General features: G+C 43.6%; 60 protein-coding genes (1 of these 60 running past the window's edge). 20 read left to right on the top strand and 40 right to left on the bottom strand.

Features of this window, described 5'->3' with window-relative positions; all coding sequences use genetic code 11:
• Nucleotides 1-321: 321 nt before the first annotated feature.
• Entirely contained in the window at nucleotides 322-861 is a 540-nt protein-coding gene (locus BTO21_RS19550) for a gamma carbonic anhydrase family protein (RefSeq protein WP_045029692.1), read from the top strand.
• 23 nt (nucleotides 862-884) lie between these two features.
• Here BTO21_RS19550 and BTO21_RS19555 read toward each other — a convergent pair whose 3' ends face one another.
• The 4 genes from BTO21_RS19555 to tsaC all read right to left on the bottom strand — a co-directional run bounded on the left by BTO21_RS19555 (nucleotide 885) and on the right by tsaC (nucleotide 3,541).
• Nucleotides 885-1,151 carry a DUF1488 family protein gene (locus tag BTO21_RS19555; protein ID WP_045029694.1) on the bottom strand — a complete coding sequence of 89 codons (267 nt, stop codon included), beginning with the start codon at nucleotides 1,149-1,151 and terminating at the stop codon, nucleotides 885-887.
• A 7-nt stretch (nucleotides 1,152-1,158) separates the two neighbouring features.
• Nucleotides 1,159-1,980, bottom strand: coding sequence for a shikimate dehydrogenase (gene aroE / locus BTO21_RS19560; RefSeq protein WP_045029696.1), 822 nt, complete (start codon nucleotides 1,978-1,980; stop codon nucleotides 1,159-1,161).
• Nucleotides 1,981-2,059: 79 nt separating this feature from the next.
• On the bottom strand, nucleotides 2,060-2,980 hold the full coding sequence (gene hemF, locus BTO21_RS19565) for an oxygen-dependent coproporphyrinogen oxidase (RefSeq protein WP_045029697.1): 921 nt from the start codon (nucleotides 2,978-2,980) through the stop codon (nucleotides 2,060-2,062).
• A 3-nt stretch (nucleotides 2,981-2,983) separates the two neighbouring features.
• Complete coding sequence (gene tsaC / locus BTO21_RS19570; RefSeq protein ID WP_045029699.1) at nucleotides 2,984-3,541, bottom strand: L-threonylcarbamoyladenylate synthase type 1 TsaC; 558 nt, start codon at nucleotides 3,539-3,541, stop codon at nucleotides 2,984-2,986.
• A 195-nt stretch (nucleotides 3,542-3,736) separates the two neighbouring features.
• Here tsaC and purE point away from each other — a divergent pair, with 195 nt between their 5' ends.
• Both purE and BTO21_RS19580 read left to right on the top strand, forming a co-directional pair.
• Complete coding sequence (gene purE / locus BTO21_RS19575) at nucleotides 3,737-4,225, top strand: 5-(carboxyamino)imidazole ribonucleotide mutase (RefSeq protein ID WP_045029700.1); 489 nt, start codon at nucleotides 3,737-3,739, stop codon at nucleotides 4,223-4,225.
• Entirely contained in the window at nucleotides 4,225-5,343 is a 1,119-nt protein-coding gene (locus BTO21_RS19580) for a 5-(carboxyamino)imidazole ribonucleotide synthase (RefSeq protein ID WP_045029702.1), read from the top strand. The genes purE and BTO21_RS19580 overlap by 1 nt, the downstream gene beginning before the upstream one ends.
• Before the next feature lie 59 nt (nucleotides 5,344-5,402).
• On the opposite strand, the gene BTO21_RS19585 is transcribed toward BTO21_RS19580, so the two are convergent.
• From BTO21_RS19585 to BTO21_RS19600, 4 genes are read right to left on the bottom strand one after another with little or no spacing between them, the layout of a single operon-like run.
• Nucleotides 5,403-5,963, bottom strand: coding sequence for a DNA topoisomerase family protein (locus tag BTO21_RS19585; RefSeq protein WP_045029704.1), 561 nt, complete (start codon nucleotides 5,961-5,963; stop codon nucleotides 5,403-5,405).
• Between the two features lie 2 nt (nucleotides 5,964-5,965).
• Nucleotides 5,966-6,439, bottom strand: a complete 474-nt coding sequence (locus tag BTO21_RS19590; protein ID WP_045029705.1) for a DUF494 family protein — start codon at nucleotides 6,437-6,439, stop codon at nucleotides 5,966-5,968.
• A gap of 2 nt (nucleotides 6,440-6,441) precedes the next feature.
• Nucleotides 6,442-7,542, bottom strand: coding sequence for a DNA-processing protein DprA (gene dprA, locus BTO21_RS19595; protein WP_045029707.1), 1,101 nt, complete (start codon nucleotides 7,540-7,542; stop codon nucleotides 6,442-6,444).
• A 5-nt stretch (nucleotides 7,543-7,547) separates the two neighbouring features.
• Entirely contained in the window at nucleotides 7,548-8,618 is a 1,071-nt protein-coding gene (locus tag BTO21_RS19600; RefSeq protein WP_045029709.1) for a LysM peptidoglycan-binding domain-containing protein, read from the bottom strand.
• Nucleotides 8,619-8,966: 348 nt separating this feature from the next.
• Between BTO21_RS19600 and def the strand changes: the two genes are divergently transcribed.
• The 5 genes from def (at nucleotide 8,967) to BTO21_RS19625 (ending at nucleotide 14,757) form a co-directional block, all read left to right on the top strand.
• Nucleotides 8,967-9,467, top strand: a complete 501-nt coding sequence (def, locus tag BTO21_RS19605; RefSeq protein ID WP_045029710.1) for a peptide deformylase — start codon at nucleotides 8,967-8,969, stop codon at nucleotides 9,465-9,467.
• 24 nt (nucleotides 9,468-9,491) lie between these two features.
• Nucleotides 9,492-10,436, top strand: coding sequence for a methionyl-tRNA formyltransferase (fmt, locus tag BTO21_RS19610; RefSeq protein WP_045029712.1), 945 nt, complete (start codon nucleotides 9,492-9,494; stop codon nucleotides 10,434-10,436).
• Nucleotides 10,437-10,521: 85 nt separating this feature from the next.
• On the top strand, nucleotides 10,522-11,802 hold the full coding sequence (rsmB, locus tag BTO21_RS19615) for a 16S rRNA (cytosine(967)-C(5))-methyltransferase RsmB (RefSeq protein WP_045029713.1): 1,281 nt from the start codon (nucleotides 10,522-10,524) through the stop codon (nucleotides 11,800-11,802).
• Between the two features lie 126 nt (nucleotides 11,803-11,928).
• On the top strand, nucleotides 11,929-13,305 hold the full coding sequence (gene trkA, locus BTO21_RS19620; protein ID WP_045029715.1) for a Trk system potassium transporter TrkA: 1,377 nt from the start codon (nucleotides 11,929-11,931) through the stop codon (nucleotides 13,303-13,305).
• 6 nt (nucleotides 13,306-13,311) lie between these two features.
• On the top strand, nucleotides 13,312-14,757 hold the full coding sequence (locus BTO21_RS19625) for a TrkH family potassium uptake protein (protein WP_045029716.1): 1,446 nt from the start codon (nucleotides 13,312-13,314) through the stop codon (nucleotides 14,755-14,757).
• A 77-nt stretch (nucleotides 14,758-14,834) separates the two neighbouring features.
• Here BTO21_RS19625 and trhA read toward each other — a convergent pair whose 3' ends face one another.
• Both trhA and BTO21_RS19635 read right to left on the bottom strand, forming a co-directional pair.
• Nucleotides 14,835-15,494, bottom strand: a complete 660-nt coding sequence (gene trhA, locus BTO21_RS19630) for a PAQR family membrane homeostasis protein TrhA (protein ID WP_045029718.1) — start codon at nucleotides 15,492-15,494, stop codon at nucleotides 14,835-14,837.
• Between the two features lie 151 nt (nucleotides 15,495-15,645).
• Nucleotides 15,646-16,323 carry a FadR/GntR family transcriptional regulator gene (locus BTO21_RS19635; protein WP_045029720.1) on the bottom strand — a complete coding sequence of 226 codons (678 nt, stop codon included), beginning with the start codon at nucleotides 16,321-16,323 and terminating at the stop codon, nucleotides 15,646-15,648.
• A 343-nt stretch (nucleotides 16,324-16,666) separates the two neighbouring features.
• On the opposite strand from BTO21_RS19635, the gene BTO21_RS19640 reads away from it, so the two are divergent.
• The 4 genes from BTO21_RS19640 (at nucleotide 16,667) to BTO21_RS19655 (ending at nucleotide 19,119) form a co-directional block, all read left to right on the top strand.
• Nucleotides 16,667-16,867 (top strand): hypothetical protein, encoded by a 201-nt coding sequence (locus BTO21_RS19640; protein ID WP_045029721.1) that lies wholly within the window; start codon nucleotides 16,667-16,669, stop codon nucleotides 16,865-16,867.
• Between the two features lie 157 nt (nucleotides 16,868-17,024).
• Nucleotides 17,025-17,291: a YihD family protein gene (locus tag BTO21_RS19645; RefSeq protein WP_045029723.1), complete on the top strand. Its 267-nt coding sequence runs from the start codon at nucleotides 17,025-17,027 to the stop codon at nucleotides 17,289-17,291.
• Nucleotides 17,292-17,450: 159 nt separating this feature from the next.
• On the top strand, nucleotides 17,451-18,437 hold the full coding sequence (locus BTO21_RS19650; RefSeq protein WP_045029724.1) for a serine/threonine protein kinase: 987 nt from the start codon (nucleotides 17,451-17,453) through the stop codon (nucleotides 18,435-18,437).
• A gap of 82 nt (nucleotides 18,438-18,519) precedes the next feature.
• A complete protein-coding gene (locus BTO21_RS19655) occupies nucleotides 18,520-19,119 on the top strand; it encodes a thiol:disulfide interchange protein DsbA/DsbL (protein WP_181314149.1) in 600 nt (199 codons plus the stop codon).
• A gap of 64 nt (nucleotides 19,120-19,183) precedes the next feature.
• Here BTO21_RS19655 and BTO21_RS19660 read toward each other — a convergent pair whose 3' ends face one another.
• Nucleotides 19,184-20,716, bottom strand: a complete 1,533-nt coding sequence (locus BTO21_RS19660; protein ID WP_045029727.1) for a YifB family Mg chelatase-like AAA ATPase — start codon at nucleotides 20,714-20,716, stop codon at nucleotides 19,184-19,186.
• Between the two features lie 392 nt (nucleotides 20,717-21,108).
• Between BTO21_RS19660 and ilvG the strand changes: the two genes are divergently transcribed.
• The 5 genes from ilvG to ilvA all read left to right on the top strand — a co-directional run bounded on the left by ilvG (nucleotide 21,109) and on the right by ilvA (nucleotide 27,431).
• Nucleotides 21,109-22,755, top strand: coding sequence for an acetolactate synthase 2 catalytic subunit (gene ilvG / locus BTO21_RS19665; protein ID WP_045029729.1), 1,647 nt, complete (start codon nucleotides 21,109-21,111; stop codon nucleotides 22,753-22,755).
• 2 nt (nucleotides 22,756-22,757) lie between these two features.
• Entirely contained in the window at nucleotides 22,758-23,012 is a 255-nt protein-coding gene (gene ilvM, locus BTO21_RS19670; RefSeq protein WP_045029730.1) for an acetolactate synthase 2 small subunit, read from the top strand.
• An 11-nt stretch (nucleotides 23,013-23,023) separates the two neighbouring features.
• Entirely contained in the window at nucleotides 23,024-23,959 is a 936-nt protein-coding gene (locus tag BTO21_RS19675; RefSeq protein WP_181314150.1) for a branched-chain amino acid transaminase, read from the top strand.
• Nucleotides 23,960-24,031: 72 nt separating this feature from the next.
• Nucleotides 24,032-25,873, top strand: a complete 1,842-nt coding sequence (ilvD, locus tag BTO21_RS19680; protein ID WP_045029734.1) for a dihydroxy-acid dehydratase — start codon at nucleotides 24,032-24,034, stop codon at nucleotides 25,871-25,873.
• 4 nt (nucleotides 25,874-25,877) lie between these two features.
• Nucleotides 25,878-27,431 carry a threonine ammonia-lyase, biosynthetic gene (gene ilvA, locus BTO21_RS19685; protein WP_045029735.1) on the top strand — a complete coding sequence of 518 codons (1,554 nt, stop codon included), beginning with the start codon at nucleotides 25,878-25,880 and terminating at the stop codon, nucleotides 27,429-27,431.
• A gap of 56 nt (nucleotides 27,432-27,487) precedes the next feature.
• Here ilvA and BTO21_RS19690 read toward each other — a convergent pair whose 3' ends face one another.
• From BTO21_RS19690 to BTO21_RS19790, 21 genes are all read right to left on the bottom strand, one after another.
• The gene (locus BTO21_RS19690; protein ID WP_045029737.1) at nucleotides 27,488-27,862 is read right to left on the bottom strand and encodes a helix-turn-helix transcriptional regulator; all 375 of its coding nucleotides are present in this window, start codon (nucleotides 27,860-27,862) and stop codon (nucleotides 27,488-27,490) included.
• Nucleotides 27,863-28,164: 302 nt separating this feature from the next.
• Entirely contained in the window at nucleotides 28,165-30,000 is a 1,836-nt protein-coding gene (gene glmS / locus BTO21_RS19695; protein WP_105026981.1) for a glutamine--fructose-6-phosphate transaminase (isomerizing), read from the bottom strand.
• Nucleotides 30,001-30,036: 36 nt separating this feature from the next.
• Nucleotides 30,037-30,810 carry a DeoR family transcriptional regulator gene (locus BTO21_RS19700; RefSeq protein ID WP_045029738.1) on the bottom strand — a complete coding sequence of 258 codons (774 nt, stop codon included), beginning with the start codon at nucleotides 30,808-30,810 and terminating at the stop codon, nucleotides 30,037-30,039.
• 233 nt (nucleotides 30,811-31,043) lie between these two features.
• A complete protein-coding gene (gene glmU / locus BTO21_RS19705; RefSeq protein WP_045029740.1) occupies nucleotides 31,044-32,402 on the bottom strand; it encodes a bifunctional UDP-N-acetylglucosamine diphosphorylase/glucosamine-1-phosphate N-acetyltransferase GlmU in 1,359 nt (452 codons plus the stop codon).
• 269 nt (nucleotides 32,403-32,671) lie between these two features.
• Nucleotides 32,672-33,094 carry a F0F1 ATP synthase subunit epsilon gene (locus BTO21_RS19710; protein WP_045029742.1) on the bottom strand — a complete coding sequence of 141 codons (423 nt, stop codon included), beginning with the start codon at nucleotides 33,092-33,094 and terminating at the stop codon, nucleotides 32,672-32,674.
• Between the two features lie 17 nt (nucleotides 33,095-33,111).
• The gene (gene atpD, locus BTO21_RS19715; RefSeq protein WP_045029743.1) at nucleotides 33,112-34,518 is read right to left on the bottom strand and encodes a F0F1 ATP synthase subunit beta; all 1,407 of its coding nucleotides are present in this window, start codon (nucleotides 34,516-34,518) and stop codon (nucleotides 33,112-33,114) included.
• Nucleotides 34,519-34,550: 32 nt separating this feature from the next.
• Nucleotides 34,551-35,417, bottom strand: coding sequence for a F0F1 ATP synthase subunit gamma (gene atpG / locus BTO21_RS19720; protein ID WP_045029745.1), 867 nt, complete (start codon nucleotides 35,415-35,417; stop codon nucleotides 34,551-34,553).
• A gap of 45 nt (nucleotides 35,418-35,462) precedes the next feature.
• Entirely contained in the window at nucleotides 35,463-37,004 is a 1,542-nt protein-coding gene (atpA, locus tag BTO21_RS19725) for a F0F1 ATP synthase subunit alpha (protein WP_045029746.1), read from the bottom strand.
• 16 nt (nucleotides 37,005-37,020) lie between these two features.
• A complete protein-coding gene (atpH, locus tag BTO21_RS19730; protein WP_045029748.1) occupies nucleotides 37,021-37,554 on the bottom strand; it encodes a F0F1 ATP synthase subunit delta in 534 nt (177 codons plus the stop codon).
• Nucleotides 37,555-37,570: 16 nt separating this feature from the next.
• The gene (atpF, locus tag BTO21_RS19735; protein WP_045029750.1) at nucleotides 37,571-38,041 is read right to left on the bottom strand and encodes a F0F1 ATP synthase subunit B; all 471 of its coding nucleotides are present in this window, start codon (nucleotides 38,039-38,041) and stop codon (nucleotides 37,571-37,573) included.
• An 82-nt stretch (nucleotides 38,042-38,123) separates the two neighbouring features.
• Nucleotides 38,124-38,381 (bottom strand): F0F1 ATP synthase subunit C, encoded by a 258-nt coding sequence (gene atpE / locus BTO21_RS19740; protein WP_012551447.1) that lies wholly within the window; start codon nucleotides 38,379-38,381, stop codon nucleotides 38,124-38,126.
• A 66-nt stretch (nucleotides 38,382-38,447) separates the two neighbouring features.
• On the bottom strand, nucleotides 38,448-39,251 hold the full coding sequence (gene atpB, locus BTO21_RS19745; protein ID WP_045029753.1) for a F0F1 ATP synthase subunit A: 804 nt from the start codon (nucleotides 39,249-39,251) through the stop codon (nucleotides 38,448-38,450).
• 8 nt (nucleotides 39,252-39,259) lie between these two features.
• The gene (locus BTO21_RS19750; RefSeq protein WP_045029754.1) at nucleotides 39,260-39,649 is read right to left on the bottom strand and encodes a F0F1 ATP synthase subunit I; all 390 of its coding nucleotides are present in this window, start codon (nucleotides 39,647-39,649) and stop codon (nucleotides 39,260-39,262) included.
• A 175-nt stretch (nucleotides 39,650-39,824) separates the two neighbouring features.
• Nucleotides 39,825-40,724: a ParB/RepB/Spo0J family partition protein gene (locus tag BTO21_RS19755; RefSeq protein WP_045029756.1), complete on the bottom strand. Its 900-nt coding sequence runs from the start codon at nucleotides 40,722-40,724 to the stop codon at nucleotides 39,825-39,827.
• Between the two features lie 8 nt (nucleotides 40,725-40,732).
• Entirely contained in the window at nucleotides 40,733-41,527 is a 795-nt protein-coding gene (locus BTO21_RS19760) for a ParA family protein (RefSeq protein WP_045029758.1), read from the bottom strand.
• A 16-nt stretch (nucleotides 41,528-41,543) separates the two neighbouring features.
• Entirely contained in the window at nucleotides 41,544-42,164 is a 621-nt protein-coding gene (gene rsmG, locus BTO21_RS19765) for a 16S rRNA (guanine(527)-N(7))-methyltransferase RsmG (protein WP_045029759.1), read from the bottom strand.
• A gap of 10 nt (nucleotides 42,165-42,174) precedes the next feature.
• Complete coding sequence (gene mnmG / locus BTO21_RS19770; protein WP_045029761.1) at nucleotides 42,175-44,064, bottom strand: tRNA uridine-5-carboxymethylaminomethyl(34) synthesis enzyme MnmG; 1,890 nt, start codon at nucleotides 44,062-44,064, stop codon at nucleotides 42,175-42,177.
• 426 nt (nucleotides 44,065-44,490) lie between these two features.
• Nucleotides 44,491-44,937: an FMN-binding protein MioC gene (gene mioC, locus BTO21_RS19775; protein ID WP_045029763.1), complete on the bottom strand. Its 447-nt coding sequence runs from the start codon at nucleotides 44,935-44,937 to the stop codon at nucleotides 44,491-44,493.
• Between the two features lie 354 nt (nucleotides 44,938-45,291).
• Nucleotides 45,292-46,059, bottom strand: a complete 768-nt coding sequence (locus BTO21_RS19780; RefSeq protein WP_045029764.1) for an ABC transporter ATP-binding protein — start codon at nucleotides 46,057-46,059, stop codon at nucleotides 45,292-45,294.
• Complete coding sequence (locus BTO21_RS19785) at nucleotides 46,056-47,096, bottom strand: FecCD family ABC transporter permease (RefSeq protein ID WP_045029766.1); 1,041 nt, start codon at nucleotides 47,094-47,096, stop codon at nucleotides 46,056-46,058. The genes BTO21_RS19780 and BTO21_RS19785 overlap by 4 nt, the downstream gene beginning before the upstream one ends.
• Nucleotides 47,074-47,991, bottom strand: coding sequence for an ABC transporter substrate-binding protein (locus tag BTO21_RS19790; protein ID WP_045029768.1), 918 nt, complete (start codon nucleotides 47,989-47,991; stop codon nucleotides 47,074-47,076). Before BTO21_RS19790 ends, BTO21_RS19785 begins: the two co-directional genes overlap by 23 nt.
• Nucleotides 47,992-48,131: 140 nt before the next feature.
• Between BTO21_RS19790 and BTO21_RS19795 the strand changes: the two genes are divergently transcribed.
• On the top strand, nucleotides 48,132-48,671 hold the full coding sequence (locus BTO21_RS19795; protein ID WP_045029770.1) for an ATP:cob(I)alamin adenosyltransferase: 540 nt from the start codon (nucleotides 48,132-48,134) through the stop codon (nucleotides 48,669-48,671).
• A gap of 66 nt (nucleotides 48,672-48,737) precedes the next feature.
• Here the strand turns inward: BTO21_RS19795 and mnmE are convergent, their stop codons facing one another.
• The 8 genes from mnmE to BTO21_RS19835 form a co-directional block, all read right to left on the bottom strand.
• On the bottom strand, nucleotides 48,738-50,105 hold the full coding sequence (gene mnmE, locus BTO21_RS19800; RefSeq protein ID WP_045029808.1) for a tRNA uridine-5-carboxymethylaminomethyl(34) synthesis GTPase MnmE: 1,368 nt from the start codon (nucleotides 50,103-50,105) through the stop codon (nucleotides 48,738-48,740).
• Nucleotides 50,106-50,220: 115 nt separating this feature from the next.
• Nucleotides 50,221-51,861, bottom strand: a complete 1,641-nt coding sequence (gene yidC, locus BTO21_RS19805) for a membrane protein insertase YidC (protein WP_045029772.1) — start codon at nucleotides 51,859-51,861, stop codon at nucleotides 50,221-50,223.
• A gap of 2 nt (nucleotides 51,862-51,863) precedes the next feature.
• Nucleotides 51,864-52,121: a membrane protein insertion efficiency factor YidD gene (gene yidD / locus BTO21_RS19810; protein WP_082056862.1), complete on the bottom strand. Its 258-nt coding sequence runs from the start codon at nucleotides 52,119-52,121 to the stop codon at nucleotides 51,864-51,866.
• Nucleotides 52,088-52,444 (bottom strand): ribonuclease P protein component, encoded by a 357-nt coding sequence (gene rnpA, locus BTO21_RS19815; RefSeq protein WP_080159045.1) that lies wholly within the window; start codon nucleotides 52,442-52,444, stop codon nucleotides 52,088-52,090. The genes yidD and rnpA overlap by 34 nt, the downstream gene beginning before the upstream one ends.
• A 15-nt stretch (nucleotides 52,445-52,459) precedes the next feature.
• Complete coding sequence (rpmH, locus tag BTO21_RS19820; RefSeq protein ID WP_006233350.1) at nucleotides 52,460-52,594, bottom strand: 50S ribosomal protein L34; 135 nt, start codon at nucleotides 52,592-52,594, stop codon at nucleotides 52,460-52,462.
• A gap of 183 nt (nucleotides 52,595-52,777) precedes the next feature.
• A complete protein-coding gene (locus BTO21_RS19825) occupies nucleotides 52,778-53,515 on the bottom strand; it encodes an amino acid ABC transporter ATP-binding protein (RefSeq protein ID WP_045029777.1) in 738 nt (245 codons plus the stop codon).
• Complete coding sequence (locus tag BTO21_RS19830; protein WP_045029779.1) at nucleotides 53,512-54,183, bottom strand: amino acid ABC transporter permease; 672 nt, start codon at nucleotides 54,181-54,183, stop codon at nucleotides 53,512-53,514. Before BTO21_RS19830 ends, BTO21_RS19825 begins: the two co-directional genes overlap by 4 nt.
• An 80-nt stretch (nucleotides 54,184-54,263) precedes the next feature.
• Entirely contained in the window at nucleotides 54,264-55,019 is a 756-nt protein-coding gene (locus BTO21_RS19835; RefSeq protein ID WP_045029780.1) for an amino acid ABC transporter substrate-binding protein, read from the bottom strand.
• 476 nt (nucleotides 55,020-55,495) lie between these two features.
• Here BTO21_RS19835 and dnaA point away from each other — a divergent pair, with 476 nt between their 5' ends.
• Together dnaA and dnaN are read left to right on the top strand one after the other, a co-directional pair.
• Nucleotides 55,496-56,893: a chromosomal replication initiator protein DnaA gene (dnaA, locus tag BTO21_RS19840; RefSeq protein ID WP_045029782.1), complete on the top strand. Its 1,398-nt coding sequence runs from the start codon at nucleotides 55,496-55,498 to the stop codon at nucleotides 56,891-56,893.
• Between the two features lies 1 nt (nucleotide 56,894).
• A protein-coding gene (dnaN, locus tag BTO21_RS19845) for a DNA polymerase III subunit beta (protein WP_045029784.1) crosses the window boundary here: on the top strand, nucleotides 56,895-57,671 show its 5' portion. It continues 324 nt past the right edge of the window; 777 of the gene's 1,101 nt are visible here — the first part of the coding sequence; it begins with the start codon at nucleotides 56,895-56,897; its stop codon lies off the right edge, out of view.

Below are 57,671 nucleotides of genomic sequence, written 5' to 3' on the forward strand. Positions count from 1 at the left end.
TCAAAATAACTTGCGCTATTTTGTATTGGTCACTCAGTTTATTGATAAATCTTTCGACTTAACTATTCAGTGAGTGCCCACACAGATTGCATGGTCAAATTGTTAAAGAACATCCTGATTTCGTTGCTAGCCAATGGCTTGCTCCGTGTCAGTGAGGTCGTAGTATAGAGAGTTCGATCACATTAGCAAGGGCTAAATTGCAATAAATTTGTCATATTTGCCCGAACGTCCAAATAACGATCAACCACCAATGTTTTGGTTGTTAATCACACGAATGTTTCGTTATGGTGGAAGAATAACTTCGTTCAGATAAGCCGTCTTATGTCATTCCTTCTCCGCCATTATCAAAACCACCAGCCGCAACTGGCGAACAATGTCTATATAGATACCACTGCGGTGGTTATCGGTAAGGTTCACATCGGAGCAGACAGTAGTTTATGGCCTTTGGTTGTTGCGCGTGGGGATGTTAATCATATTCATATTGGTCAACGCACTAATATTCAAGATGGCTCAATACTTCACGTTAGCCGAATCAGCGCAGCGAATCCTGACGGTTATCCCCTCATTATTGGTGATGACGTTACTATTGGTCATAAAGCGATGTTACATGGTTGCAAAATTGAAGACCGAGTACTGGTTGGAATGGGCACCATTATTCTCGATGGTGCCATTATTGAACATGATGTCATTATCGGTGCGGGCAGTTTAGTACCACCAAAGAAGCAGCTTTGTTCTGGCTTCCTTTATATAGGAAGCCCAGTCAAACAAATGCGTCCATTAACGGCGCCAGAGTTAATGTCATTATCACAATCAGCAGCCAATTATGTGCGTCTAAAAGATGAATACCTTACGCAGGGTTAACCATGATCACGGTAATAGCGATATTATTCATTAATGACAATATCGCCATTATCATTAAAATCTTCATTTTCAATCATGGCTTCGGCGATATCTTCAATATCAAACCGATATTCAATAAAGGTCGCGATGACGTCTTCTGGCATAGATAGCACTTGACCACTTTGTTGTTGTAACCATGATAATGGCAACCAACAATTAATCAGCGCACCACCTTGCTGAGCTGAAAAGTGAATCGCTTGTTGATCTGAGTGCCAAGTTTGAATATCAGTAAATAATATATTTTGGTTCATGTGATTTTTACTCTTGTAGAAGTCGTCTTAATTCATGTTGCACTTGTTTGGCTTCTGGATGCACCCCTCGCCACAACATAAAACTCTCTGCGGCTTGTCCGACTAACATTCCTAAGCCATCAATTGTTTTAAGCGCATTTTGTTGTTGGGCCCATAGATTAAATGCCGTCATCGTTGAGCCGTAGACCATGTCATAACAACAAGTATGCTGATCAACAATCGATGCTGGTACAGCAGGGACATTGCCACTCAAACTCGCTGATGTTGAATTAATGACCACATCAAAAGTCTGTTCACCTAATTCATCAAAAGATAACGCTTCAACATCACCATATTCAGCAAATAAAGAAGCTAATTGTTGGGCTTTGGTCAAAGTGCGATTACTTATAATGAGTGTCTGTGGCTGCTGAGCTAATAAAGGCAGAATCACCCCTCGTGCAGCACCGCCAGCACCGATTAATAAAATACGTTTATCTTTCAGTGCGACCTGTTGTTGCAATAAATCTTGCACCAAGCCTTCGCCATCGGTGTTATCACCTAAGATACCGCCATCATCTAAGCGTTTTAGCGTATTTACTGCGCCCGCTAATTGAGCCCGTTGCGTAAGTTGGGTCGCGTATTCAAAGGCTTGCTCTTTAAACGGCACCGTAATATTGCAGCCTTTACCACCATCAGTAAAAAAAGCATCCATGGCTGTGACAAAACCATCGAGTGCCACTAGCTGACTACGGTATTCCATCTTCTGACAAGTTTGACGGGCAAAGAGGGTGTGAATAAAAGGAGATTTACTGTGATTGATGGGATTACCCACCACGATATATTTGTCCATAGTCCATTACTCAAATAAAAGGGCCGCATATCGACCCTACCACTGGATGGAATAACTGCCAAACATTGCTGATACCGATTTACCATTCACGAGGATGAAGGTAATCACGACTCAAACGCGCTTCTGCAGAATCAGGGCCGGGTTGATAGCAATATTCCCAGCGCGCCAATGGCGGCATTGACATTAATATTGATTCGGTACGACCGCCACTCTGTAAACCAAATAAAGTACCGCGATCATAAACTAAGTTAAATTCAACATAACGACCACGACGATAAAGCTGAAATTCACGCTCGCGTTCGCTATAAGGCAATGGATGTCGACGCGCGACAATCGGCACATAAGCATCAATAAAACCATTACCGACAGCTTGGGTATAAGCAAAGCATTTTTCAAAACCCCATTGGTTGAGATCATCAAAAAACAGCCCACCAATACCACGGGTTTCATCACGATGGGGTAAAAAGAAATATTTATCACACCATGCTTTATGCTGTGGATAGACATCGTCACCAAACGGCGCACAAATCGCTTTCGCAGTATCATGCCAATGCTGACAATCGTCATCAAACGGGTAAAACGGAGTTAAATCAAACCCACCACCAAACCACCATACCGGCGCTTCACCGTCTTTTTCTGCAATGAAAAAACGTACATTTGCATGGGATGTCGGCACATATGGGTTATTAGGGTGGATCACTAATGACACCCCCATCGCCTCAAAACGTCGACCCGCAAGTTCCGGTCGATGCGCGGTTGCAGAAGCCGGCATCTCATCACCATAAACATGAGAAAAGTTAACGCCTGCTTGTTCAAACACCGAACCATTACGTAATACTCGACTACGACCGCCACCACCTTGCTCACGTTGCCATTGATCTTGTTCAAACTCAGCACCACTCTCTTGTTGTGCTAATGCTTGGCAAATGCTGTCTTGAAGTTGAAGTAAGAAGGTTTTTACAGCGTGCTTATTAATCTCAATTTGTTCACGATCAGTCATTAGTTACCCCTGACGGAAAATATTACCCGTTTGGGCATCTCGAATTTGTGAAGGATTAGTACGTCCTCCGGTTTCACCCTCAAGTATCGCGGCTAATTTATCCCCAAGCTGCAGTTCAACATCCGCCACCGTTCGCCCAGGTTCAAGCCCGGTTAAATTCGCACTGGTTGAGGTTAATGGTTTACCAAACTGACGACATAATTGTTGTACTAACGGATGATCAGTGACACGTACGGCGATCGTGGTAAATTGCCCGGTTAAAAAAGCAGGGACATTCGATTTGGTTGGCATTACCCACGTGACAGGCCCTGGCCATGAAGCTAAAACTGTTTGTTTCTGCTGTGGCGTTAACTGACTGTCATCAATATAAGGCAGCAACTGTTCATAATCAGCGGCAATTAAAATTAAGCCTTTTTCTACTGGGCGTTGTTTTAATGCTAATAATTTATTCACTGCCTGTTGATTATCAGGATCACAACCGACACCAAATACTGCTTCTGTTGGATAACCAACCACTTGACCTTGCTCTAATGCTGTAACCACTTGCGTAATATTTGCCACGAATTCCTCTACTCTTTAATTCAGCTGATATTTTATTTTTAGTTATGATAATCATTCTACCGACACATGCTTAACAACACCATTTAAGGTTAATCATAGCGTAACTTTCCCTACGCAAACGTTTTCCTTTGGGGTAAATCACCGTATAATGGCGTAAATTACACTTTAGTCGTTCATTACCTATAGGAGATCGGAATGAAAGTTGGAATTATCATGGGATCAAAATCTGATTGGCCAACCATGCAACATGCAGCGGAAATGCTAGAACGCTTCAATGTTGCCTACGAAACTAAAGTGGTTTCAGCCCACCGTACTCCTCACCTATTAGCTGAGTACGCTGAAACAGCCCGCAGTCGTGGCATTAGTGTGATTATTGCTGGCGCTGGCGGCGCGGCACATTTACCAGGAATGACAGCAGCGTTTACCAGTTTGCCTGTACTTGGTGTTCCGATTCAATCACGTGCATTAAAAGGCATGGACTCACTATTATCAATTGTACAAATGCCAAAAGGGATTGCTGTTGGTACGCTTGCCATTGGTGAAGCAGGTGCTGCTAACGCGGGTTTATTAGCCGCTCAAATTATTGCGATCCATAATCCTGATGTTTTAGCTGCCGTTGAAGCTTTCCGTCAACAGCAAACCGATACCGTACTTGATAATCCTAATCCAGCAGAGGATGCATGATGAAACAGGTACTGGTACTTGGTGCTGGGCAACTGGCACGAATGATGGCATTAGCAGGTGCACCGCTTAATATAAACATTATCGCCTACGATGTTATTACCACTAATGTTGTACATCCATTAACCCAACAGTGCCAATCATTATCACTGATTGAAGCAATTGCCGCGGTCGATGTTATCAGCGCCGAATTTGAACATATTCCCGCTGAGATTTTAACGCTCTGTGCCGCCAGTGGTAAATTTAGACCTCATCCTGACGCGATAAAAGCCGGTGGCGATCGCCGCATCGAAAAAACCTTATTGGATCTCGCGCAAGTTGCTAATGCACCACACCATATTATTCATACTCGCGCTGATTTAGATGCAGCAATCACCACGCTGGGTTTACCGATGGTATTAAAAACTGCCCTTGGTGGTTATGACGGTAAAGGTCAATGGCGCTTAAAAACCAGTGATCAGATTGAATCAGTATGGGCTGAAATGGCACACTGTATTGCAACCAATGATCACCAAGCAATTGTGGCCGAGAAATTTATCGGTTTTGATCGTGAAGTGTCTTTGATTGGTGCTCGAAATGCCAATGGCGACATTAAAACCTATACCCTCAGTGAAAATGTACATACTGATGGTGTACTTAGTCTATCGACTGCCATTGTTGGTGACACCGCACTTCAGCAGCAAGCACAGCAAATGTTCACGGCTGTCGCGGAACAACTCAATTACATTGGTGTGCTGGCACTGGAGTTTTTTGACGTTAATGGTGAGTTGTTGGTCAATGAAATTGCACCTCGCGTTCATAACTCAGGTCATTGGACTCAGCAAGGGGCAGAAACCTGTCAATTTGAAAACCATCTTCGAGCAGTTTGCGACTTACCATTAGGTGGCACCGAGCTTATTCGCCCTAGCGCAATGATCAATATTTTAGGTCAAGATAGCGTGCCACTGGCAGTATTGGCATTAGAAAGTTGCCACGTACATTGGTATGGCAAAGAAAAACGAGCTGGACGCAAAATGGGGCATATCAATGTTTGCGCTGCCACTCCAGAACAACTGCAATATCAATTAATGTTGTTAGGCCAACTATTACCGCAACAATATTTTCCAGCCCTGCCTCGCTAAATAACGCAAAAAAAAGCCTGCACAACAATGCAGGCTTTTAGATATTCTTTATCTATTTATTATTTTTCGGCGTCTTGATAAGCATTACATTTGCGATCAGCACATTGTAATTTAATACCACTGACTAATTTCTTTTCTAGCAACAATCCAAAACCACACTGCTGGCACACACCGACTACCGGTTTATTATTAACGGCAAAACGGCACTGTGGAAATTTATCGCACGCATAAAACAGTTTGCCATAGCGTGATTGGCGCTCGACTAAATGACCTTGATGGCACTCAGGACAATCAATATGGGTTGATTGCGATTTTTTTTCTGGTGATGCAAGGTAATTACATTGTGGGTATGTCGAACACCCAATAAACATCCCATAACGACCTTGGCGTAATACCAACGGTTGCGCACATTCAGGACACGGCATATCCAGTTGTTTAACTATATGACCATCATTTTGTTTGAGCGGCTGAATATAATCACACTCAGGATAATGGCCACAACCTAAAAATGGACCATGCTTACCAAAACGCATCACTAACTCAGCATCACATTGCGGGCATGATTGATGCTGTAACGCCTGTTCATGGGCTGAAAATAAGGGAGTATTGTCAGTGGTCATTATTAATGGAGACCCCCATCTTCTGCGCCATATAATAATTCTTCCACTTGATCATAAGCCGCTTCATTACCAGGGGCGTTAAACAACACCATCAAAATAATCCACTTTAGATCATCAAGTATAAATTCTTGAGTATCGAGCTCCATGACGCGATCAATTACCATTTCTCGAGTATCAGTATTTAGTACGTCAATTTGCTCAAGATAAAGTAAAAAGCCACGACAAGCAGTATCCATCCGTAACATTTCGTTAGCGGTATAAATACGCATTGATGTTATCGCGCTATGGTTAACATACGGTGTGTGTTCTGTTTCTTGTAAAGCAGCTAATTTTTCAAGCCACTCTAAGGACTTGTAAATATCATCCTGATGAAACCCAGCACGTAAAAGCTCCTCAGAGAGTTCGTCTTGATCCACTAACAACTCTGCTTCGCTTTGAATGTAGGTTTCAAATAGATACATAAGAATATCCATCATAACTAGCCCCTCCTCGTTCTGATATAACCACCGGGCACTGCAGTCACCCAACCAGACAGTTCTAATTCTAATAATTGCGGTAAAATTTGGTGGATGGGTTGTTTACAGCGTTCAGCAACGACATCTACGGGTGTTGCTTCGGTGCCTACGTTAGCCAACAGAGCGGGAAATGGCAATTCTTCATTTTCCTTCGTTGCTAAAGGCACGCCTATTTGATTGTTTATTGCACATTCTGTCAGACTTCCTACCTCTTCATAAATATCAGCAGGACTTTCTACCAGTTTAGCACCTGATTTAATCAGCGCATTACAGCCACGACTGGCCGGATTATGTATTGATCCTGGCAACGCAAAAACCTCTCGTCCTTGCTCTAGAGCATAACGCGCCGTGATCAGTGAACCACTTTTTTGCGCGGCCTCAATCACTAATACACCAGCAGATAAGCCACTGATAACCCGATTGCGACGCGGAAAATTTTGCGGACGAGGCTGCTCTTGCGGCCAAAACTCTGACACTAACGCGCCTTGCTCTGCAATACTAGCGGCCAATGAACGATGCCGTGCGGGATAAACCTGATCAAGCCCAGAACCTAATACCGCAATCGTTAATCCACCGGCTTGCAACGCCCCTTGATGTGCCTGACCATCAATTCCTAATGCTAAGCCACTGGTGACCACATAATGATTAGCCGCCAAAGCTTTTGAAAAATGAAACGCGGATTCACGCCCATCAATAGATGCCGAACGACTGCCAATAACCGCGATTTGGGGCGCACCTAAACAGGCAACATCACCACGTACAAATAATATCGGTGGCGGTGAAGCGATCTGTTTCAATAGATGAGGGTAATGGGGTGACGTGAGGGTCAAAATATGTTGTTGCGGAGCGTGTTGCCATTTTAATGCCTGTTGGATCCGTGATTGATTAGGCTGTAAAAAAGCCTGTATTTGTTTTGCCGTTAAACCACGTTGCTGTAATTGTTCAACCGTCATTGCCGCTAATTGTTGTGGGGTCGAATCAGCTAACAAGCGTTGAATACGGCTGCCACCGAGAGAGGGAACAGCCGCAAGTTGTAACCATGCAATAAGCTCTGTTTCTGTCATAACCACTATAAGCGTGGTGCTTGAGCAACCACTCCAGGTTTAAACGGTTGGTGATTATTAAGCACGACCGCTAAGCTAAAATATTCATAAGGACGTAATACCATCGCTTGCGCCACCGCAACCGTTCCTAATTGAGTACTGTCGGTTAATAGCGTACTGGCTTGATAATGGTATTGACCTTTTTTACCCTGCACTTCAGCGCCTGGTTTAAATAACTCAAACACTTGCCCTGCAACCATGCCATCAAGATGACCACGATCTAACACCACCACATCGTAATTAGAGATATAACTGTAACCACTTATCTGGCCTAACACGGTTGCGGATAACGATGCCGGTGGCGTCGTCGGAGAGAACGATAAATCAGTGCCAGTATCACTGCCTAATAAAGGTAATAAAATATCATTAGGAATAATCTCTTGTTGAAAACTATCAACCTTCAATTGGCTCGTCGCACCATCACTGGTAATAACCGTGACATCTGCAATTTCTTTCAGGGTTGATATTTTAGCGTTCACAACCGCTTTTTCGGTTTGCTGTTGGCTATCTGCGCGAATAAAATCTTGTTCTAAGCGGTACACGCGCCATTGACTGGTAGGAACCAATGATTGATCTGCCCACAACACGTCACCAATTGACAGATAACCGCGTTCTTCACTGGTACCAAGGATCTGGGGTTGGGTTGTCATTGCTTCAGCACTGATCAATTTATCTTGGGCGACATATGCCAACATTAAATAGCCGGGTAACGAGGTAATAGGCTGACGCACAACCCGTATTTGTGGCGATAATTTAAGGTGTTTTTTAAGACTTAACTGCGGTTTACCGTTCACCCAAATAAGATGTAATCGATCACCGGGATAAATTAAATGTGGATTTTTTATATAGCTGTTTTTTTGCCATAACTGTGGCCACGACCAAGGATTATTTAAAAATACTGCCGAAATATCCCATAAGGTGTCACCTTTTTTGACCACATAAACCTCAGGATGACTTTTTTTCAGTAGGGGTTGTGGTGCAGCAACCAACGACGGCATAAAAAGAATAAAACTAACAATAATAATCCATTGCCTCATGTGATCCGTTCCTTCGATTGCACAAATAGCGACTTAGCGATAATAAAATAATCACTCATATTGACTGAGGTTGGCATTAGCCCTTTGATATGTCGACTATTTAACTATCACCAGCCAATGCTTTTCGGCTTATGTCACTATTTAATCCCCGCTGTTACATCGAAGAAGCTTTAACTTTGCTAAGAGCTAACATTAAATTTTTTTGCCATCATCGAGTGCATTTCGCTCACCAAGTTTTGCTTAGCGCCTCTCGCCCACATTCGGTACTGTTATTTGAACGCTAAAATGACTAGAATTAGACCAACAACGCTGTATCTTTCTAGTAACCGTTAACGAGTTCGAGCCCTTATGTCTCTATTGTCAGTTTTAGTCTTTCCAGATGACCGTCTACGTACTGTAGCCAAGCCAGTTGAAGCGATTACGCCACAAACCCAGCAGATCATTGATGACATGCTTGAAACCATGTACGAAGAAGAAGGGATCGGTCTGGCGGCAACCCAAGTTGATATCCACCAACAGATTGTGGTTATTGATGTTTCTGAACAACGTGACCAACCGATGGTACTGATCAACCCTCAAATTACTGCGGCCCATGGCGATGATGGTATTGAAGAAGGTTGCCTTTCTGTCCCTACTGCACGTGGTTTTGTACCTCGCGCAGCAACGATCACTGTTGCAGCATTAGATCGTAACGGCAACAAGATCACCTTTGAAGCCGATGAGCTACTTGCTATTTGTATTCAACACGAGCTGGATCACCTAGCGGGTAAGCTATTTGTTGATTACTTGTCGCCACTTAAGCGTCAACGTATTAAAAGCAAATTAGAAAAACTGAAACGTTCACACTAACAACATTCACCATTCGAGGTTATCTTGAGCAAACCATTACGCATTATTTTTGCAGGTACGCCTGACTTCGCCGCCCGTCATTTGGCGGCGTTATTGTCTTCACAGCATCAGGTTGTTGCTGTTTACACTCAACCCGATCGCCCAGCAGGTCGCGGTAAAAAACTCACCGCAAGTCCGGTCAAAAATATCGCCTCAGAACACGATATTCCAGTGTTCCAACCAGCGTCATTACGCAATGCTGAAGCACAACAACAGCTAGCAGCCATTGATGCCGACATCATGGTTGTGGTCGCTTATGGTTTATTATTACCTCAAGAGGTACTTGATACTCCAGCGCTAGGTTGTATCAATGTTCACGGCTCAATTTTGCCTCGTTGGCGCGGTGCGGCACCGATTCAACGTTCAATTTGGGCGGGTGATAAAGAAACTGGCGTTACTATCATGCAAATGGATATCGGGCTTGATACGGGTGATATGCTACAAGTCACGACGTTACCGATTACCGCCACTGATACCAGTGCCACTATGTATGACAAACTGGCTGATCTTGGCCCTGATGCACTGATTAATTGCTTAACCAATATTGCGAATGGCACTGCGGTTGCGGTCAAACAAGATGACGCCCAAGCAAACTACGCCAAAAAATTAACCAAAGAAGAAGCCCAAATTGATTGGACCATGGACGCAACAGCCATTGAGCGCTGTGTACGTGCATTTAACCCATGGCCAATGAGCCACTTTACCGTCGCTGAGCAAACGATCAAAGTATGGCAAACCTGTGTAGAAGATGATAACCAAGGTCAACAACCAGGTACGATTTTAGCTGCCGATAAACACGGTATTGTGGTCGCAACAGCCAATGGCGCATTACGCCTATTATCACTGCAACCACCGGGTAAAAAAGCCATGTCAGCCGCGGATTTATTAAACTCGCGTCGAGAATGGTTCCAAGTCGGTAACCAACTTTAAACATCAAGGCCAGGGTTAAGTCACTGGCTTTTCTTTTTCAGATTAACCACGTAACGCCAGCATCAACGGCGTTCAGGAAACAGCTATGAATGTAAGAGCCGCAGCGGCCAAAGTAATTTATCAGGTCGTCGATCAAGGGCAGTCATTGTCTGCCGCGCTACCGTTAGCGCAGCAAGATATCAGAGAACGTGATCACGCTTTATTGCAGGAAATCTGCTACGGCGTATTACGCTGGCTACCTCGATTAGAGTCAATTACGAACGCATTAATGGATAAGCCTCTAAAAGGTAAACAACGGGTTTTCCATCATCTAATTTTAGTTGGCTTATATCAACTAGGTTATATGCGCATTCCTGCTCATGCTGCGGTTGCTGAAACAGTTGATGCCACTAAAACCCTTAAGAAAACCCAGTTACGTGGTTTAATTAATGCCGTTTTACGTAGCTACCAACGCCAAAAAGACGCGCTTGATGAGCAAGCGGTAAGTCATGACGCGGGTAAATATGGTCATCCAAGCTGGTTATTGAAATTACTTAAAGCGAGTTACCCTGATGACTACGCCGCCATCTGTGAAGCTAATAACACCAAAGCACCGATGTGGTTACGAGTAAACAGTCACCATCATGATCGTGACACTTACCGCGCCTTATTAGACGCTGAAGGTATTGCGACTGAATTACACCCACAAGCGGCAGATGCATTACGCTTAATTTCACCGTGCGATGTCACTAAACTACCGGGCTTTAGCGATGGTTGGGTATCGGTACAAGATGCCGCAGCACAATTGGCGGTTGATTATTTACAACCGCAAGCGGGTGAGTTAATTCTTGATTGTTGTGCCGCCCCAGGTGGTAAAACAGTGCATATCATGGAGCGTGTACCCTCAGCACAAGTGGTTGCGATTGACTGTGACGAGAATCGTCTTAAACGTGTGCATGAAAACCTTGAGCGTTTAAACCTTACTGCCCAAGTTTTATGTGCTGATGCGCGTTACCCTGAACAATGGTGGGATGGCGAAAAGTTTGATCGCATTTTACTTGATGCACCTTGTTCAGCAACGGGTGTTATTCGTCGTCACCCTGACATTAAGTGGTTACGCCGTGGCGAAGATATCGCTGCGCTGGCATTGCTACAGGCTGAGATTTTTGATGCGATGTGGTTACAACTAAAACCAGGGGGAACTTTGGTTTATGCGACTTGCTCAATCACACCGCAAGAAAACTGTGATCAAGTCACCGCATTTTTAAACCGTACTGCTGACGCCACCTTAATCGATAGCGATCCAGCCTCGCCGGGACGCCAGATTTTACCCGGCGAAGATGCTATGGACGGTTTCTACTATGCGGTCTTAACCAAAGCAAACTAAGATAAATCACTAACAAGAGCGGAACTTGGCTTCAAGATTCCGCTTTTTAGTCTCTTTTATATGCCACTCACTGTCGATTTTATGGCACAGTGACTGTTGGTTGGCATTACTCATCAGGCATAGGCTATGAAAATCATCATTCTCGGTGCTGGACAAGTTGGCGGCACTCTTGCTGAAAACCTTGTTGGCGAGAATAACGATATAACTATCGTTGATAAGAACCCAGACCGTCTTCGTGAACTGCAAGATAAATACGACCTTCGGGTTGTGCAAGGTTTCGCGAGTCACCCGCAAACATTACGTGATGCTGGGGCGCAAGATGCCGATATGTTAGTTGCTGTCACCAACTCTGACGAAACTAACATGATCGCGTGTCAAATTGCGTTCTCATTATTTAACACCCCTAACCGGGTTGCTCGTATTCGTTCGCCAGAATACTTACGCGAAAAAGATCAATTATTCCAATCAGATGCTGTGCCCGTTGATCACCTTATTGCACCGGAAGAATTGGTTACCGATTACATTGAACGTTTAATCGAATACCCAGGCGCATTACAGGTAGTCAGTTTTGCTGAAGAAAAAGTCGGTTTAGTGGCAGTAAAAGCCTATTATGGCGGTCCTCTAGTCGGTAACGCATTGTCAGCACTGCGCGAACACATGCCACACATTGATACTCGCGTAGCAGCAATATTCCGCCAAGGTCAGCCAATTCGCCCCCAAGGCACCACCATTATTGAAGCCGATGATGAAGTATTCTTTGTTGCCGCCAGTAATCATATTCGGTCAGTAATGAGCGAGTTACAACGACTAGAAAAACCGTATAAGCGGTTAATGATTGTCGGTGGTGGTAATGTCGGCGCAGGTTTAGCTCGCCGGTTAGAAAAAAATTACAGCGTTAAACTAATCGAGCACAATCAACAACGTGCTGAGAATTTATCAGAAATGCTCCAAGACACCATCGTCTTTTGTGGTGACGCCTCAGATCAAGAATTACTCAGTGAAGAACACATCGAACAAATTGATGTGTTTATTGCGGTAACCAATGATGATGAAGCCAATATCATGTCGGCAATGCTGGCTAAACGCTTAGGCGCCAAAAAAGTAATGGTGCTGATCCAACGGGGTGCGTATGTCGATTTGGTCCAAGGTGGCACCATTGATATTGCAATTTCACCTCAGCAAGCGACAATTTCAGCTTTGTTAACCCATGTTCGTAAAGCTGATATCGTTAACGTATCATCACTACGCCGTGGTGCGGCAGAAGCGATTGAAGCGATTGCTCATGGTGATGCCAGCACCTCTAAAGTCGTAGGCCGCGCTATCAGTGAGATCAAACTGCCTCCAGGCACCACCATTGGTGCTGTTGTACGAGGAGAAGAAGTGCTTATTGCGCACGATCGCACCATGATTGAACAAAATGATCATGTGGTTATGTTCTTAGTTGATAAGAAATATATTCCTGACGTTGAACGTCTTTTCCAACCGAGTCCCTTCTTTTTATAACTGCTTATGGTTAATTTACGTCCAATATTATTTGTACTCGGACTGGTGCTATCTAAAATAGCCCTGTTTATGTATGTACCCACTTTAGTGGCCTTTTTTACTGGCACCGAAGGTTTCATGGATTTTGCAGCGGCAGTGGTTATCACCCACTCCGTAGCATTTTTGTTACTTTCTTACGGTAAAACCGATGAGTTTAAGCTCAGTGTGCGGGATATGTTCCTGATCACGACATTAGTGTGGACTGTTGCCAGTGCCTTTGCGGCGTTGCCGTTTGTGTTTATTAATCACATCAGTTTTACCGATGCGTATTTTGAAACCATGTCAGGCATCACTACCACCGGTTCGACGGTATTAAGCGGTCTCGATCAAATGGCACCGAGTATTCTACTGTGGCGCTCCACCTTACAATGGCTCGGCGGGGTCGGCTTTATTGTGATGGGGGTGGCTATTTTACCGATGCTCAATGTCGGCGGAATGCGGCTGTTCCAAACAGAATCGTCAGACTGGTCAGATAAAAGTTCACCGCGAACCAAAAGCGTTGCCAAAAATATCATCAACGTCTATTTGATTTTAACCGTGCTGTGTATCATTGCGTTTATGCTGGCAGGCATGAATACCTTTGATGCGATTAACCACGCTTTTACAACCCTTTCAACCGGTGGTTATTCAACTTCTGACGGCTCAATGAATCACTTTTCACACAGCGCACAATGGGTTGCAACCTTCTTTATGTTTGCTGGCGGACTGCCTTTTTTATTGTTTGTCCAAGCACTAAAAAAACGCCATCCTCGCACCTTATTTGGTGACGCTCAAGTGAAGGGCTATACCTTATTTGTGGTGACGGCGAGTTTAATTGTTGCGGCCTGTTTGATCTTTAATAAAGGTTATTCAGTACTTGATGCGATGCGGTTGTCATTTTTTAATATTATCTCAGTGGTGACCACTACCGGCTTTGGTCTTGGTGACTTTACCGCTTGGGGGCCATTACCAACCATTATTTTTGCATTCACATTACTGGTCGGTGCTTGTTCTGGTTCAACCAGCGGTGGTATTAAAATCTTCCGCTTCCAAATAGCTTTTGCGCTATTACGTAAGCACATCATGCAATCTATTCACCCATCAGCATTGTTCATTCAACGCTATAACGGCCGCCCCGTAACCGATGACATCGTCCGTTCTGTGGTAGCACTGGTGTTTACTTTTATCATGACCATTATTGTGATTGCTTCAGTGTTAGCGTTACAAGGTTTAGACCCTATCACCAGTATTACAGGCGCCGTCACTGCAGTGGCTAACGTCGGTCCGGGAATGGGAACCATTATTGGCCCCACAGGTAACTTTGCTAGCTTGCCAGATCTATCAAAATGGACGTTAAGTTTAGGGATGCTAATGGGCCGCTTGGAAATATTAACCGTGTTAGTGGTTTTTGCTCCAGCCTTTTGGCGTGATTGATGCCAAATTAATTTAAACGTTAAAAACAATAAGAGAGCGCATTGCGCTCTCTTGTTTTATTCAATTTTTATCATGATTTATAGAGGCTTAATATAAAAATAAATCGCACAAAAATGACAAATTGAACCACCTAAAACAAACAAATGCCAAATCGCATGGTTATAAGGAATGCGCTTATTGACATAAAACACTACCCCGAGCGAATAGATCACCCCGCCGAGGGCCAATAACACTAATCCACCAGGCGCTAATGACATCGCTAATTGGTAAATCACAATCACTGATGACCAACCCATCGCTAAATAAGTAAATAATGACAATTTCTTAAATCGGTGAATAAAAACAATTTTAGCGACAATGCCTATCAAGGCTAAACCCCATAATATCGCCATCAACCCCAGTGCTAATGGGGTTCGTAAAGCGATCAATAAAAACGGGGTATAGGTGCCGGCGATTAATAAATAAATCGCACAATGATCAAAGATCTTTAACGGCTTTTTAGCCGTCACACTTGGAATAGCATGGTATAACGTCGAGGCGAGATACAATAAAATCATACTCACGCCATAAACAAAATAACTGATAATACTTAGCGTATCCGCATGTAAAGCAAAAGCTTTATCTAACAGTAAGTACAGACCAAAGACTGAAAATAACAATCCAAGCCCATGACTGACACTGTTCGCGACCTCTTCCGCCGTTGAATAACCTAACTCACGTTTGATCACATTATTCATGGTTTATATATCCCAAAAGACACTTAATTTAACAAATGTTATTTTTGAGCTTACACTTGTAAGCTTAAATTAAGCAACCTTTTGTTGGTCAATTTATAACACGCTTATTGGTGATAAAAAAAAGGAGCCATTCGGCTCCGTCATTAGCAATCTATTGTAATAATTCCAATGTTGCTTGCCGAGCAGCATCTGAATCATGATTTAAAATACCATCAACAATCCGTTGGTGAACGTCAAGTTGCATCACTTGCTCTCGAGTAACGACGCGAAAATAATTTTCAAACACTGCTTTAAACAAATTACCAAACGGACTAATAAAATGATTTCCAGAAGAAAAATAGACTAATTGATGGAAACGGGTATCAATTTCAACCCAACGATCCTGATCAAAATTATCTTTCATCTGGTGCATTTGCAGCATCAGTTGTTCGAACTCAAGTCGATCTTCTGCTGTCGCATGTACAGCCGCTAATGCAGCCGCTTCTGGCTCGAGGGTTAAACGTACTTTTTGATACTCAACAATCAATTGTGAATCAGCATCAAAATCTAACCAAGCTAACAAATCTTGATCAAGATAATTCCAATTTTTCTTCGGCATGACCCGTGTACCAATGCGCGGACGTGGCAATACCATGCCTTTAGCCGCAAGCATTTTTATCGCCTCACGGACAGCGGTACGACTTACGCCATACATTTCACCTAACTCAACTTCGCCCGGTAAAATTTCGCCAGGTGCAGGATCGCCAATTAAAATACGGCGACCAATAGACTCTGCTAATCGGTAAGACAAATTACGATTGGCAACAATACGTTGCTGCTCCTGATCCATAGATCCTCTCCCAAGGCCTCTGTTGTTTTACTGGCTAGGCTAACTAGTGTAATGCCTATATATCGATAATTATTGGCACCTTTATCTATAAAGGCCAAACGACACGGTGCATCAAGGGGTCAATGATTGCAATAGTTACCATAGAAACAACGTAATAATTAAATATTAGCATTTTATTGCTTATTTTATGCTCGACTTTTAATAATCAGATTGCTATCCTGCGCGCAAATTGGTTAACAACCAACCACTATTCTGATGGATGGGTTTTACCCAGTAGGGAATTTTCCCTTCAGAAATATTTTTAATTTTTTTGGCCATGGATGAGCCTGACAATAGGTGAAATATGCGCCCAGCATCCACAGTCAGGTATGCAAGTACCCCTCGTAGTCCATCACGTTTCCGTGCTAGCTCCCACGCATTACCGTTTAAGGTTAATACTAAAAAAACGGCAACAACCGAGATTCATTTAACCACCGAGGATGCGCAGTTAAAGTCGCAACAGATTGCGCCTGAACTCAACCTCAGCCAACAACAACAGCGTTAATTGTTATCTTAAGCAGCCACGGCTGCTTTTTTATTAGCTGACTGTTTGCAACAGACATACATTGAAACCAAGCTGGGTTTGTTATAATTTATTGGCACTAAAATAATGATAATACAGTCGTATAACGATTGATTCAGCCCAAGCTACGGAGTTAACAATGAAAACCCATCGCGTTAATGAACTGATTGAATTACTGCATCCTGAGTGGAAAAAAGATCCTGAGCTTAACTTAGTCGAGTTCTTACTAAAATTAGCTGCAGAAGCAAAATACCAAGGCCCACTAGAGTCATTAACAGATGATGTGCTAATTTATCATTTAAAAATGCGCAATAGCGATAAAGACGCCATGATCCCCGGCCTTGCTAAAGATTGTGAAGACGACTTTAAAACAGCTATTTTACGTGCGCGCGGCATTATTAAATAACAATCTAACCTTGTTACTGAAGCCAGTTATCACTAACTGGCTTTTTTTTGCCTAAAAATCCTGATAGCGAATAATGGTTAGCCACTAATGTTTGATTTGTTTTAATTCAATTCGCGGTTAAGCTAAGTCACTCTTCCAAGCCAGATTCAGGATTCCGTCATGGAAAAACAAAGTTTTAGTTTTGCAGATCTCAGCCCCGATGTATTACTTGATGCGTTAGATAGCGTAGAGGTTCATGCAGAGTCCGGTTTATTGGCACTCAATAGTTATGAAAATCGCGTTTATCAATTTAAAGCTGAAGATGGTCAGCGTTATGTGACAAAGTTCTATCGTCCTGCTCGTTGGAGTGATGAGCAGATCAATGAAGAGCACCAATTCACGCTCGAGCTTGAACAACAAGATATTCCCGTTGCCGCACCTATCGCTATCAATGGCACCACATTACACCATTATAATGGCTATCGATTTGCGGTATTTCCAAGCGTCGGTGGGCGTCAATTTGAAGTTGATAACTTTGATCAATTAGAATGGGTTGGGCGTTTTTTAGGGCGTATTCACCAAGTCGGTCAACGCCAACCGTTTGTGCATCGCCCAACATTAGGCTTAGAAGAATACGTTTATCAACCACGCCAAGTACTCGCCAATAGCGATTTTATCCCTGATTACCTTAAAAAAACATTTTTTGCCGATCTCGATCGCTTAATCACTGAAATTGAATCACATTGGTCAACAGATTGGCCCGCTTTACGCCTTCATGGCGATTGTCATCCTGGCAATATTTTATGGCGCGATGGCCCGATGTTTGTCGATTTAGATGATGCCCGTAACGGCCCTGCCATCCAAGATTTATGGATGATGCTCAATGGCGAACGTCACGACCAGCTAGCGCAACTCGATACTATTTTAGAAGCCTACAATGAATTTGCAGATTTTGATCCTCGCCAACTGAAATTGATTGAACCATTACGGGCCCTAAGAATGGTTCACTATATGGCATGGCTCGCAAAGCGTTGGCAAGATCCAGCATTTCCACGCGCATTTCCGTGGTTTGGCGATGCAAAATACTGGGAAGGTCAAGTTTTAGCGTTTAAAGAGCAAATATTTACTTTAAATGAAGCACCATTGCAGCTAATGCCACAATGGTAATGTAATATAAAATAACATGTTAATTACTATACCGAGCTAATATCTAGCTAACGACACGGATAATCAGGAATATCTATAAATGATGAAGAATTTACTTGCACTCGTCAGTGCTGCTTTATTGTCTTTTTCTGTTCATGCTGCCAAATTTACGGAAGGCGACTACTACAAGGTATTAGATCAACCACAATCAAGCACCCCGATTGTGACTGAGTTCTTTTCAATTTACTGCCCGCATTGTTTTCAATTTGAACCTATGATTCAACAATTGAAAACCAAGCTTCCAGACAATGCCAAACTGCAAAAAATGCACGTGTCATTTATGGGTGGTCCAATGGGTAAAGTGATGAGTAAAGCGTTTGCAACGGCCGTCGTGCTTAATGTAAATGACAAAATGCTACCGGTGTTATTTAACCGCATTCACACGCTCAACCAACCACCACGTGATGAAGCTGAAGTACGTCAAATCTTCATTGATGAAGGTATTCCCGCGGCAGAGTTTGATGGCGCTTTCAATAGCTTTGCCGTTAACTCAATGGTCAGTCGTTTTGATAAGGCCTTTAATGATGCAGGCTTAACGGGTGTACCCGCGGTTGTGGTTAATAATAAATACTTAGTTCAAACTGGCAAAATTAAATCTGCTGACGAATATTTTGAGTTAGTTAACTTTTTACTCAAAAAATAATATTACGCGACCAGCACTAATGATGATCAAAAAAGAGGCTTTAATTAGCCTCTTTTTTATTACTCTAAATTACCTGACAACTGAGTTGTTTCAATAATCTATCCATCGCTCGATATCCTAACGCTTCCGCTAAATGAGCCCGTTGAATCTGATCCTGCTCGGCTAAATCAGCAATCGTACGCGCCACTTTAATAATGCGATGATAAGCTCGCACCGATAATCCAAGTTGATGCAACGCATTTTCTAAAAACTCAGCATCTTTAAACGATAACCCACAGTATTTATCCAATTCACGGGTCGACAATAAGGCATTCACTTTGCCACTACGAGCCAACATCCGTTCGCGAGCACAATCGACTCTTGCCTTAATTACCGCACTCGGTTCACCGCGATCACCGCCCGTGGTCAGTGTACCGCGAGGCAAAGCAGGAATTTCTAACGACATATCAAACCGATCTAACAATGGCCCCGATAAGCGGCTTAGATAACGTAAAATTGCCTGTGGATTCGTCCGCGATTGATTGCCTTCGTAGTAACCCGTTGGGCTTGGATTTAAAGCACCAATCAATTGAAATCGAGCGGGAAAGGTAGTTTTAGCCGTCGCGCGTGAGATTACAATTTGCCCTGACTCCAATGGCTCACGCAGTGAATCTAATACCTTACGTTCAAACTCAGGCATTTCATCTAAAAATAATAATCCATTGTGTGCCAAAGAAATCTCACCCGGTTTCGGCACCGAACCACCGCCCACCAAAGCTGCCATTGAACTGGAATGATGCGGAGTACGAAAAGGGCGATTAAGCCAATTGCCGTGGTGTAATGATTGCTGAGTCAGTGAAGCAACTGCCGCAGTTTCAATCGCTTCTTGATGGGTCATGGGCGGCAACAGATCCCGTAAGCGAGATGCCAACATGGTTTTTCCGGTTCCAGGGGGGCCAAGTAATAATAAATTATGACTCCCTGCAGCGGCAATTTCTAACGCCCGTTTACCTTGTTGCTGACCAATAATATCTTGCATATCACGATCATCATTAACCACTGCTGATGTGTCAGTTAAGCGGGGTTGAAGATGGAGCTGTAATTGTTGTTGCCCACATAAAAATCCACAAACCGCTAATAGCGTTGGGCCTGATTTATGCTGTTTCTGCGCGACTAACGCCACTTGATCACCATTTTGATCGGGTACAATTAAACACCGTTTGGCTTTTAATGCCGCTAAAGCCGCAGGTAATGCCCCTTTCACTGGGCGTAAATCGCCTGATAATGCTAATTCACCAATAAACTCATGCTGAGCTAATCGATCAGAGGGAATTTGCCCAGAAGCAGCCAAAATGCCAAGAGCAATCGGTAAATCAAACCGTCCCCCTTCTTTGGGTAAATCGGCGGGGGCTAGATTAACCGTGATCCGTCGCGACGGAAATTCAAATTGGGCATTAATAATTGCACTTCGCACCCGATCTTTAGCCTCTTTTACGGTGGTTTCAGGCAAACCAACTAAGGTAAAACTTGGCATCCCATTACTTAAATGTACCTCAACCGTTACTGGTGGGGCTTCAACGCCCACACAAGCTCGACTATGAACAATCGCAAGTGTCATGATGACTCCACATTGACTGGCAACTCACACCATGGGGTTAATGAAATTTATCGAAGGTGTTACATCAAAGCTCCATTAATGCTGCTAATTTGCCAATAAAACCAAATTTTTTTCTTGTCATGTGACACAGATCTGTGTTACCACTTAGATATAGCAACAACTAAACAATAAAAATTGGACAATTATGCGCATAACTGCAACATCCCTAACACTCATTATTAATGTCATCGTGGTGATTATGTCACCGCGGAGGGAATTTGCAGGCGTAAGTTAACGCTACCAGAAACAGCAAAGCCCCCGCACTGAGAAGTTCGGGGGCTTTTTTAAATCAGTAAATTTAAAGATTCAAGCAGGATTGATTTTCATTTGAACCACACACGCAAGGAGCAGCGATGACAGGGGCAGAGTTAGTCGTACAAGCGCTGCAGCAGCAGGGGATAAAAACTATTTTTGGCTATCCAGGTGGGGCGATCATGCCTATCTACGATGCGCTTTATGATGGGGAAGTTGAACATATTTTATGTCGCCATGAACAAGGAGCTGCCATGGCGGCAATTGGGATGGCACGCGCAACCCAAAGTGTTGCTGTCTGCATGGCAACATCTGGCCCTGGCGCTACTAATTTAGTCACCGGATTGGCTGATGCTTTAATGGATTCGGTGCCATTAGTCGCGATTACGGGCCAAGTGGCAAGCTCACACATTGGTACTGATGCCTTCCAAGAAATGGATGTAATTGGAATGTCATTGTCGTGCACCAAGCACAGCTACTTAGTCACTGATATTAACGATCTCGCCCCAACATTAGCCGAAGCCTTTGTGGTGGCTCAAAGTGGTCGTCCTGGACCGGTTATTGTTGATATTGCCAAAGATGTGCAATTAGCCACCGCCCCCACAACACAATTACCGATCATTACGCCACCGCCAGTACCGCAGGCTACTGCAACTGCCATTGCTTGTGCCCAACAATTATTGACTCAATGCCAACGTCCAGTGCTGTATGTCGGTGGTGGTGTGCAAATTGCCAAGGCAACCGCAACCCTGCGTCAATTTCTTACCAATAATCCGATGCCATCAGTCAGCACCCTTAAAGGCTTAGGCTCAGTTGCTCGTCATGATCCACATTATTTAGGTATGCTCGGCATGCATGGCACTAAAGCCGCGAACCTTGTTGTACAAGAAGCCGATTTATTAATTGTAGTCGGAGCTCGATTTGATGATCGGGTGACGGGGAAACTCGATACTTTTGCGCCACATGCTAAAGTGATCCATCTTGATATTGATGCTGCGGAATTTAATAAACTCCGCCATGCCAACGCCCCTTTACGGGGTGATATTAATGTCATTTTACCACAGCTAGAATTAGGCCAAGATATCAGCCGTTGGTTAACCCATAGCGAGCATTTACGCAAAATTGGTAAGTGGCGTTATGACCACCTGGGCGAGTTAATTTATGCACCACATCTACTCAAACAACTGTCTGACATGATGGCGGATAACAGCATAGTCTCTACCGATGTCGGCCAACACCAAATGTGGGCCGCACAACATATTCAACCACGTGAACCTCAAAATTATATTACCTCGGCAGGGCTTGGCACCATGGGTTTTGGTTTACCCGCCGCGATGGGTGCCAGCGTTGCTCGTCCTGATTCGCAATCAATCTTAATCTCTGGCGATGGCTCATTTATGATGAATGTGCAGGAACTTGGTACCCTTAAACGCCGCCAAATTCCAGTCAAAATGGTGCTGATTAATAACCAACGCTTAGGCATGGTGCGTCAATGGCAATCACTGTTTTTTGATGGTCGCCATAGCGAGACAATTTTGGATGATAATCCTGATTTTGTGATGTTGGCGCGGGCGTTTGATATTCCCGGTAAAACCATCACTCGCAAAGAGGAAGTTGCGCCAGCACTGGCTGAAATGCTTGCCAGCAACAGTGCCTATTTATTACATGTAGTGATTGATGAAGAACAAAACGTATGGCCATTAGTGCCACCGGGCGCAGCCAATCAAGACATGCTGGAGAATACCTGATCATGGAAAGATATTTACTCGATATTAAAGCCAACGATAAACCGGTGTTACTTGAACGTATTTTACGGGTTATTCGTCACCGTGGATTTGTGATCAAGAAAGTGGATGCAACCCAAAACCACCATAGCAATATCGCCACTATAGCCATCATTGTCGATAGTGATCGTCCGATTAGCATTCTGATCAATCAAATAGAAAAACTCTGGGACGTAACCACAGTTACCACCTCACAAATCGACAATCTAGATACCATTTAAGAAGGGAACTCATCATGGCAAACACAGCTGATTATATTTGGTTTAACGGTAATATCGTTCCTTGGGCACAAGCCAATGTTCACGTTCTTACCCATGCAATGCACTACGGCACTTCTGTTTTTGAAGGCATTCGTTGTTACAACACCCCCAAAGGACCGGCAGTTTTTCGCCACCCAGAGCATATGCAGCGGTTACTTAACTCAGCTAAAATTTATCGTTTCCCGATCCCCTATAGCTGCGATCAACTCATGGAAATTTGCCGTGAAACCATTCGCGTCAACAAACTTGATTCGGCCTATATTCGCCCATTAGGCTATGTCGGTAATGTCGGTTTAGGTGTCTGCCCACCGGTTGATACCATCATGGATCTGATTGTAGCGGCATTCCCATGGGGCTCATATTTAGGTGAAGAAGCATTAGAAAATGGCGTCGATGCGATGGTTTCAAGTTGGAACCGTGCAGCACCCAATACTATACCAACAGCGGCTAAAGCTGGCGGTAACTACCTCTCATCTTTACTGGTCGGCAGTGAAGCCCGTCGTCATGGTTATGCAGAAGGGATTGCGTTAAGTGTTGATGGTTATCTTTCAGAAGGCGCAGGCGAAAATATATTTTTGGTTCGTAACGGTATTTTATCAACACCACCAACAACCAGCGCTATTTTACCCGGCATTACTCGAGATACCATCATTACCTTAGCCAAAGAACGAGGCTATGAAGTCCGTGAAGAAAATATTGCCCGTGAAGCGCTCTATCTTGCTGACGAAATATTTATGACCGGCACCGCAGCTGAAATTGTACCCGTACGCAGTGTTGATCAGATCACGGTTGGTACAGGTAAACGTGGCCCCATAACCCAACAATTACAGACTGATTATTTTGGGCTATTTAATGGCGAAACTGACGACAAATGGGGCTGGCTAGACTACGTATACCCAGCAAAGTAACAGCCGCCGATTACGTTAATTAATGACTTCAGCCATCGATAAGGTGGCTGAACTAAAAAGGATTTTATTGTTATGCCTAAGTACCGTTCAGCAACTACTACCCACGGCCGAAATATGGCAGGCGCGCGCGCATTATGGCGCGCAACTGGGGTTAAAGATGAAGATTTTGGTAAACCGATTATTGCGGTAGTAAACTCATTTACTCAATTTGTACCCGGCCACGTCCACTTAAAAGATCTCGGTCAATTGGTTGCCGCACAAATAGAGCAAGCCGGCGGGATCGCCAAAGAATTTAATACCATTGCGGTTGATGATGGTATTGCCATGGGCCATGGCGGCATGTTGTATTCATTACCTTCCCGTGAATTGATTGCCGACTCGGTTGAATACATGGTCAACGCCCATTGTGCTGATGCGATGGTCTGTATCTCTAACTGCGACAAAATCACCCCAGGAATGTTAATGGCATCACTGCGATTAAACATTCCGGTCATTTTCGTTTCCGGTGGCCCTATGGAAGCAGGAAAAACCAAGCTATCAGATCAAGTGATCAAACTCGATTTGGTGGATGCGATGATCCAAGGTGCGGATCCTTCTGTTTCTGATGAACAAAGTGAGCAGATCGAACGATCCGCCTGCCCAACCTGCGGTTCCTGTTCGGGGATGTTTACCGCCAACTCAATGAACTGTTTAACCGAAGCCTTAGGTTTAAGCCAACCGGGGAATGGTTCAATGCTGGCAACACACGCTGATCGAGAGCAGTTATTCATTAATGCAGGTAAGCGTATTGTCGCGCTGACTAAACGTTATTACGAAAAAGATGATGCCACCGCATTACCACGTAATATTGCCAACAAATTAGCTTTTGAAAATGCGATGGCACTCGATATCGCGATGGGCGGCTCAAGCAATACCGTATTGCACTTATTGGCAGCAGCTCAAGAAGGTGAGATTGATTTCACCATGGCTGATATTGATCAAATGTCACGTCGCGTGCCACAACTGTGTAAAGTTGCGCCGTCAACACCAAAATACCACATGGAAGATGTTCACCGAGCGGGTGGGGTTTACAGTATTTTAGGTGAACTTGATCGCGCCGGACTGTTCCACAATCAATGTCACAATATTTTAGGCGAGACCTTTGCAGAAAGCCTGCGCCATTACGATATCGTCCAGACCCAATCCCAAGCAGTCAAAGATTTCTTCCGTGCAGGCCCTGCGGGTATTCGTACTACCAAAGCCTTTTCACAAAATTGCCGCTGGGACACCTTGGACGATGATCGCCAACATGGTTGTATTCGTAGCCGAGAGTTTGCTTTTAGCGATGAAGGTGGATTAGCAGTGTTATCAGGCAATATGGCACTTAATGGCTGTATTGTTAAAACCGCAGGCGTTGATGAAAGCTGCTTAACCTTTACCGGACCCGCGGTCGTCTTTGAAAGCCAAGACACGGCTGTTGAAGGTATTCTTGGCGGTAAGGTCAAAGCCGGTGATGTGGTTGTGATCCGCTATGAAGGCCCGAAAGGGGGTCCGGGCATGCAAGAAATGCTCTATCCAACTACCTATTTAAAATCAATGGGACTCGGTAAAGAGTGCGCCTTGATCACTGATGGGCGTTTCTCTGGTGGTACCTCAGGATTATCGATTGGTCACGTATCACCCGAAGCCGCTAGCGGCGGTACTATTGGCTTAATCAATAGTGGCGATATGATCGCGATTGATATTCCCAATCGCAGTATCGAGTTATTAGTCGATGATGCCATCCTTGCAGGTCGTCGCGCTGATGCTGAACAACAAGGCTGGAAACCTGTCGATCGTGTACGTCAGGTGTCATTAGCACTTAAAGCTTATGCCCTGCTTGCAACGAGTGCTGATAAAGGCGCTGTACGTGATAAATCAAAGCTAGAAGGATAATCTGATGGCCGATGTTAAACCTGTAAGCGACCAATATTTACTTAGCGGCGCCGACTATTTGCGCAATATTTTACGTGCGCCAGTATATGAAATCGCACAAGTCACCCCCTTGCAAAGCATGACTCGCCTCAGTGCTCGCATCGGCAATCATATTCAACTAAAGCGAGAAGACCGCCAACCGGTGCATTCTTTTAAATTGCGCGGTGCCTATAACATGATGACCCAACTGACAGAATCTCAACGTCAAGCAGGAGTGATTGCAGCATCAGCGGGAAATCATGCGCAGGGATTAGCATTATCAAGCCAAAAACTCGGGGTCAGTGCCACTATCGTCATGCCGCGTACTACGCCTGACATTAAGGTCGATGCAGTACGAGGGTTTGGCGGCAACGTGATCCTGCATGGTAATAATTTTGATGAAGCTAAAATCCATGCAGAAATGCTTGCCCAGCAGCATGGCTATACCTTTATTCCACCGTTTGATCATCCGGCAATTATTGCCGGACAAGGCACGATTGGAATTGAATTGGTGCAACAAAATGGGCATCTTGAATATGTGTTTGTGCCTGTCGGCGGTGGCGGTTTAGCGGCTGGCGTTTCGGTATTGTTAAAACAACTGCTTCCCGAAATTAAAGTGATTGGCGTTGAAGCTGAAGATTCTGCCTGCTTAAAAGCGGCTCTTGATGCTGGACAACCCGTCACTTTAGATCAAGTCGGGATGTTTGCTGATGGGGTGGCAGTAAAACGGATCGGCAATGAAACCTTTCGCTTATGTGAACAATATCTTGATGATGTGATCACCGTTAGCAGCGATGAAATTTGTTCTGCAGTGAAAGATATTTTTGAAGATACGCGCGCCATAGCCGAACCTTCAGGGGCATTATCTCTCGCGGGTTTAAAAAAATATGCTGAACAACACCAATTACAACAACGTCACTTAGCAGCTATTTTATCTGGCGCTAATCTTAATTTTCATGGCCTGCGTTATGTCTCAGAGCGGTGTGAATTAGGTGAAAAACGGGAAGGGTTGTTAGCGGTTACGATTCCTGAACGTGCGGGTGCTTTTCTGGAATTTTGCCATCTAATCGGTGGCCGAGCCGTCACCGAATTTAACTATCGTTATAACGACAATAAACTGGCAAATGTGTTTGTTGGGGTACGCTTAATTCAAGGCCAAGTCGAGTTAGATCAAATCATTACCGATCTACGACAGGGCGGTTATCCAGTGATGGATTTATCTGATGATGAGATAGCCAAAGTACATGTGCGTTATATGATCGGTGGTCGGCCTTCAAAGCCATTGCAAGAACGCCTGTACAGTTTTGAATTTCCAGAGTACCCCGGCGCTCTGGCTAAGTTTCTATCAACCTTAGGCAGCCAGTGGAATATTAGCTTGTTTAACTACCGTAATCACGGCGCTGATTATGGCCGAGTATTATGTGGTTTTGAATTAGCTGATCACGATCTACTCTCATTTGCCAGTCACTTGCGTAAATTAGGCTATCATTGGCATGACGAGACTGACAGCGCGGCATATAAATTTTTTCTCGCCCAATAACAGTCTCAACACCCGCTCTATATCAAGCAGCCTTAGTGCTGCTTTTTTATATCATATCAACGACGATGAGTGATATTACGGGTATATTCCACCATATATTGGGCTAATTGAATGCTCTGCTGTAAAATAATTTGCCGTGCTGAGTGGGGTAAACAACCAAAACACTGGACTAATTTATCGATCTCTTCTTTATATTCACTCTCAATAATATCCAGCCCTAAATCACCATAAATAAACCAGGTTAATGGCCTTTCGGTGAGCTCAGAAATCTCAACCAATAACCGTACTTTAGGCTCAGTTTTACCGGTTTCTAAATCCAAATAGGTTTGACGTGCAACTCGCAGTTGCTGGGCCATATAAACTTGAGTTAAGCCTTTCCATTCACGTGCTTCTTTGATCCGTACTGCCATCTCTTGTTTACGATCTGCCATCATTTACTCCACAAAACCTGTTGTCAGCATTAGTACTACAACCTCCTTGCAGATGACACGCCAAGTTTTTTTGTCCACCAAGGCACGTAAATCAGACAATTACCCTTTAATGATGACACTTTTTTTTATTTTGAATTGCAGTTCGTCACTTTTAACCACGCTATTTCTATTTCGCAAAAAAAGCGTTATCGATGCCAATATAACTAGACGTAGGGCGCTGATCGCAATCATACCAAAAAAGGTGCCATTAATGGCACCTTCATTATTCGATCAATAATCAGTTAAAATACATCAATAACGGTTTATTCAACCGTTACCGCTTTAGCCAGATTTCGTGGCTGATCAACATCTGTCCCTTTAATTAAGGCAACGTGATAAGCCAATAACTGCATCGGAATGGTATAGAAAATTGGCGCAATAATTTCATCAACTTTAGGCATAGTGATGATCTTCATCCCATCACAATCATCAAAACCAGCTTCGTTATCGGCAAAGACATACAACAACCCGCCACGGGCACGCACTTCTTCAATGTTTGACTTGAGCTTTTCAAGTAGATCATTGGTTGGAGCAACCACAATCACGGGCATTTCAGCATCAACTAACGCTAATGGACCATGTTTAAGCTCACCCGCCGCATATGCCTCCGCGTGAATATAAGAGATTTCTTTCAGTTTCAATGATGCTTCAACCGCAATCGGATAAAACTCACCGCGACCTAAAAATAGCGCATGCTGTTTATCAGCAAAATCTTCGGCTAAGGCTTCAATCGGTTTATCAAACGCCAACGCTTTTTCAATTTGAGCCGGCAATTGATGCAACGCAGTCACGATCTGTTGTTCTTGAACCCGATCAATACGGCCTTGCTGTTTACCTAGTGCGGTCACTAACATCAATAATGCCACCAGCTGAGTGGTAAACGCTTTGGTCGAGGCAACCCCAATTTCAGCGCCAGCACGGGTCATAAAGGCTAAATCAGACTCGCGTACTAACGATGAACCGGCGACATTACAAATCGTCATCGCTGCCATATAGCCTTTTTGTTTCGCTAAGCGTAACGCAGCCAAGGTATCTGCGGTTTCACCTGATTGAGACAGGGTGATCAACAAACTATTCGGACGAGTGACAAATTTACGGTAACGGAACTCTGAAGCTATCTCAACATCACAACTGACACCAGCAAGCGATTCAAACCAATACCGTGCCACCATGCCAGCATTATACGAGGTGCCACAAGCAATGATCTGAATATGTTCTACTTTATCGAGGATCGCAGTGGCATCACTACCAATACTCTCAACGATCACATGATCATTGCTGATTCGACCTTCCATTGTGTTGATCAATGCACTTGGCTGTTCAAAGATCTCTTTTTGCATATAGTGTCGATATTGGCCTTTATCAGCAGCATCATGCTCTACCGTCGATTCACTCACCGCCCGTTCAACCGCGTGACCATTATCATCAAAGACAGCAATTGCTCGGCGTGTAATTTCAGCGACATCACCTTCTTCTAAGAACATAAAGCGGCGAGTCACATTTAATAATGCCAATTGATCTGAGGCGATAAAGTTTTCGCCGACCCCGAGTCCAATCACTAATGGACTGCCAGAGCGCGCAACAACAATCCGTTCAGGATCGCGACTATCCATCACCACAGTGCCATATGCGCCTTGCAGTTGCTGCACAGTTTTTTGAACAGCTTCAAGTAAACTCGCAGATGATCGCAATTCCCAATCAACCAAATGGGCAATGACTTCAGTATCCGTTTGTGAGCTAAACACATAATCACGTTCACGCAATAACTCACGTAATTGGTGATGATTTTCAATAATACCATTGTGGACTAAAGCAATGTGTTGACCGGAGATATGGGGATGAGCATTGGCTTCTGATGGTTCACCATGGGTTGCCCAACGGGTATGTGCAATGCCTGTACCTCCACTTAGGGGCATATTATCAACTGCATCAGCTAACTCTTGAACCTTACCTAATCGGCGTACACGCTGCAGTGTTTTCTTAGTATCCACAACCGCAATCCCGGCAGAGTCATAACCGCGGTATTCTAAACGGCGTAAGCCTTCAATGAGAATTTCAGCCACATCACGTTGCGCTACTGCACCCACTATCCCACACATAATAATTCCTTTTCTACTTCTTTGGTTATTCTGAGGTTATGCTTTAACCGCGGCACGAATAACTCGCACCCCATGTTGCTCTATACTAACTTTATCGCTATCACTTAAGCCTTCATCGGTGATCAAGGTACTGATCCCCTGCCACGCTAATTCAAGATTAGGGATTTTACGACCAACCTTATTTGATTCGACCATTACCACTACTTCACGTGATACTTCAGCCATCACTCGACTCAAGCCCATGAGTTCATTAAAAGTGGTGGTACCGCGGGCAACATCAATCCCATCAGCCCCAATAAAGAGTTGATCAAAATCATACGAACGTAAGACAGACTCAGCCACTTGGCCTTGAAATGATTCAGAATGAGGATCCCACGTACCACCAGTCATTAATAACGTCGGTTCGTTTTCAAGCGCATTGAGAGCATTGGCAACATGCAAGGCGTTGGTCATTACAATTAGGCCTTGCTTGATACCAAGCAACGAAATTAACGCCGCGGTGGTACTGCCACTATCAATAATGATGCGATGATGATCGCGAATTTGTTCTGCCGCTGCTTGAGCAATAGCTAACTTACACACTGAAACTTGCTCAGTTTGCTCGGTCGTAACAAATTCAGTTGGCATTGCAATTGCACCACCATAACGACGCAAGAGTGAGCCTGTGATCTCTAATGCTGCGAGATCTTTACGGATAGTAACTTCAGAAGTAGAGAAATGATGCGCTAAAGCATCAACGCTAACTTCACCTTGCTCACTGACCATAACGGCAATAGCATGACGACGTTGCTGTGTATTACGTTTCGACATGAAGGTTAAACAACACAATAAGTTTCGATTTGAAACTAGTATAGCGTCTATAAAAAGGATCCTGCAATACCCTTGTAATAATTTTCATCACAAAATAATACAGCCAAGGGATAACATTATTAGGACTAAACGGTGGGAAAAAGCTAAAAATTAGCCATAAAAAAAGCAGAGCTGGCGCTCTGCTTTAGAATATAAGCTCTTCAAACTGACATTTTTTCAGTTATAGAATAAGCCTATTTTTTAGTTGGACGCTTCCAACCTTTAATCGTACGTGCTGGTGTACGGGTGATAACTAACTCATCTTCACCAATATTACGGTTAATAGTTGAACCCGCACCAATGGTTGCACCAGCAGCAACTTTAACTGGTGCAATTAGCTGGGTATCAGATCCCACAAACACATTATCACCAATTTCAGTTTTAAACTTATTGGCACCATCGTAGTTACAGGTGATCGTACCGGCACCAATATTTACATTAGCGCCAATATCAGCATCGCCTAAATAGCTAAGATGTCCCGCTTTTGAACCAACGCCTAAACGCACTTGCTTCATCTCAACGAAATTACCCACATGGGCTTGTGCCATCAATTCAGCACCTGGACGTAAACGTGCAAATGGACCGACAGTACATGCTTCACCAACGGTAGCACCTTCGATCACACTGTAAGGACTAATAATACTGTTATCATCAATCTCACAATTTTTAAGTACACAACCAGCACCGATAATCACGTTATCACCAATACTGACGCTACCTTCAATAATAACGTTCACATCGATTTCAACATCGGTTCCACACTGTAATGAACCACGTAAATCAAATCGGGCCGGATCACGTAGCATCACGCCTTGTTCTAATAAACGCTCTGCCTGCATACCTTGGAACGCACGCTCAAGACGCGCCAGTTGGACACGATTATTTACCCCTTCAACTTCAATCGCTAATGCAGGGTGTACCGCTTCAACTGCACGACCTTCGTTATGAGCAATTTCAATAATATCAGTGAGGTAATATTCACCTTGAGCGTTTTCATTCTTAAGTGACGCTAACCAACGTTTAAGATCACCACCGTTAGCGACCATAACGCCAGTGTTGATTTCTTTAATTAACTTTTGCTCTTCCGTAGCATCTTTTTCTTCAACAATCGCCACTACCGGACCATTGCGACGCACAATACGGCCATAGCCCATTGGGTTCTCAAGTACTACTGTTAATAGTGCAATACCACCACTTGGTTGAGCATCAAGTAGGTTTTCTAACGTTTGCGCGCTAATTAATGGTACATCACCGTACAAGATTAATGCTTTCTCATCATCGGCAAGGTTCGGCACTGCTTGATTTACCGCGTGTCCAGTCCCTAATTGTTCAGCCTGTAGTACCCAATTAACATTTTCATTGGCCAACACTTGCTGCATAGTATCGCCACCATGTCCATAGACAAGATTGATACTGCTTGAACCAATATCATTGCAAGTATCAATGACATGCTTAACCATTGGCTTACCTGCAAGCGTATGAAGTACCTTGGGTAAGTTCGAGTACATACGGGTGCCTTTTCCCGCGGCAAGAATCACAGCGCTAAAGCTCATGATGAGTATTCCTCTAAATGCATATGTAATTTATATATCCCTATTGTACCTGTAGATGCACATAGGTTTAAGATGATCTGCACATTTTAACTAAAAAATAACCAAGTAAAAAACTCTTTATAAATAACTTTTTATTATACATGGCTAAAAATCAATCATATCTATAATCACACCAGCCGTTATTCTTATAGGTAAGATAATAAAATAAAATTCGGTCATAAAAAAAGCGACCCTAAGGTCGCTTCCTATGATGCAGTTATTAACACTGACTAACGTGCACGCTTGGTCAATTCAATAACGCGTAGCTGAGCAATTGCTTTTGCTAGATCACTGGCTGCTTGGGCAAAATCGATATCGCCATGCTGATTATGAATTCTCTCTTCAGCTTGACGTTTTGCTTCTTCAGCTTTCGCAGTATCTAAATCAATACCACGAATAGCGGTGTCAGCAAGTACGGTTACGATACCAGGTTGTACTTCAAGCATGCCGCCAGAAAGATAAATAACCTCTTCTGTGCCACCTTGCTTAATAATACGTACCATGCCTGGAGTAATCGCACTCAACAACGGCGTGTGACCGGCATGAATACCGAGTTCACCTTCGCTACCCGTTACCTGAATATTCTCAGCACGACCAGAAAACAAGCGTTTCTCAGCACTGACTACATCCAGATGAAAGGTTATCGCTGCCATATCGCCTCCTAATTAGCTTACAGTTTTTTGGCGTTTTCTAGTACGTCTTCAATCGCGCCACAGTACATAAATGCCTGCTCAGGGATATCGTCGTATTCACCGCCTAAAATACCTTTAAAGCTACGTAACGTATCTTTAAGTGATACGTAAATACCAGGTGAACCAGTAAATACTTCTGCTACGTGGTAAGGCTGTGTTAGGAAACGTTCAATCTTACGCGCACGAGATACAGCTTGCTTATCTTCTTCAGATAGCTCATCCATACCAAGGATTGCGATGATGTCTTTCAGCTCTTTATAGCGCTGTAGTAAACTTTGAACGCCACGCGCGATGTCGTAATGTTCTTGACCTACTACCAATGGATCAAGCATACGTGATGTTGAATCCAATGGGTCGATCGCAGGGTATAGACCTAGCGATGCGATTTGACGCGATAGAACAACCGTTGCATCTAAGTGAGCAAATGTTGTTGCTGGTGATGGGTCAGTCAAGTCATCGGCAGGTACGTATACCGCCTGCACTGACGTGATAGAACCTGACTTAGTTGAGGTAATACGCTCTTGCAGTACACCCATCTCTTCAGCAAGTGTTGGCTGGTAACCTACCGCAGAAGGCATACGACCCAATAGTGCTGAAACTTCGGTTCCCGCTAGGGTGTAACGGTAAATGTTATCGATAAATAACAGTACGTCACGACCTTCATCACGGAAACGCTCAGCCATAGTCAAACCCGTCAAAGCAACACGTAGACGGTTACCTGGAGGCTCGTTCATCTGGCCATAAACCATTGCTACTTTTGATTCTTCAGGCTTCTCAAGGTTAACAACCCCAGCTTCCTGCATTTCAAAGTAGAAATCGTTACCTTCACGTGTACGCTCACCCACACCAGCAAATACTGATAGGCCTGAGTGTTGAAGGGCGATGTTGTTGATAAGCTCCATCATGTTAACGGTCTTACCTACACCCGCACCACCAAATAGACCGATTTTACCACCCTTAGCAAACGGACAAATAAGGTCGATAACCTTAACGCCAGTCTCTAACAGTTCGGTTGCATTAGATTGTTCTTCGTAGCTTGGCGCTGGACGGTGAATAGCATAACGCTCTTGCTCACCGATTTCACCACACTCATCAATGGGTTGACCTAGAACGTTCATGATACGTCCTAGTGTTGCCGTACCCACTGGTACTTCAATAGGGCGGCCTGTATTTTCTACAGACAAACCACGACGTAAGCCATCAGAAGTACCCATTGCGATACCACGCACAACACCGCCACCAAGTTGTTGCTGAACTTCCAGTACTAACGTACCTTTTTCCATCGCATCAACTTGTAGGGCATCATATACTTTGGGTACAGAGTTCTGTGGAAACTCTACGTCGACTACTGCACCAATGATCTGGACGATCTTACCTGTAGCCATCGTTAATCCTCTAAACTTATTAATTCTTTGCCTTAAACAGCAGATGCACCAGAAACGATTTCTGATAATTCTTGTGTGATCGCCGCCTGACGGGCTTTGTTATACACAAGTTGCAAGTCATCAATCAGATCACCTGCGTTATCGGTTGCAGCTTTCATTGCTACCATTCGTGCCGCTTGCTCACTGGCAAGGTTCTCAACCACACCTTGATACACTTGTGATTCGACATAACGAACCAATAAAGCATCAAGCAATGGTTTAGGCTCGGGCTCATAAATATAATCCCAAGAATGGTTGCGCTGCATCTCTTCGTCTTCTGACTTAGGCAAAGGCAACAATTGATCAATCACCGGTTCTTGCACCATGGTATTTACAAACTTGTTGTATACCAGATACAAACGATCTAATTGACCTTCATCATATTTCTTCAGCATTACGCCAACAGTACCGATCAGCTCATTAACCGTTGGTGCATCACCAAGGCCGGAAACTTGCGCCATTACGTTGCCGCCGTAGTTATTAAAAAAGGCAGTTGCTTTCGCGCCAATTAACGCGAGATCAACCTCTGCACCTTTTTCAGTCCACGTTTGAACATCGTTGATGGCTTTTTTAAACAAGTTAATGTTTAAGCCACCACATAGACCACGATCTGTAGAAACAATGATGTAACCGACGCGCTTGGCTTCACGCTCTTCGAGATAAGGATGTTTATACTCAAGGCTACCAAGGGCGATGTGACCGATCACTTTGCGCATAGTTTGTGCGTATGGACGTGATGACTGCATTGCTTCTTGCGTTTTACGCATTTTAGAAGCGGCCACCATTTCCATCGCTTTGGTGATCTTCTGTGTATTTTGAACACTGCCGATCTTGTTACGAATCTCTTTTGCGCTGGCCATCGTCACTCTCCGTTAGAAGGTGATCGCTAAGCGATCACCAACCAATTACCAAGTTTGGGTCGCTTTGAAATCTTGCAGCAGTTTCGAGAACTGCGCTTCGATATCATCGTTGTAAGCACCCGTTTCATCAATTTGAGCTACTAACTCAGCAAATTGACCTTTGGCAAATGAAAGCAACGCAGCTTCGAAATCAGCTAACTTGGCAATTTCAACATCGCCTAAGAAACCTTTCTCGGCAGCAAAAATAACAATCGCTTGCTCAAATACAGACATTGGCGAGTATTGTTTTTGCTTCATCAACTCAGTCACTTTCTGACCGTGATCAAGCTGCTTTTTAGTTGCATCATCAAGGTCTGACGAGAACTGAGCAAAGGCAGCTAGTTCACGATACTGTGCTAGGGCAGTACGAATACCACCTGAAAGCTTCTTGATAACTTTAGTTTGGGCAGCACCACCTACACGCGATACAGAAATACCTGGATCAACCGCTGGACGAATACCGGCGTTGAACAGTTCTGTTTGTAGGAAGATCTGACCATCGGTGATAGAGATAACGTTAGTCGGTACAAACGCCGATACGTCACCAGCTTGTGTTTCAATGATAGGTAACGCGGTTAAAGAACCTGTTTTACCTGTCACTTCACCGTTCGTAAATTTCTCAACATAGTGCACACTAACACGTGATGCGCGCTCAAGAAGACGAGAGTGAAGGTAGAAAACATCACCAGGGAATGCTTCACGACCCGGTGGGCGTTTTAGCAATAGTGAGATTTGACGATAAGCAACGGCTTGTTTAGACAAGTCATCGTATACGATCAGTGCATCTTCGCCACGGTCACGGAAATATTCACCCATTGCACAACCTGAGTAGGGTGCAAGGTATTGTAGCGCGGCAGCTTCTGATGCTGATGCAACCACAACAATGGTGTTTTCCAATGCGCCGTGCTCTTCAAGTTTACGAACTACGTTCGCAATCGTTGAAGCTTTCTGGCCAATAGCCACATACACAGAATAGATACCAGAATTTTTCTGGTTAATGATGGCATCGATAGCCATCGCGGTTTTACCCGTTTGACGGTCACCGATAATCAGCTCACGCTGACCACGACCGATAGGGATCATCGCATCGACTGCTTTGTAACCAGTTTGTACCGGTTGATCAACAGATTTACGATCGATTACACCGGGTGCAATTACTTCAACAGGAGAGAATGTCTCTGTTTCAATTGAACCCTTACCATCGATAGGCTGACCTAGGGTGTTAACAACACGCCCAAGCAGTGCCGGACCAACAGGGACTTCAAGAATACGACCCGTACCTGTAACCTTCATGCCTTCTTGTAACGAAGCATAAGGGCCCATCACTACCGCACCTACAGAGTCACGCTCAAGGTTAAGTGCTAAGGCGAACAGTCCGCCGGGTAGTTCAATCATTTCACCTTGCATTACGTCAGCAAGGCCATGGATTCGAATAATACCATCGCTTACAGAAACGATAGTACCTTCGTTACGCGCTTCACTTACAACGTTGAAGTTTTCAATACGTTGTTTGATCAGTGCGCTAATTTCCGTGGAATTAAGTTGCATGCTCCAATTCCCCAAATCAAGACAGCAAAGTATCGCTCAGACGGTTCAATTTTCCCCGTACAGAGTTATCGATAACAAGGTCTCCAGCTCTAATTACGACCCCAGCAATCAGGGTCTCGTCTACACTGCAGGTCAACATCACTTTACGTGATAAACGCTGCTCAAGTTTGGCGCTGATCGCATCTAATTGGCTTTCATCAAGAACGATGGCAGATATCACCATAGCTTCGATGGTTTTTTCATGCTCATGTTTCATCAGCATGAATTCACCATAGACATCGGGTAGCGCATTGAGGCGTCCATTAACAGCCATCACTTTAATCAAGTTATGGCCGAATTCGTCGAGTTGCTCACCGCACACTGAAACAAAAATTTCAGCGAGCTTGTCAGCGGCATAGCCACTATCAAGAATGTCTTGCATAGTGTCATTAGTTGCCACAGCGCCAGCAAAAGTTAGCATTTCTGCCCATTGTGCCAGTGCATTATTCTCGACCGCAAAGTCAAATGCTGCTTTAGCGTAGGGGCGTGCGATAGTAGTCATATCCGACATGTGCTTGCCCCTTTAATTACAGTTCTGCAGTGAGTTTGTTAAGAATATCAGTTTGCGCTTCCATATCGATGGAGCGGCCAATGATCTTCTCAGCGCCAATCACAGCTAGAGTTGCAACTTGTTTTCTTAACTCATCACGAGCACGATTACGTTCAGCTTCAATTTCAGCCATGCCTTGAGCAAGAATTTTCTCACGCTCAGCTTGGGCTTCAATTTTAGCGTCATCGACAATTTGAGCTTTACGCTTATTTGCCTGTTCAATCAGCTCACTCGCGGCGCGTTTAGCTTCTTTCAATTGATCAGAAGCATTAGCTTGTGCAAGGTTCAGGTCTTTGGCAGCGCGATCTGCTGCTGCCAAACCGTCAGCAATTTTTTTCTGACGTTCTTCAATCGCTTCCATAATTGGTGGCCATACATATTTCATGCAGAACACGACAAACAGGAAGAAAGCGATAGCCTGACCCAGCAAAGTTGCATTCATATTCACAACGCATCTCCTTAAAAAGGGTTGCTAGGGTCCATTTACTCTGGAGTCAGCCTTCTAGAAAAAGGCTGATCACAGCGGTTTATTAGCCAGCTAGTTGGCCAACAAATGGGTTTGCGAATGTGAATAGCAACGCGATTACGATACCGATCATTGGAACCGCATCCAATAGACCTGCGATGATGAACATCTTAACTTGCAGCATTGGCGCCATTTCAGGTTGACGTGCAGCGCCTTCAAGGAATTTACCACCAAGAATTGCGAAGCCGATCGCTGTACCAAGGGAAGCAAGACCTACAATGATGCCCACGGCAATTGCAGAAAAGCTTAGTAAAGTTTCCATCACTATCTCCAGTTTATAGTTGTCGGCTAAAGTGCCAATAAAAAATATAAAATTTACAAATAATCGTTAATGATTGTCTTCATGTGCCTGAGACAGGTACACGATAGTTAACATCATAAATACGAATGCTTGAATTGTAATGACTAGGATGTGGAAAATAGCCCACGGTACCGCGCCTAGCCATTGAGCCCACCACGGCATCAACGCCGCGATAAGAATAAACACCACTTCACCAGCAAACATGTTACCGAATAAACGCATTCCTAATGAAATAGGCTTCGCAATCAGCGATACCACTTCAAGGAGTAAGTTAAACGGAATCATAATTGGGTGATTGAACGGATGAAGAGCCAGTTCTTTTGCAAAGCCGAGCAGACCTTTCACTTTGATGCTGTAGTAAATCATCAATGCGAACACGCCTAACGCCATTGCCATAGTGATGTTAACGTCAGCACTTGGAACCACCTTTAAATAAGGAATTCCGACACTTTGTGCGGCATACGGAAGAAAATCAATCGGCACAAGGTCCATGATGTTCATCAGTAAAATCCAACAGAAAATGGTTAGTGCTAACGGAGCAACAAGTGGATTGCGGCCATGGAAAGTATCTTTAACGTTGGTATCAACGAATTCAACTATCATTTCCACAAAACATTGTAACTTACTTGGAACTCCTGATGACGCCTGTTTTGCTACCTTACGAAATACCCATAAAAAGAATAATCCGGTTAAGACAGAAAAAATAAGGCTGTCGATATTTACCGTCCAGAAACTTCCCTCACTCGCTAACCCTAATTTGTCTGTCGATAAATTAGTTAAGTGGTGGGTGATGTAACTTGACGGCGTTAGCGCTTCACCTGGCGCAGCCATAACTGATCCTATTTGTTGTTGTTAATGAATAAAACCGGTCCAAAAATATTAATACCAAGAACCAGCAAATAGGTTAGTTGGAGAGGAACAAGTTCCACCCCTTTATACAGGTAAGCCGCGGCAAAAAGGATGACTGTTATGAGGATTTTGAGCACTTCTCCACCATAGAATGACGCCATGACTAATCGTGCCTTCCTGGCACCACTATACATAAACGCGCACATAGCAAAGACAGTATTGGCAATGATAAAAATACCACCACCGATAAGTGCAGAGATTCCCCAGTCAACATTGACAGCGAAGACTGCCGTTAATGCCGTAGCTACTACGACGCCAGATTGTAGTAACAGCAACCGCTTTGCCAATTGGCGTCCCGGTTTCACTAGCGCCGATACCATGTATTCGTTCCTCGAGTCCATTCCACGACACATAGTGCAGGGAAATACAGCGAAAATTATACGACTGAATAGATTGAATGCAATCTTATTGCAGCAAAAAAAACATTTATATTTTACAACAAAATAACCTAACCACCACCGAGTAATTTTCTCATTGAAAATTACCGCGGTCAGATCACAATTCGTGGCCTAACATTGCAAGAATTTGCGCTAATTTATCTTGTTGATCGAAATTAATAACAATTTTACCTTTACCATTTTTATTTTGGTTCACGGCAACTTTGGTTCCAAAGCGCTCACTTAAACTCAATTGTAGTGCGACAGTTTGTGGCTGGAGTGGCGATTTAACTGGCGCTGCAGTTGGGTTTAACAGTGTTTTTACTAGCTTTTCAGCCTCACGCACAGTTAACAACTTATTGATAATAATTTGTGCAGCAGCTAACTGTTGCTGATCATCTAAGGCTAATAAAGCCCTTGCATGACCCATTTCTAACTGTTTTTGCTCAACCAATTGTTTAACAGCATCAGACAATTGATTTAGACGAAGTAAGTTAGAGACAGCAGCACGTGATTTACCCACGGCATCAGCAACTTGCTGATGAGTTAATGAAAACTCTTGCTGCAATCGCTCTAACGCGCGCGCTTCTTCTATCGCATTAAGATCTTCACGTTGAATGTTTTCAATTAACGCAATCGCAACAGTAGCACGATCATCAACATTTTTAATAATACAAGGTACAACCTGTAACCCTGCTTGACGAGCAGCTTGCCAACGACGTTCACCAGCAATAATTTCGTAACGTTGACTATCAATACGGCGTACAACAATCGGCTGAATAATGCCTTGAGCACGAATCGAATCGGCTAATTCAGTCAGTGCATCAGCCGCCATTGCTTTACGCGGTTGATATTGACCTGACGTTAGTGCAGTAACTGCAATTTGACGTAATTCACCATCAATAGCAGCTTGTTGTGATGCATGTTCATCACTTTGTTGTTTTTTAGCTTGAGCAATATTGCTGGTGGCTAGTAGGGCATCAAGGCCTTTGCCCAAGCCTCGTTTATTGAAATTCATGGAAAACCTTACGCTTCAACCGAAGTGGCTTGTAGTGCTAATTCATCACGGCGAATCATCTCGCCGGCCAGCGCTAAATACGCCTTAGCACCACTGGAATATTTGTCATAATACATTGCTGGACGACCATGACTTGGCGCTTCAGCAAGACGGACATTGCGTGGAATAACAGTACGATATACTTTATCACCAAAATGCTTTTTAAGCTGCTGTGATACTTCATTAGAAAGGCGATTGCGGGGATCAAACATCGTCCGTAACAACCCTTCAATTTTGAGATCACTATTAACCACGGCGGTTAATTTGCTGATGGTGTCCATTAATGCGGTTAAACCTTCAAGAGCAAAATATTCGCACTGCATCGGTACTAACACCGAATCTGCAGCGGTCATTGCATTGATAGTTAACAAATTTAAAGATGGTGGACAATCAATAAAAATATAATCGTAATTATCACGAACGGGCGCTAACGCATTGCGTAATCGAGTTTCGCGCGCAAACACTTCCATCAATTTAATTTCAGCCGCGGTCACATCACCATTAGCGGCTATCAAATGATAGCCACCAGTAGTTTCGTTAATAACAACCTGATTAAAAGGAGTTTCATCAACCAAAAGATCATAGGCGGAAGCTTCGACTTGGTATTTGTCGACCCCACTGGCCATGGTCGCATTACCTTGAGGATCAAGATCGATCACTAAGACTTTACGCTGAGTAGCAGCCAATGAAGCAGCCAGATTGACACACGATGTTGTTTTACCAACACCACCTTTCTGATTTGCGACAGCTATGATTCTTCCCACAAAAAAACCTCAACAATTAATCTTTTGCCGTTAATACGACTAAATGACGTTCACCATCAAGCTCTGGCACTTGTAAGGTTTTAACCTCAACAACATGACACCACTCAGGCAGCTCTGCAGCTTCATCCTGATGGTACTGACCTTTCAGTGCGAAAAATTGACCACCTGGTTTTGGCAAATGGTGACACCAATTAACCATGTCTGACATTGAAGCAAAAGCACGGCTTAATACCGCATCAAAACCTTCACCTGGGTCAAATTCTTCAACTCGACTTTGAACGGCTGTGACATTAGTAATTTTTAGCTCATGGATCACTTGACGAATAAATCGAATCCGTTTACCTAAGCTATCAAGTAGGGTAAATGATTTATTCGGGCACATAATCGCTAATGGGATCCCAGGTAAGCCGGGACCAGTACCCACATCAATGTAACGTTCACCGTCTAAATATTGGCTTACCACAATACTATCCATAATGTGTTTAACTAACATTTCATTGGGATCACGCACAGACGTCAGATTATACGCTTTATTCCATTTGTGCAGCAATTGCACATAACCAATCAATTGATCAAGTTGTTGTTCTGTGACCTGAAGGTCAGTTTGAGCGATAAGTTGTATTAAACGTTGTTTCATTATCTAACCCTTATTCGCCTTTTTTAAGCAAACCGTGTTTTTTCAAATAGACCAATAGCAATGAGATTGCCGCTGGTGTAATACCTGAAATACGTGATGCCATACCGACAGATTCAGGTTTGGCATCATTGAGCTTGATCACCACTTCATTGGATAAACCTTTCACCAAGCTGTAATCAAGATCAAACGGTAATTTGGTGGTTTCATGACGCAGTGATTTTTCAACTTCATCACGCTGACGATCAATATAACCTTGATATTTAATCTGCGTTTCTACTTGTTCACTCGCTTCAATATCTTCATGAGCAGGTACAAACATTTCAATCGTTGTTAATTGCTTATAAGTCACTTCCGGACGACGAAGAAGATCTTCACCATTGGCTTCACGTACGATCGGCGACTTGAGGATCTTATTTAAACTCTCAATATGATCCGAATTTGGATTAACCCAAATATCTTTCAAACGTTGACGCTCTTGTTCCATATTTTCTAATTTTTGATTGAAACGCGCCCAGCGTTCATCATCAACTAGACCTAACTCACGCCCCATTGGGGTTAAACGCAAATCAGCATTATCTTCACGCAATAACAAGCGGTATTCCGCACGTGAAGTAAACATACGGTACGGTTCTTTAGTACCGATGGTTGAGAGATCATCAATCAATACGCCCATATAGGCTTGATCACGACGTGGGCTCCAACCTTCTTTGTCTTGGGTTTGAAGCGCTGCGTTCATACCTGCCATTAGGCCTTGGGCTGCGGCTTCTTCATAACCGGTAGTACCATTAATTTGTCCAGCAAAGAACAGACCATCAATGTATTTGTTTTCAAAAGTTTGTTTAAGGTCGCGTGGATCAAAGAAATCATACTCAATTGCATAGCCAGGACGCATAATTGTTGCGTTTTCAAAGCCTTTCATTGAACGGACGATTTGAATTTGAACATCAAAAGGTAGGCTGGTCGAAATACCGTTCGGATAAAGTTCATTGGTGGTTAAGCCTTCAGGCTCAATGAAAATTTGGTGACTATTTTTATCCGCAAAACGCATTACTTTGTCTTCAATTGATGGACAGTAACGCGGACCAATACCTTCAATTACACCGGCATACATTGGGCTTCGATCAAGGTTATTACGAATAACCTCATGGGTACGCTCATTGGTGTAAGTAATAAAACAAGGGATTTGACGAGGGTGATCCGATTGCTTACCCATAAACGAAAACGTTGGGGTCGGGTTATCACCATGCTGGGTTTCAAGCACACTAAAATCAACCGTGCGAGCATCAATACGCGGTGGGGTACCGGTTTTTAAACGATCAACCCGTAATGGTAATTCACGTAAGCGGTCAGCCAATGCATTTGATGCAGGATCGCCAGTACGGCCACCACTGTAATTTTCTAAACCAATATGAATTTTACCGCCAAGGAATGTGCCGACAGTTAAGACCACTGCTTTAGCGTGGAATTTTAAGCCCATTTCAGTAACCACGCCGGTAGCGCGATTATTTTCAACAATTAGATCCGTTACAGCTTGTTGGAAAATCATTAAATTTGGCTGATTTTCTAATACGTTACGAACAGCTGCTTTGTAAAGTGCACGGTCTGCTTGTGCACGTGTTGCTCGTACTGCTGGGCCTTTGGAAGAGTTGAGTGTGCGGAATTGAATGCCGCCTTTGTCGATGGCATGTGCCATCAAGCCACCAAGGGCATCAACTTCTTTAACCAGGTGTCCTTTCCCGATCCCGCCGATAGCTGGGTTGCACGACATTTGGCCCAACGTATCGATATTATGGGTCAACAGTAAGGTTTTTTGTCCCATTCGGGCTGCTGCCAGTGCCGCTTCAGTACCGGCATGACCGCCACCCACAACGATGACATCAAATTTTTCCTGGTAAAACATGGAACTTCCTCAGGTATTTAAATAGCCAGTGAGTTAACTCGAGCAAAGGGCCGACATTCTATCCTGTTTCGAGGCAAGAGAGAATCTTTCATCAAGATCATTTGATCGGCCATTTACGTCTTTTAAATATATATAAGATCTTTTTAAAGAGATCTTCTATTAGATCTACTATTAGGATCCACCGATCGTGTGGATAACCGATAAATGATCCTTATGATCATGCATTTAATGAAGATCATTTGCTGTGGAGTAGCTTGGATCTTCCAGAGGATAGGCTGGGATCAAAATGGCTACTTATACACAGGGGCTTGCTAGCCTATAAGTTATTAAATGGATAACTATGGGTTGATCACCGTTTAGATCCATAGTTATCCACAGATAAAAGTATTAAATAGGCGGATTAATTGAGTAACTATTGACCGTTTTTTAACCGTTAAGGTAATTTTGCCAGTCTTCAAACCAGATTTCAGCAGCATCTTCAGGAACAGGTGTTATCGATACATCAATATCCAGTCGTTCGCCAACGCGAGTTGCTCCTAATTGGGTCAATAATGCTTCTATATTTTTAGCGGCAGCACAAAAAGTATCGTAGTTGCTATCACCAAGCCCAATAATGGCGAATTTAAGCTGTTTAAGGTTGGGTTGTTGTTGATTAAGGGCATTAGCAAAAGCCATAAAGTTATCGGGGTAATCACCAGCACCGTGCGTTGAACAAATAATAAGCCAAAGCGTGTCTTGATTTAGCTGCGCAAGTTGTGGCTGGTTGATGATATTAGCGTGATGGCCTTGTGCTGTTAATAATTCAGCGACATGATCGGCTACATATTCAGCACCACCAAGGGTACTGCCAGTGATCAGAGTAATAGTTGACATAATTATCCTCAGAGTGAGCGTTTCGATGGGATCATCCGCATGAAGCGCAAATACCAGTCCGAGATTGTACTGAGATCAAGCCCTATAAAGATAGCCTTTATGGTATAAGTGAACCGTTTTATTCACTGAAAGGCTATTTTTTTTATCCACGAGCGAATAATGGGGATTAATGTGGGAAAAAATGTGGGTATTTAACCTAAAAAGTAAGTGATTTTAATGACTAACAAGATCGTTTCAAGAGTGCTGCATCAAGCCGATCAGGAGTATATGGATGATCTTACCCACATGATCCCCTTATTGTTTACACATACTTATGATCTTTGTTTTTCGCGATCATAATACTGATCGCTACGGTTAAATGATCCGCTGGCGTTGCGGTAAAATAATTAAATTTTTGTTATCTGGGTGATAACTAACACTGACATGGTGTTGATAAAGCGCGGTGATTTGTTGTGGCGTTAATACTTTTTGTGGAGTATCAAATGCAATTTGTTGGCCATTTTTGAGTAATAACAAGCGGTCGCAAAAGGTGATCGCAGTATTGAGGTTATGAATCGCTATCAGTGCACTTTTACCTTGCTGGCAATGATGGCTAAGAATATTGAGCAGCAGTGATTCATGGCCAATATCAAGACTTGCGGTGGGTTCATCAAGTAGCATTACTGCGGAATTTTGAATTAATAAGCGCGCAAAATGTACCCGTTGTTGTTCTCCCCCCGAGAGTTGGTTAAGAGGGCGATGTAAGAGTTTTTCTATATCTAGCTGATTAATAATGGCTTTTATTTCTTGTTCTGATAACGCTGATGATTGGCGGTAGCCATAATAAATAATGTCTTTAACTAGAAAGCCAAATGCAGGCTCGGTATGTTGAGGCAAATAACTTAAATGCTGTGCTCGTTGTTGATGGCTATAACTGCTGAGTGGTTGCTCAAATAAATCGATGTTGCCATGGCTTGGGGTGATGAAGCCACTGAGGCATTTGAGCAAGGTACTTTTACCTGCACCGTTAGGGCCAATAATACCGACAAGTTCACCGGGATTAATGGCAAAGTTAATATTTTGCAATAATGGTTGTGATCCTTGGCTGTAACTTAATTGGTTGATCACAAACGACGGGATCATGACTGTAATCCTTTATATTGGCTGCGTATTAAAAGGGCGATAAAATAGATCCCACCAATAATGGCGGTGATGATCCCGGTTTTTAATTCATTGGGAGCAATAACGGTACGGGCAATAAGATCACATGCTAATAAGAACATTGCGCCAAATAGTGCCGAAAATGGCAATAAAATACGATTATTGGGGCCGACCAGTAATCGTGCTAAGTGTGGCACAATTAAACCAATAAAGCCGATTGGGCCAGCAACAGCAATCGCCATCGCGGTAAGAAGGGTTGCTAATAACAATAATATTCGTCGACTGTTACGCACGTTGATCCCCATTCCATGGGCATTTTGTTCACCTAGCGCGAGTAAATTTAAGGTCTGACCGTGACGTAATAATATCCAAGCGGCAATAATAATAATCGGGGTCGGCCATAATAATTGTTGCCATGTACGTGCGTCCAAGCCTCCCATGGTCCAGAACACAAACTCACTGATCTCATATTGCTGGGCGGTTAACAGCACGCCCATCGTGAGTCCTCCCAATAAACTCGAAACGGCTAATCCTGCGAGAATAATGAATAATCCATGCTGCTGAGTTTGACGAGCGATCAAATATACAATCGTGGCGGTGGTTAATGCACCGATGGCGGTAACAAGGGGCAATAATGCGGGGTTGACCACGGTTAAGCCACTGACAATCGCCACTACTGCGGCAAAGCTACTACCAGCACTGATGCCGAGTATATCTGGACTGGCAAGGGGATTTCGAAATAAACCTTGGCTACAAGCGCCTGCTAATGCTAAGGCACTTCCGGCCAATATTGCCGCACAAGCGCGGGGCAGGCGGATTTGTAAAATGATGGCTGAGGCTAATGGATATTGTTGCTGAGCCAATGCTTCGCCACCATGGATATAACTGCCAAGCATCGCAAAAATATCATCGATCGGGATGGCCACTGAGCCTAAGCTGAGGTAAATCATTAACAGCACCAGCAATGCCGTGACTGCTAATAATCCTTGGGCTGGTTTAATGTATTGATGAACTATCATGGGGTTGATAAACCTTATGATTAAGGTAGATGATCGCATCAGCAATATATTGACTGTCGGTTGAGCGTAATGCGTGCGGCAAACTAATAACGTGGCGATCACGAATCGCGGTTAATGTTTGCAGTGCGGGATCATGGAGTAATTGCTGCTTAAAGCCGTCATTGTCTTTCCCTGGAATAATAATAATATCGGGATTAAGGGCTAATAATTGTTCTTTACCGATAGGCACTTGACCAAATTTATCACCGCTATTATACGCAATTACATTGGTGAGCTGGGCTTGGTTGATAATGGTATTGATGGTGGAATTATGATTACTGGATGCGCCCCATGAGGTGTATTCAAGAGCGGTCAGTTTTTTTTCAGGAATAATCAGTTGTTGTTTAAGGTGCTGTTGCATTGCTGTTACCAATGCTATCGCGGCATCATTTTTATTGACTAACTTACCAACCAATAAAATATTCTTTTCAATATTTTCGAGGCTATAAACGGTTTTAATCACAAATACCTTGATACCTGCGGCGCGTAATTGGGCTATTTTAGGGCCATCACTCCAACTTGCCACTAACACTAAATCGGGGCGCTCGGCAATAATACGTTCAACGTTAAGATCACGTAACGGTAGCGTAGCGGGAATTTTATTGGCAATGATTGAATAGGTTTTATCTTTACTCAAGCGACTTAAACTAGTGATGTCTTGTAAGGGCAATAAGGCCATTAATACTTGATCACTGAACATGCTTTTAGAATCAACCCGTGTTGGCATTTGAGTTAATGTGACCGCATGCTGACTAGCATCAATCATAGTGATAGGGTATGAGGTTTCGGCACTGAAGCAGAATGAACTACTGCATAAGCAGCCAATAAAAAATAAATTTTTAAGAAGTTGGTACATAATTTTCCATATGCAGCAGATTGTGGGCTTACCTCATCCTTGGCAAGCAAATTTTGCGGATATAGTTAGCGATTTCAAGGACGCTGTCAATGACCGTCTACGGTTACAATTAGGCTTATTTAGTAAGGATTCATAAAGCAATGGTATTAAAGTTTTCTGGTGATATTGATGAGCTTGCTTATCCGTTTATTTTTGAAGATTCACCGCTGTGTGATTTTGAAATTCTCACCGATGAATTGTGTACGTATGTTGGCTTGGTGATCTCACAACTAGACGCTAGTGAAGTACAGCAATCATTGATATGGCTACAACCGCGTATTTTTCATTTAAACGGCTCTATTCGTGGTAAATGCGGTATTTTTGAAGCGGATATTTTAAAGCTTAAAGCGGATTATCATTATTTTCGCGATCAAGTAACGGATAACAATAAGCGCTTTGTGTTACCGCGTGGTGTCGGGGCGGTGGTGCAATTACACCAGTGTCGCAGTTTAACCAAGAAAGTGGTACGGCAATTAGTGAAAGTGGATGCAGTCGGTAAAAAGGTGCCTGAAACGTTACCGCGATTCAGTAATTTATTGGTGAATTATTTTTTTGCTTTAACACGGGTGCTTAATCAGCAAGCAGGGATTGATGAACCAGAATATATCAGCATAAATTACCCTAAACCCGAACGTAAATAATAATAAAAAACGCCACATATCAATGATATGTGGCATTTTTTTGATAGTAAGTTGTAATGTTAGTGGTTACTTACCAATACAGAACGAAGTAAAGATCCGACCCAGTAAATCATCCGATGTAAACTCACCGGTGATTTCACTTAAGTGCTGTTGAGCTAAACGTAATTCTTCAGCCAGAATCTCGCCCGCCATAAAGCCTTCTAATTGTTCTTTACCGATGATTAAATGTTCGGCTGCACGCTCAAGGGCATCTAAGTGACGACGACGCGCCATAAAGCCTCCTTCGGTGGTGCCAGAGAAACCCATACATTGCTTTAAATGCTCACGTAAATCATCCACACCGTCGCCTGTGCGCGCTGAGAGACGGATTATTGTTGAGTTGTTTATCTCACAGATCCCCGCTGTCTCACCGGTTAGCTCAGCTTTATTACGTATAACGGTTAACCCCATGTTGGCTGGTAAGCGTTCAATAAAGTCCGGCCAGATATCTTTAGGATCGGTGGCATCAGTGGTGGTGCTATCTACCATGAACAACACGCGATCGGCATGCTCAATTTCAGCCCACGCACGCTCAATACCAATTCGTTCAACTTCATCAGTTGCTTCACGTAAACCGGCGGTATCAATGATGTGTAACGGCATCCCATCGATGTGGATGTGTTCACGCAATACATCACGAGTGGTGCCCGCGATATCGGTCACAATCGCGCTGTCTTTGCCTGATAAGGCGTTTAACAAGCTTGATTTACCCGCATTAGGACGACCAGCAATCACCACTTTCATGCCTTCACGCATGATCGCACCTTGGTTGGCTTGTTTACGTACTTCTGCAAGATGATCCATGATGCGATTGAGATCACCACTGACTTTACCGTCAGACAGAAAATCTATTTCTTCTTCAGGGAAGTCAATTGCGGCTTCAACATAGATACGTAAATGAATTAATGCTTCGACTAATTCATTGACCTTGTTTGAGAATACGCCTTGCAGTGATTTAAAAGCACTTTTAGCCGCTTCTTCAGAGCTGGCATCGATTAAGTCAGCGATAGCTTCTGCTTGGGCTAAATCAAGTTTGTCGTTCATAAAGGCGCGTTCAGAGAACTCACCTGGACGAGCAGGACGAATACCATCAATGTTAAGAATGCGACGGATCATCATGTCCATCAATACGGGGCCACCGTGGCCTTGTAGTTCTAATACATCTTCGCCCGTGAATGAGTTTGGACCTTTGAAAAATAGCGCGATACCTTGATCAAGCGCGGTACCATCTTCATTTTTAAATGGCAGGTATTCAGCGTAACGGGTTTTTAATTCACGACCAGCAACGGCAAGGGCTACTTCTTTCGCTTTAGGACCTGAAACGCGAATGATGCCGACGCCGCCACGGCCCGGTGGTGTTGCTTGTGCAACGATAGTATCGATATGTTGATTCATAACCTTGGCTTTGCTTAAAAATGACTTGATGATTGTAAACCACAGAGCAGGTTTACGCCTAATTGGCCCCATAAAAAAGGCGACCCTAAGGTCGCCTTTTATTCACAGGGTGAGCTTATTTAGCTTTGCTGTGTAAACCTTTCTTTTCCAACGCGCGGAAAATAATAGTTTGTTGAATCAGGGTCACAACGTTTGATACTAGCCAGTAAAGCACTAGACCTGAAGGGAACCATAGGAAGAAGAAAGTAAACATAACCGGCATAAAGGTCATGATCTTCTGCTGCATTGGATCCGTTACTGTTGATGGGCTGTTCTTCTGGATAAGGAACATTGATACACCCATAAGAACAGGGAGGATGTAGTACGGGTCTTGTGCAGATAGATCCGTAATCCAACCGAAGAATGGCGCATGACGCAATTCAACTGATCCCATTAGTGCCCAGTATAGCGCGATGAAAATTGGCATCTGTAGCATGATAGGTAAACAACCACCGAGTGGGTTTACTTTCTCTTTTTTGTACAATTCCATCATTTCTTGGCTTTGACGTTGACGGTCATCACCTAAACGCTCACGCATTGCCTGAATTTTAGGCTGTAGCATGCGCATTTTCGCCATTGAGGTGTACTGCGCTTTTGTTAGTGGGTACATCGCACCACGAACAATTAGCGTTAGGATGATGATTGCTACACCCCAGTTACCCACAATACCGTGAATGAAAGAAAGCAATTTATGCAATGGACTTGCAATGAACCATAACCAACCGTAATCAACCGTTAGGTTTAGGTTAGTGGCTGTTGCTGCCATTTCTTTTTGCAATTTAGGACCAAGCCATAGTGTGGCTTTGATTTCTGTTGTTTGACCAGGTGCTACTGTCTCTAGCGGCATACGAACGCCGATGTAACCTACACCATTGTTATCGCTGCTGTAGACTTGAGATGTCTGATCTGCGCCATCGCGAGGGATCCATGCTGATACGAAGTAGTTCTCCATAATCGCCACCCAGCCGTCATTCGCTGACTGGTTAAGATTCTTCTCTTCGATGTCTTTAAAGCTGTATTTTTTATATTTAGTATCGTTAGCAGAATATGCAGCACCGTTGTAAGTGTGCATTGCCATGCCTTTAATACCGCCGCCTGTTTTGCTTTCTAGACGGTGACGAAGCTGCGCGTACATTTGTACTGTCGCTGGCTTGTCGGTTTTGTTGTCGACAGTGTAGTCAACATTAACCGCATAATCGTTGCGTTTGAAAACGAATGTTTTGATGTAGCTAATGCCATCTTTAGTAAATGTCATTGGTACACGCAATTCGTTTTGATCTGCGGCCATCACAAAGCTTTTCGCGCTCACTGCGTATTGTGCGCGGCCATGTGTAGATGAATCTGAACCGTTAGTTCCAATTAAGCCTGATTGCGCGACATAATCACGGCCATCAGAATCACTTAATAAAACAAACGGGTCTTTTGAACCGAGGGTGTTGTCGTATTTAAGTAGTTTGGCATTGATAACATCACCACCAAGCGTGTCGACTGTTAATTCCAGTACATCCGTTTTAATGGTAATTAAGTTAGTTGAGGTTTTCTGGTCAGCCAGTGGTTGATTATCACTTGAATGTGATGGAATACCACTTGTGTTATTGACTTGTTGCGCTACACCCTGCTTCGTTGGTTGCGGGTTTTTGTCGCCATGCCATTGTTGAAATAGCAAAAATGAGACAAACAGTAGGGCAATTAACAGAATATTACGTTGGGAACCCATGGTTAATGTTCTCTGTCGTTATGCTTGGTTGGCGGAACGGGGTCGTAACCACCGTCATTTAAAGGGTGACATCTTAATAGACGTTTCGCCGCTAACCAACAACCTTTTCGCGCTCCATGCGTTTTTACAGCTTCGATCGCATATTGAGAACATGTAGGGGTGAACCGACAGCGTGGCCCAAGAAGAGGACTGATTGCCAGTTGGTAAAAGCGGACTAGTCTTACGACTAGCCACGCGACGGGCGAGACAGGCGATGCCATAACTTATCTAACAACGTAAATAGTTCTTCGTTACTCAACCCATTGGCTGATTTCTTGGCAATGACTACGAAGTCACAGGCTGGAAGCTGATGTTGTTTTAAACGGAAACTTTCGCGAACAACGCGTTTGAAACGGTTTCTATCGACAGCAGTTTTAATCTGTTTTTTTGGAACAGCCAGACCGAGACGGGGGTGGTCGAGTTCGTTAGAACGGGCAAGAATAGTCAAGTGGGGAGAGCCAGCACGATGAGCTTGCTGGAAGACAGTTTTATAATGTTCGGGAGTTAACAAACGTAACTCCCGAGAAAAAGCGAACTTATTCAAAATAATCGTCGATGATTACTTAGAAAGACGCTTACGGCCTTTAGCGCGACGTGCATTGATTGTTGCACGACCGTTCTTAGTTGCCATACGAGCACGGAAGCCGTGACTACGCTTACGCTTAAGAACAGAAGGTTGGAATGTGCGTTTCATGGTTTTACCTTAAATTAACTGATCAGTTTTTAAGTTTGTTAGATGTAATTGGCCATAATTGGTCAATTACCACGAACAAAGAGGCGGAATTGTAATCACTGACCAACAAAGAGTCAATAATTATACCCACATCTAATGACGGGCGCTGCATTATACGTTTTATAGCGCGAAATTCAAGGATCCTTATTGGATCCCTATTTGAGCTAAAAAAGCCTTTAACCGCGGATCGTGTGGGTGGTTAAAGATCTGCTGCGGTGGCCCTTGCTCTACAAATTGACCGTCTGCCATAAAGATCACTCTATCGGCGACTTCGCGCGCAAATTGTAATTCATGAGTGACGATCAACATTGTCTGTTGTTGTTTTGCTAACTGTTTGATCAAGTTAAGTACTTCATTAACCCACAACGGATCGAGGGCTGACGTGGGTTCATCAAGCAATAATAATTCGGCCTCTAATGCCATAGCACGACCAATACCCACCCGTTGTTGTTGACCTCCAGAAAGGGCAGCGGGGTAGCTATTGGCTTTATCGGCTAAACCAATATCTGTCAAAATATTCAGTGCCCGTTGTTGCGCTTGCGCAGCATTGAACCCTTTCACGACGCGCAATCCTTCACTGATATTTTGCAGGGCCGTTAGATGATTAAATAACGCGTAGTTTTGAAATACAAACCCGGTTTGACGTCGCAGCGCTAAAATGTCATTTTTTTTCGGCTGCTGACAATCCACTTCAACATCGTTAATGGTGATGGTGCCACTGTTGGCGCTATCAAGGTAATTAAGACAACGTAAGAAGGTTGATTTCCCCGTTCCTGATGGACCAATAATCGCCACAATTTCGCCTTGCTTGATACTGAGATCAAGATCGCTAAAAATGGTGTTTTCGCCAAAGCGTTTAGTGAGTTTTTTTATATTAATCATCGTACGTAAGCCCTGTCTAAGCGCGTTTCAGCTAGCTGTTGTAAGCGAGTAAGCACTATCACTACAGCCCAATATATAATGGCGACAGCAAGGAATGCTTCAAAGAATTTAAAGCTTGATGAGGCTTCCATTTGTGCTTTGGCCATGATTTCAGGCACCCCAAGCGTAAAGGCGAGTGAGGTCGATTTGATCATATCAATAAAGTAATTCATCAATGATGGCAATGCGATGCGAGTTGCTTGCGGTAATATGATTCGACGCATGGTTTGCCACTCGGTCATGCCGATAGCGAGACTGGCTTCACGTTGGCTGCGATCAACACCAGTAATGGCTGCACGAATACTTTCTGCCATGTAAGCGGCAAAGTGAAGGCTAAGACCGATCACTGCGGCACTAAAAGCATCTAAGCCAACAAGACTTGGCATCACTTGCGGTAAACCGTAATACAGTAAAAATAGCTGTACTAGTAGCGGTGTGCCACGAAAGAAACTGATATACAGTTGCGTTAATGCGTTCAGTACTGGCAACTGGTAAATGCGAATTAAGGCGAGCAGTAAGCCCAGTATCAGCGCAAAAACAGCCCCAATAGAAGCCATTGATAATGTCGTTGGCAAATATTTCAACAAAATAGGCATCAACGACAGCATATAATTAAAATCAAAACCCATAATGGTGATCCGGTGTAGTGGCTACGCAAGCGAGGCAAATAAATTCATCATCGTTACTGATAACGATGATGAGGCGTTAATTATTGAGTGATGTCGCTCTTGAACCATTTGGTTGATATTGCAGCCAGTGTGCCGTCTTTACGCATTGCAGCTAAAGCTTGATTTACTTGTTGCTGTAATAATTTCCCTTTGGCGTTGTTTAAAAATGGCCATGCACTTTCAATGGTCGCAAACGGTTTACCCGCTAGCTGTAAGGGTAATGGCTTGTCATTAATAACCGCGACTGACGATAAACGATCCATCACAAACGCATCAGTTCGTCCTAACGCCACATCTTGTTCGATACCACTGTCATAGGTTTTAATATTAATTTTATCGGCATTCGGTAGCTGACGGAGCAGTTGCTCATAGTTTGAACCGAGATTTACGCCCACAGTTTTGCCATCTAAGTCAGCCGTTGAATGAATAGTGTTATTGCCTTTTCGAACGACTAATTGCGCGCCATCAATCACATAAGGTTGGCTAAATAAAAATTTTGCTTGGCGGGCAGGGGTAATGGCAATTTGATTGGAAATAGTATCAATCCGGCCAGTTTCTAATTGACCAAATAAGCCAGAGAAGCTGGCGGTAACAAATTCGACGTGATAGTCGTTACGTTTACCAATCGCATTCCAAAGATCAACTTCAAACCCTTGTAGTTTATCTTGGCTAACAAAAGTAAATGGAAAATAACGACCGGACATCCCCACTTTAACTGTGGTTGCAGCCATGACACTGGTGGTTGTACAAGCAAACAGTGTACTTGCAATCACAATGGTTTTTATCCAGTTTTTCATTCGGTATTTTCCTTACCTTGATAGGAGGTTATTTGGCGAAGCCATCCTACCTTGGTATTAAATGATAAAGATAATAATTAACAGTTATTTGAAATAACTATTTGTTTGGCTAGCAACATATTGCTACTTAATATTATGCTTTTTTTGGCATACAGAGAGGGGGGTATTGGCATAAAAGGTTACCCACAATGTTAGGTTTTCCCTGTGGATGATAATTGACGCTGATAAAATGACCATTATTAAGTAAAAACAGCATTAAACGGGGAATGAAAGACTTATCTTTGTGATAGCTGTGTTAATATAGTTGTGGGTAAAGGTGGGTTAAATTGTGCTGATCTTGCATTTTGTTGTGGGATCTATGTGCATAAGTTCGATCTTATTCACTGGATCTGCGATCTCTTTACTGGTGATCCTTGTTCAGCGCGTATAAAATTATTCCCCCTTTTATGTTTTGTTTATTCAGTGTGGAGTCTACCTTGTCATCTTCGCTATGGTTGCAGTGCCTTCAACGCCTTCAGGAAGAACTCCCTGCGACAGAATTCAGTATGTGGCTGCGTCCGCTTCAGGCTGAATTAAATGATCATACCTTGACATTATTTGCCCCTAATCGGTTTGTGCTTGATTGGGTGCGTGATAAATATCTTAATAACATTAATCGGTTGCTTAATGAGTTTTGTGGTGCTGATACGCCAAGTTTGCATTTTGAGGTAGGGAGCAAGCCTGTTGCTGCACCACCCCAACATGTTGCACCGCCAATATTCACCTTGCCACAATCAAGACCCCGTGCAGAGCCGGCACCAATGCGCTATGAGCCGGCACCGTCTCCAGTACAAACTGAATCGCCAGGGGGCTACCGTTCTAATGTGAACCCGAAACATAATTTTAATAATTTTGTTGAAGGTAAATCCAACCAATTAGGCTTAGCTGCTTGTCGTCAAGTGTCCGATAACCCGGGTGCCGCCTACAATCCATTGTTCTTATACGGTGGTACTGGTTTAGGTAAAACCCACTTATTGCACGCCGTCGGTAACGCGATTGCCAATCGAAAACCTAACGCGAAAGTGGTTTACATGCACTCCGAGCGTTTTGTACAAGATATGGTGAAAGCGCTACAAAATAATGCGATTGAAGAATTTAAGCGTTATTACCGCAGTGTTGATGCGTTATTGATTGATGATATTCAATTTTTTGCTAATAAAGAACGTTCTCAAGAAGAGTTTTTTCATACCTTTAATGCGTTATTAGAAGGTAATCAGCAAATTATTTTAACGTCCGATCGTTACCCTCGTGAAATTAACGGGGTTGAAGATCGTTTAAAATCGCGCTTTGGTTGGGGATTAACGGTTGCTATTGAGCCGCCTGAGCTAGAAACACGCGTTGCAATTTTAATGAAGAAAGCCGAAGATCATAATATTCGTCTGGCTGATGAAGTGGCATTCTTTATTGCGAAGCGATTACGCTCAAACGTACGTGAGTTAGAAGGGGCGTTGAATCGTGTGATTGCCAATGCTAATTTTACCGGTCGCGCGATCACGATTGATTTTGTCCGTGAAGCACTGCGTGATTTACTCGCATTACAAGAAAAGCTGGTAACGATTGATAATATTCAGAAGACGGTTGCTGAATATTATAAAATAAAGATGGCAGATATGCTGTCTAAGCGTCGTTCTCGTAGTGTTGCTCGTCCACGTCAAATGGCGATGGCACTCGCGAAAGAGCTAACAAACCACAGTCTTCCTGAGATTGGCGATGCCTTTGGCGGTCGCGATCATACTACCGTGCTCCATGCTTGTCGTAAGATTGAGCAGCTACGTGAAGAAAGCCACGATATTAAAGAAGATTATTCAAACCTAATTAGAACGTTGTCGTCTTAATATGAAATTTACTGTTGAACGTGAACATTTATTAAAACCTTTGCAGCAGGTGACTGGTGCTTTAGGTGGTCGTCCGTCATTACCTATTTTAGGCAATATTTTGCTGCAAGTTGAGAATGGCTGCTTGTCGATGACAGGTACAGATCTTGAAGTTGAGTTGATTGCTAAAATTGCACTAGACGGTGATTTTGAAGCGGGTGCAGTGACAGTACCGTCACGTAAATTTTTAGATATTTGCCGCGGTTTGCCTGATAGTGCAAACATTGCGGTTATCTATGAAGGTGATCGCGTTTTAATTCGTTCTGGTCGTAGCCGTTATACGTTAACTACGTTACCTGCCGCCGATTTTCCTAATATTGAAGATTGGCAAAGTGAGGTTGAGTTTACCCTTGAGCAAGGGCGAATGCGTCAACTGATCGACAGTACCCAGTTTTCAATGGCAAACCAAGATGTGCGTTACTATCTGAATGGAATGTTATTTGAAACCGATGGCCAACATTTACGTTCGGTAGCAACCGATGGTCACCGTATGGCGGTTTGTGCGATTAATACCGGCCATGATTTACCGACTAAACAAATTATTGTACCGCGTAAAGGGGTACTTGAATTGGTGCGGTTGTTTGATAATCCAGACGCATTGGTTAACATTCAAATTGGCCATTCTAATCTACGTGCGACAGTGGGTAATTTTGTATTTACCTCTAAGTTAGTCGATGGTCGCTTTCCTGATTATCGCCGCGTAATGCCACAAAATAGCACCAAGTTTGTTGAAGCCAAT

This window comes from Photobacterium phosphoreum (genome assembly GCF_002954725.1).
Classification (GTDB): Bacteria; Pseudomonadota; Gammaproteobacteria; order Enterobacterales; family Vibrionaceae; genus Photobacterium; species Photobacterium phosphoreum.

Excerpts from the sequence above, each read along its gene's own strand:
- rpmH (WP_006233350.1), bottom strand. The coding sequence starts at position 52,594 with ATGAAACGCACATTCCAACCTTCTGTTCTTAAGCGTAAGCGTAGTCAC.
- BTO21_RS19700 (WP_045029738.1), bottom strand. The coding sequence starts at position 30,810 with ATGTCGAAACGTAATACACAGCAACGTCGTCATGCTATTGCCGTTATG.
- glmS (WP_105026981.1), bottom strand. The coding sequence starts at position 30,000 with ATGTGTGGGATAGTGGGTGCAGTAGCGCAACGTGATGTGGCTGAAATT.
- BTO21_RS19825 (WP_045029777.1), bottom strand. The coding sequence starts at position 53,515 with ATGATTAATATAAAAAAACTCACTAAACGCTTTGGCGAAAACACCATT.
- atpG (WP_045029745.1), bottom strand. The coding sequence starts at position 35,417 with ATGGCCAGCGCAAAAGAGATTCGTAACAAGATCGGCAGTGTTCAAAAT.
- mnmG (WP_045029761.1), bottom strand. The coding sequence starts at position 44,064 with ATGTTTTACCAGGAAAAATTTGATGTCATCGTTGTGGGTGGCGGTCAT.
- BTO21_RS19555 (WP_045029694.1), bottom strand. The coding sequence starts at position 1,151 with ATGAACCAAAATATATTATTTACTGATATTCAAACTTGGCACTCAGAT.
- mioC (WP_045029763.1), bottom strand. The coding sequence starts at position 44,937 with ATGTCAACTATTACTCTGATCACTGGCAGTACCCTTGGTGGTGCTGAA.
- BTO21_RS19835 (WP_045029780.1), bottom strand. The coding sequence starts at position 55,019 with ATGAAAAACTGGATAAAAACCATTGTGATTGCAAGTACACTGTTTGCT.
- BTO21_RS19755 (WP_045029756.1), bottom strand. The coding sequence starts at position 40,724 with ATGAATTTCAATAAACGAGGCTTGGGCAAAGGCCTTGATGCCCTACTA.
- BTO21_RS19780 (WP_045029764.1), bottom strand. The coding sequence starts at position 46,059 with ATGATCCCGTCGTTTGTGATCAACCAATTAAGTTACAGCCAAGGATCA.
- ilvD (WP_045029734.1), top strand. The coding sequence starts at position 24,032 with ATGCCTAAGTACCGTTCAGCAACTACTACCCACGGCCGAAATATGGCA.
- ilvA (WP_045029735.1), top strand. The coding sequence starts at position 25,878 with ATGGCCGATGTTAAACCTGTAAGCGACCAATATTTACTTAGCGGCGCC.
- BTO21_RS19710 (WP_045029742.1), bottom strand. The coding sequence starts at position 33,094 with ATGGCAGCGATAACCTTTCATCTGGATGTAGTCAGTGCTGAGAAACGC.
- BTO21_RS19785 (WP_045029766.1), bottom strand. The coding sequence starts at position 47,096 with ATGATAGTTCATCAATACATTAAACCAGCCCAAGGATTATTAGCAGTC.
- BTO21_RS19640 (WP_045029721.1), top strand. The coding sequence starts at position 16,667 with ATGCGCCCAGCATCCACAGTCAGGTATGCAAGTACCCCTCGTAGTCCA.
- atpH (WP_045029748.1), bottom strand. The coding sequence starts at position 37,554 with ATGTCGGATATGACTACTATCGCACGCCCCTACGCTAAAGCAGCATTT.
- BTO21_RS19600 (WP_045029709.1), bottom strand. The coding sequence starts at position 8,618 with ATGAGGCAATGGATTATTATTGTTAGTTTTATTCTTTTTATGCCGTCG.
- BTO21_RS19645 (WP_045029723.1), top strand. The coding sequence starts at position 17,025 with ATGAAAACCCATCGCGTTAATGAACTGATTGAATTACTGCATCCTGAG.
- BTO21_RS19655 (WP_181314149.1), top strand. The coding sequence starts at position 18,520 with ATGAAGAATTTACTTGCACTCGTCAGTGCTGCTTTATTGTCTTTTTCT.
- atpE (WP_012551447.1), bottom strand. The coding sequence starts at position 38,381 with ATGGAAACTTTACTAAGCTTTTCTGCAATTGCCGTGGGCATCATTGTA.
- BTO21_RS19830 (WP_045029779.1), bottom strand. The coding sequence starts at position 54,183 with ATGGGTTTTGATTTTAATTATATGCTGTCGTTGATGCCTATTTTGTTG.
- BTO21_RS19660 (WP_045029727.1), bottom strand. The coding sequence starts at position 20,716 with ATGACACTTGCGATTGTTCATAGTCGAGCTTGTGTGGGCGTTGAAGCC.
- BTO21_RS19650 (WP_045029724.1), top strand. The coding sequence starts at position 17,451 with ATGGAAAAACAAAGTTTTAGTTTTGCAGATCTCAGCCCCGATGTATTA.
- BTO21_RS19795 (WP_045029770.1), top strand. The coding sequence starts at position 48,132 with ATGGTATTAAAGTTTTCTGGTGATATTGATGAGCTTGCTTATCCGTTT.
- BTO21_RS19590 (WP_045029705.1), bottom strand. The coding sequence starts at position 6,439 with ATGATGGATATTCTTATGTATCTATTTGAAACCTACATTCAAAGCGAA.
- BTO21_RS19750 (WP_045029754.1), bottom strand. The coding sequence starts at position 39,649 with ATGGTATCGGCGCTAGTGAAACCGGGACGCCAATTGGCAAAGCGGTTG.
- BTO21_RS19585 (WP_045029704.1), bottom strand. The coding sequence starts at position 5,963 with ATGACCACTGACAATACTCCCTTATTTTCAGCCCATGAACAGGCGTTA.
- trhA (WP_045029718.1), bottom strand. The coding sequence starts at position 15,494 with ATGAATAATGTGATCAAACGTGAGTTAGGTTATTCAACGGCGGAAGAG.
- rsmB (WP_045029713.1), top strand. The coding sequence starts at position 10,522 with ATGAATGTAAGAGCCGCAGCGGCCAAAGTAATTTATCAGGTCGTCGAT.
- aroE (WP_045029696.1), bottom strand. The coding sequence starts at position 1,980 with ATGGACAAATATATCGTGGTGGGTAATCCCATCAATCACAGTAAATCT.
- BTO21_RS19635 (WP_045029720.1), bottom strand. The coding sequence starts at position 16,323 with ATGGATCAGGAGCAGCAACGTATTGTTGCCAATCGTAATTTGTCTTAC.
- hemF (WP_045029697.1), bottom strand. The coding sequence starts at position 2,980 with ATGACTGATCGTGAACAAATTGAGATTAATAAGCACGCTGTAAAAACC.
- ilvM (WP_045029730.1), top strand. The coding sequence starts at position 22,758 with ATGGAAAGATATTTACTCGATATTAAAGCCAACGATAAACCGGTGTTA.
- def (WP_045029710.1), top strand. The coding sequence starts at position 8,967 with ATGTCTCTATTGTCAGTTTTAGTCTTTCCAGATGACCGTCTACGTACT.
- ilvG (WP_045029729.1), top strand. The coding sequence starts at position 21,109 with ATGACAGGGGCAGAGTTAGTCGTACAAGCGCTGCAGCAGCAGGGGATA.
- trkA (WP_045029715.1), top strand. The coding sequence starts at position 11,929 with ATGAAAATCATCATTCTCGGTGCTGGACAAGTTGGCGGCACTCTTGCT.
- BTO21_RS19550 (WP_045029692.1), top strand. The coding sequence starts at position 322 with ATGTCATTCCTTCTCCGCCATTATCAAAACCACCAGCCGCAACTGGCG.
- atpB (WP_045029753.1), bottom strand. The coding sequence starts at position 39,251 with ATGGCTGCGCCAGGTGAAGCGCTAACGCCGTCAAGTTACATCACCCAC.
- yidC (WP_045029772.1), bottom strand. The coding sequence starts at position 51,861 with ATGGGTTCCCAACGTAATATTCTGTTAATTGCCCTACTGTTTGTCTCA.
- atpA (WP_045029746.1), bottom strand. The coding sequence starts at position 37,004 with ATGCAACTTAATTCCACGGAAATTAGCGCACTGATCAAACAACGTATT.
- BTO21_RS19580 (WP_045029702.1), top strand. The coding sequence starts at position 4,225 with ATGAAACAGGTACTGGTACTTGGTGCTGGGCAACTGGCACGAATGATG.
- BTO21_RS19625 (WP_045029716.1), top strand. The coding sequence starts at position 13,312 with ATGGTTAATTTACGTCCAATATTATTTGTACTCGGACTGGTGCTATCT.
- mnmE (WP_045029808.1), bottom strand. The coding sequence starts at position 50,105 with ATGAATCAACATATCGATACTATCGTTGCACAAGCAACACCACCGGGC.
- atpD (WP_045029743.1), bottom strand. The coding sequence starts at position 34,518 with ATGGCTACAGGTAAGATCGTCCAGATCATTGGTGCAGTAGTCGACGTA.
- BTO21_RS19690 (WP_045029737.1), bottom strand. The coding sequence starts at position 27,862 with ATGGCAGATCGTAAACAAGAGATGGCAGTACGGATCAAAGAAGCACGT.
- rsmG (WP_045029759.1), bottom strand. The coding sequence starts at position 42,164 with ATGAAACAACGTTTAATACAACTTATCGCTCAAACTGACCTTCAGGTC.
- glmU (WP_045029740.1), bottom strand. The coding sequence starts at position 32,402 with ATGAGCTTTAGCGCTGTGATTCTTGCCGCGGGAAAAGGCACCCGTATG.
- yidD (WP_082056862.1), bottom strand. The coding sequence starts at position 52,121 with ATGGCATCGCCTGTCTCGCCCGTCGCGTGGCTAGTCGTAAGACTAGTC.
- purE (WP_045029700.1), top strand. The coding sequence starts at position 3,737 with ATGAAAGTTGGAATTATCATGGGATCAAAATCTGATTGGCCAACCATG.
- BTO21_RS19790 (WP_045029768.1), bottom strand. The coding sequence starts at position 47,991 with ATGTACCAACTTCTTAAAAATTTATTTTTTATTGGCTGCTTATGCAGT.
- dprA (WP_045029707.1), bottom strand. The coding sequence starts at position 7,542 with ATGACAGAAACAGAGCTTATTGCATGGTTACAACTTGCGGCTGTTCCC.